The sequence below is a fragment of the Streptomyces sp. NPDC020489 genome (assembly GCF_044386545.1).
Lineage (GTDB): Bacteria > Actinomycetota > Actinomycetes > Streptomycetales > Streptomycetaceae > Streptomyces.
The window spans coordinates 1-55395 of the sequence record NZ_JBIRUZ010000023.1 but is presented as its reverse complement, the minus strand read 5'-3'; the positions used below and the strand labels follow the sequence as shown (position 1 = coordinate 55395).

The 55395-nt window shown below is 68.7% G+C and carries 55 protein-coding genes and 3 pseudogenes (1 of these 58 only partly in view); 32 read left to right on the top strand and 26 right to left on the bottom strand.

Going from position 1 to position 55395, the window contains the following annotated elements:
- On the bottom strand, positions 1 to 178 hold the 5' portion of the coding sequence (locus ACH41F_RS39740; protein WP_398839696.1) for a hypothetical protein. It extends 95 nt beyond the left edge of the window; the window shows 178 of its 273 coding nt (coding positions 1-178); it begins with the start codon at positions 176 to 178; its stop codon lies off the left edge, out of view.
- A 73-nt stretch (positions 179 to 251) separates the two neighbouring features.
- On the opposite strand from ACH41F_RS39740, the gene ACH41F_RS39735 reads away from it, so the two are divergent.
- Together ACH41F_RS39735 and ACH41F_RS39730 are read left to right on the top strand one after the other, a co-directional pair.
- A complete protein-coding gene (locus ACH41F_RS39735; protein ID WP_398839695.1) occupies positions 252 to 1361 on the top strand; it encodes an RICIN domain-containing protein in 1110 nt (369 codons plus the stop codon).
- Positions 1362 to 1682: 321 nt separating this feature from the next.
- Complete coding sequence (locus tag ACH41F_RS39730) at positions 1683 to 3263, top strand: lectin (protein ID WP_398839694.1); 1581 nt, start codon at positions 1683 to 1685, stop codon at positions 3261 to 3263.
- On the opposite strand, the gene ACH41F_RS39725 is transcribed toward ACH41F_RS39730, so the two are convergent.
- Both ACH41F_RS39725 and ACH41F_RS39720 read right to left on the bottom strand, forming a co-directional pair.
- Complete coding sequence (locus tag ACH41F_RS39725) at positions 3239 to 3919, bottom strand: hypothetical protein (RefSeq protein ID WP_391243122.1); 681 nt, start codon at positions 3917 to 3919, stop codon at positions 3239 to 3241. The two genes, ACH41F_RS39730 and ACH41F_RS39725, sit on opposite strands and share 25 nt — an antisense overlap.
- Positions 3920 to 4043: 124 nt before the next feature.
- On the bottom strand, positions 4044 to 4541 hold the full coding sequence (locus ACH41F_RS39720; RefSeq protein ID WP_391366210.1) for a hypothetical protein: 498 nt from the start codon (positions 4539 to 4541) through the stop codon (positions 4044 to 4046).
- A 475-nt stretch (positions 4542 to 5016) separates the two neighbouring features.
- On the opposite strand from ACH41F_RS39720, the gene ACH41F_RS39715 reads away from it, so the two are divergent.
- Together ACH41F_RS39715 and ACH41F_RS39710 are read left to right on the top strand one after the other, a co-directional pair.
- Entirely contained in the window at positions 5017 to 5955 is a 939-nt protein-coding gene (locus tag ACH41F_RS39715; RefSeq protein ID WP_398839693.1) for a helix-turn-helix domain-containing protein, read from the top strand.
- Between the two features lie 143 nt (positions 5956 to 6098).
- On the top strand, positions 6099 to 6431 hold the full coding sequence (locus tag ACH41F_RS39710) for a hypothetical protein (RefSeq protein WP_391243127.1): 333 nt from the start codon (positions 6099 to 6101) through the stop codon (positions 6429 to 6431).
- On the opposite strand, the gene ACH41F_RS39705 is transcribed toward ACH41F_RS39710, so the two are convergent.
- From ACH41F_RS39705 to ACH41F_RS39690, 4 genes are read right to left on the bottom strand one after another with little or no spacing between them, the layout of a single operon-like run.
- Entirely contained in the window at positions 6400 to 7608 is a 1209-nt protein-coding gene (locus ACH41F_RS39705) for an XdhC family protein (protein ID WP_391243130.1), read from the bottom strand. The two genes, ACH41F_RS39710 and ACH41F_RS39705, sit on opposite strands and share 32 nt — an antisense overlap.
- Positions 7601 to 9718 carry a xanthine dehydrogenase family protein molybdopterin-binding subunit gene (locus ACH41F_RS39700; RefSeq protein ID WP_398839692.1) on the bottom strand — a complete coding sequence of 706 codons (2118 nt, stop codon included), beginning with the start codon at positions 9716 to 9718 and terminating at the stop codon, positions 7601 to 7603. The genes ACH41F_RS39705 and ACH41F_RS39700 overlap by 8 nt, the downstream gene beginning before the upstream one ends.
- On the bottom strand, positions 9715 to 10707 hold the full coding sequence (locus tag ACH41F_RS39695; protein ID WP_391243136.1) for an FAD binding domain-containing protein: 993 nt from the start codon (positions 10705 to 10707) through the stop codon (positions 9715 to 9717). The genes ACH41F_RS39700 and ACH41F_RS39695 overlap by 4 nt, the downstream gene beginning before the upstream one ends.
- A complete protein-coding gene (locus ACH41F_RS39690; RefSeq protein ID WP_391243139.1) occupies positions 10704 to 11261 on the bottom strand; it encodes a 2Fe-2S iron-sulfur cluster-binding protein in 558 nt (185 codons plus the stop codon). Before ACH41F_RS39690 ends, ACH41F_RS39695 begins: the two co-directional genes overlap by 4 nt.
- 156 nt (positions 11262 to 11417) lie before the next feature.
- On the opposite strand from ACH41F_RS39690, the gene ACH41F_RS39685 reads away from it, so the two are divergent.
- Together ACH41F_RS39685 and ACH41F_RS39680 are read left to right on the top strand one after the other, a co-directional pair.
- The gene (locus tag ACH41F_RS39685) at positions 11418 to 12020 is read left to right on the top strand and encodes a TetR/AcrR family transcriptional regulator (protein ID WP_398839691.1); all 603 of its coding nucleotides are present in this window, start codon (positions 11418 to 11420) and stop codon (positions 12018 to 12020) included.
- 93 nt (positions 12021 to 12113) lie between these two features.
- Positions 12114 to 12692 (top strand): hypothetical protein, encoded by a 579-nt coding sequence (locus ACH41F_RS39680; RefSeq protein WP_398839690.1) that lies wholly within the window; start codon positions 12114 to 12116, stop codon positions 12690 to 12692.
- On the opposite strand, the gene ACH41F_RS39675 is transcribed toward ACH41F_RS39680, so the two are convergent.
- From ACH41F_RS39675 to ACH41F_RS39655, 5 genes and pseudogenes are all read right to left on the bottom strand, one after another.
- Positions 12643 to 13041, bottom strand: a complete 399-nt coding sequence (locus ACH41F_RS39675; RefSeq protein WP_391243148.1) for an integrase core domain-containing protein — start codon at positions 13039 to 13041, stop codon at positions 12643 to 12645. The genes ACH41F_RS39680 and ACH41F_RS39675 overlap by 50 nt on opposite strands.
- A pseudogene (locus ACH41F_RS39670) lies at positions 12954 to 13422 on the bottom strand (transposase family protein); the annotation flags it as partial. The pseudogene ACH41F_RS39670 and the gene ACH41F_RS39675, both read right to left, overlap by 88 nt.
- 149 nt (positions 13423 to 13571) lie before the next feature.
- Positions 13572 to 13751 (bottom strand): DUF6207 family protein, encoded by a 180-nt coding sequence (locus ACH41F_RS39665; RefSeq protein WP_398839689.1) that lies wholly within the window; start codon positions 13749 to 13751, stop codon positions 13572 to 13574.
- A gap of 32 nt (positions 13752 to 13783) precedes the next feature.
- Positions 13784 to 14086 carry a hypothetical protein gene (locus ACH41F_RS39660; protein ID WP_391243154.1) on the bottom strand — a complete coding sequence of 101 codons (303 nt, stop codon included), beginning with the start codon at positions 14084 to 14086 and terminating at the stop codon, positions 13784 to 13786.
- Positions 14083 to 14865 carry a winged helix-turn-helix transcriptional regulator gene (locus tag ACH41F_RS39655; RefSeq protein WP_391243157.1) on the bottom strand — a complete coding sequence of 261 codons (783 nt, stop codon included), beginning with the start codon at positions 14863 to 14865 and terminating at the stop codon, positions 14083 to 14085. Before ACH41F_RS39655 ends, ACH41F_RS39660 begins: the two co-directional genes overlap by 4 nt.
- 160 nt (positions 14866 to 15025) lie before the next feature.
- Between ACH41F_RS39655 and ACH41F_RS39650 the strand changes: the two genes are divergently transcribed.
- Together ACH41F_RS39650 and ACH41F_RS39645 are read left to right on the top strand one after the other, a co-directional pair.
- Positions 15026 to 15832 (top strand): alpha/beta fold hydrolase, encoded by an 807-nt coding sequence (locus ACH41F_RS39650; RefSeq protein WP_059193854.1) that lies wholly within the window; start codon positions 15026 to 15028, stop codon positions 15830 to 15832.
- Between the two features lie 766 nt (positions 15833 to 16598).
- A protein-coding gene (locus ACH41F_RS39645; protein ID WP_398839706.1) for an IS5 family transposase occupies positions 16599 to 17506 on the top strand; the annotation gives its coding sequence in 2 pieces (ribosomal slippage) (positions 16599 to 16944 and positions 16944 to 17506; 909 coding nt in all).
- Here ACH41F_RS39645 and ACH41F_RS39640 read toward each other — a convergent pair.
- Both ACH41F_RS39640 and ACH41F_RS39635 read right to left on the bottom strand, forming a co-directional pair.
- Entirely contained in the window at positions 17503 to 17997 is a 495-nt protein-coding gene (locus ACH41F_RS39640) for a MarR family transcriptional regulator (protein ID WP_391243160.1), read from the bottom strand. The genes ACH41F_RS39645 and ACH41F_RS39640 overlap by 4 nt on opposite strands.
- 136 nt (positions 17998 to 18133) lie before the next feature.
- Positions 18134 to 19360 carry an acyl-CoA dehydrogenase family protein gene (locus ACH41F_RS39635; RefSeq protein WP_391243163.1) on the bottom strand — a complete coding sequence of 409 codons (1227 nt, stop codon included), beginning with the start codon at positions 19358 to 19360 and terminating at the stop codon, positions 18134 to 18136.
- A 63-nt stretch (positions 19361 to 19423) separates the two neighbouring features.
- On the opposite strand from ACH41F_RS39635, the gene ACH41F_RS39630 reads away from it, so the two are divergent.
- The 3 genes from ACH41F_RS39630 (at position 19424) to ACH41F_RS39620 (ending at position 22602) form a co-directional block, all read left to right on the top strand.
- Positions 19424 to 20251: an SDR family oxidoreductase gene (locus tag ACH41F_RS39630; protein ID WP_398839688.1), complete on the top strand. Its 828-nt coding sequence runs from the start codon at positions 19424 to 19426 to the stop codon at positions 20249 to 20251.
- Between the two features lie 452 nt (positions 20252 to 20703).
- Positions 20704 to 22170, top strand: coding sequence for an amidase (locus tag ACH41F_RS39625; RefSeq protein WP_398839687.1), 1467 nt, complete (start codon positions 20704 to 20706; stop codon positions 22168 to 22170).
- A gap of 45 nt (positions 22171 to 22215) precedes the next feature.
- On the top strand, positions 22216 to 22602 hold the full coding sequence (locus tag ACH41F_RS39620; protein ID WP_398839686.1) for a TetR/AcrR family transcriptional regulator: 387 nt from the start codon (positions 22216 to 22218) through the stop codon (positions 22600 to 22602).
- Between the two features lie 119 nt (positions 22603 to 22721).
- Here ACH41F_RS39620 and ACH41F_RS39615 read toward each other — a convergent pair whose 3' ends face one another.
- The 3 genes from ACH41F_RS39615 to ACH41F_RS39605 all read right to left on the bottom strand — a co-directional run bounded on the left by ACH41F_RS39615 (position 22722) and on the right by ACH41F_RS39605 (position 24922).
- Positions 22722 to 23783, bottom strand: coding sequence for an LLM class flavin-dependent oxidoreductase (locus ACH41F_RS39615; RefSeq protein WP_398839685.1), 1062 nt, complete (start codon positions 23781 to 23783; stop codon positions 22722 to 22724).
- Positions 23783 to 24316 carry an SRPBCC family protein gene (locus ACH41F_RS39610; protein ID WP_391243178.1) on the bottom strand — a complete coding sequence of 178 codons (534 nt, stop codon included), beginning with the start codon at positions 24314 to 24316 and terminating at the stop codon, positions 23783 to 23785. The genes ACH41F_RS39615 and ACH41F_RS39610 overlap by 1 nt, the downstream gene beginning before the upstream one ends.
- 108 nt (positions 24317 to 24424) lie before the next feature.
- Positions 24425 to 24922, bottom strand: coding sequence for a winged helix-turn-helix transcriptional regulator (locus ACH41F_RS39605; RefSeq protein WP_398839684.1), 498 nt, complete (start codon positions 24920 to 24922; stop codon positions 24425 to 24427).
- 107 nt (positions 24923 to 25029) lie between these two features.
- Here ACH41F_RS39605 and ACH41F_RS39600 point away from each other — a divergent pair, with 107 nt between their 5' ends.
- Positions 25030 to 25926: a short-chain dehydrogenase/reductase gene (locus ACH41F_RS39600; protein WP_391243184.1), complete on the top strand. Its 897-nt coding sequence runs from the start codon at positions 25030 to 25032 to the stop codon at positions 25924 to 25926.
- 37 nt (positions 25927 to 25963) lie between these two features.
- On the opposite strand, the gene ACH41F_RS39595 is transcribed toward ACH41F_RS39600, so the two are convergent.
- Positions 25964 to 26647, bottom strand: a complete 684-nt coding sequence (locus ACH41F_RS39595; protein WP_391243187.1) for a WHG domain-containing protein — start codon at positions 26645 to 26647, stop codon at positions 25964 to 25966.
- Positions 26648 to 26907: 260 nt separating this feature from the next.
- Here ACH41F_RS39595 and ACH41F_RS39590 point away from each other — a divergent pair, with 260 nt between their 5' ends.
- The 3 genes from ACH41F_RS39590 to ACH41F_RS39580 are packed head-to-tail and all read left to right on the top strand — an operon-like array spanning position 26908 to position 30317.
- Positions 26908 to 27876, top strand: coding sequence for an enoyl-CoA hydratase/isomerase family protein (locus ACH41F_RS39590; RefSeq protein WP_398839683.1), 969 nt, complete (start codon positions 26908 to 26910; stop codon positions 27874 to 27876).
- Between the two features lie 6 nt (positions 27877 to 27882).
- Positions 27883 to 28806, top strand: coding sequence for an alpha/beta hydrolase (locus tag ACH41F_RS39585; RefSeq protein WP_398839682.1), 924 nt, complete (start codon positions 27883 to 27885; stop codon positions 28804 to 28806).
- A gap of 35 nt (positions 28807 to 28841) precedes the next feature.
- On the top strand, positions 28842 to 30317 hold the full coding sequence (locus ACH41F_RS39580) for a class I adenylate-forming enzyme family protein (RefSeq protein ID WP_398839681.1): 1476 nt from the start codon (positions 28842 to 28844) through the stop codon (positions 30315 to 30317).
- A gap of 587 nt (positions 30318 to 30904) precedes the next feature.
- Here ACH41F_RS39580 and ACH41F_RS39575 read toward each other — a convergent pair.
- Positions 30905 to 31777, bottom strand: coding sequence for an alpha/beta fold hydrolase (locus ACH41F_RS39575; RefSeq protein WP_391243197.1), 873 nt, complete (start codon positions 31775 to 31777; stop codon positions 30905 to 30907).
- Positions 31778 to 31840: 63 nt separating this feature from the next.
- On the opposite strand from ACH41F_RS39575, the gene ACH41F_RS39570 reads away from it, so the two are divergent.
- The gene (locus ACH41F_RS39570; RefSeq protein WP_391243200.1) at positions 31841 to 32446 is read left to right on the top strand and encodes an ABATE domain-containing protein; all 606 of its coding nucleotides are present in this window, start codon (positions 31841 to 31843) and stop codon (positions 32444 to 32446) included.
- Positions 32447 to 32476: 30 nt separating this feature from the next.
- Here the strand turns inward: ACH41F_RS39570 and ACH41F_RS39565 are convergent, their stop codons facing one another.
- Complete coding sequence (locus tag ACH41F_RS39565; RefSeq protein ID WP_391243203.1) at positions 32477 to 32986, bottom strand: winged helix-turn-helix transcriptional regulator; 510 nt, start codon at positions 32984 to 32986, stop codon at positions 32477 to 32479.
- Positions 32987 to 33101: 115 nt separating this feature from the next.
- On the opposite strand from ACH41F_RS39565, the gene ACH41F_RS39560 reads away from it, so the two are divergent.
- The 4 genes and pseudogenes from ACH41F_RS39560 to ACH41F_RS39545 form a co-directional block, all read left to right on the top strand.
- On the top strand, positions 33102 to 34115 hold the full coding sequence (locus ACH41F_RS39560; protein WP_398839680.1) for an NADP-dependent oxidoreductase: 1014 nt from the start codon (positions 33102 to 33104) through the stop codon (positions 34113 to 34115).
- 430 nt (positions 34116 to 34545) lie between these two features.
- Positions 34546 to 35127, top strand: coding sequence for a carboxymuconolactone decarboxylase family protein (locus tag ACH41F_RS39555; RefSeq protein ID WP_391243209.1), 582 nt, complete (start codon positions 34546 to 34548; stop codon positions 35125 to 35127).
- On the top strand, positions 35124 to 35990 hold the full coding sequence (locus ACH41F_RS39550; protein ID WP_391243212.1) for an RNA polymerase sigma-70 factor: 867 nt from the start codon (positions 35124 to 35126) through the stop codon (positions 35988 to 35990). Before ACH41F_RS39555 ends, ACH41F_RS39550 begins: the two co-directional genes overlap by 4 nt.
- A gap of 177 nt (positions 35991 to 36167) precedes the next feature.
- Positions 36168 to 36706: pseudogene (locus ACH41F_RS39545) on the top strand (IS982 family transposase); the annotation flags it as partial.
- Positions 36707 to 36796: 90 nt separating this feature from the next.
- Here the strand turns inward: ACH41F_RS39545 and ACH41F_RS39540 are convergent.
- The 3 genes from ACH41F_RS39540 to ACH41F_RS39530 form a co-directional block, all read right to left on the bottom strand.
- A complete protein-coding gene (locus ACH41F_RS39540; protein WP_391243215.1) occupies positions 36797 to 37801 on the bottom strand; it encodes a 3-hydroxyisobutyryl-CoA hydrolase in 1005 nt (334 codons plus the stop codon).
- Positions 37802 to 37869: 68 nt separating this feature from the next.
- Positions 37870 to 38157 carry an iron-containing alcohol dehydrogenase gene (locus tag ACH41F_RS39535; protein ID WP_391243298.1) on the bottom strand — a complete coding sequence of 96 codons (288 nt, stop codon included), beginning with the start codon at positions 38155 to 38157 and terminating at the stop codon, positions 37870 to 37872.
- 10 nt (positions 38158 to 38167) lie between these two features.
- Positions 38168 to 38473 (bottom strand): iron-containing alcohol dehydrogenase, encoded by a 306-nt coding sequence (locus ACH41F_RS39530; RefSeq protein ID WP_398839705.1) that lies wholly within the window; start codon positions 38471 to 38473, stop codon positions 38168 to 38170.
- 601 nt (positions 38474 to 39074) lie between these two features.
- Here ACH41F_RS39530 and ACH41F_RS39525 point away from each other — a divergent pair.
- The 6 genes and pseudogenes from ACH41F_RS39525 (at position 39075) to ACH41F_RS39500 (ending at position 46409) form a co-directional block, all read left to right on the top strand.
- A complete protein-coding gene (locus tag ACH41F_RS39525; protein WP_398839679.1) occupies positions 39075 to 39986 on the top strand; it encodes an alpha/beta hydrolase in 912 nt (303 codons plus the stop codon).
- A 201-nt stretch (positions 39987 to 40187) separates the two neighbouring features.
- A pseudogene (locus tag ACH41F_RS39520) lies at positions 40188 to 42077 on the top strand (AMP-binding protein).
- Between the two features lie 294 nt (positions 42078 to 42371).
- Positions 42372 to 43439 (top strand): alkene reductase, encoded by a 1068-nt coding sequence (locus ACH41F_RS39515; protein WP_391243227.1) that lies wholly within the window; start codon positions 42372 to 42374, stop codon positions 43437 to 43439.
- 542 nt (positions 43440 to 43981) lie between these two features.
- Positions 43982 to 44554 (top strand): TetR family transcriptional regulator, encoded by a 573-nt coding sequence (locus ACH41F_RS39510; RefSeq protein WP_391243230.1) that lies wholly within the window; start codon positions 43982 to 43984, stop codon positions 44552 to 44554.
- A 428-nt stretch (positions 44555 to 44982) separates the two neighbouring features.
- Entirely contained in the window at positions 44983 to 45852 is an 870-nt protein-coding gene (locus ACH41F_RS39505) for an alpha/beta fold hydrolase (RefSeq protein WP_398839678.1), read from the top strand.
- Positions 45853 to 46241: 389 nt separating this feature from the next.
- Entirely contained in the window at positions 46242 to 46409 is a 168-nt protein-coding gene (locus tag ACH41F_RS39500; RefSeq protein ID WP_398839677.1) for a hypothetical protein, read from the top strand.
- Positions 46410 to 46689: 280 nt separating this feature from the next.
- On the opposite strand, the gene ACH41F_RS39495 is transcribed toward ACH41F_RS39500, so the two are convergent.
- Positions 46690 to 47313 carry a TetR family transcriptional regulator gene (locus tag ACH41F_RS39495; protein ID WP_391243239.1) on the bottom strand — a complete coding sequence of 208 codons (624 nt, stop codon included), beginning with the start codon at positions 47311 to 47313 and terminating at the stop codon, positions 46690 to 46692.
- A 147-nt stretch (positions 47314 to 47460) separates the two neighbouring features.
- On the opposite strand from ACH41F_RS39495, the gene ACH41F_RS39490 reads away from it, so the two are divergent.
- The 4 genes from ACH41F_RS39490 to ACH41F_RS39475 all read left to right on the top strand — a co-directional run bounded on the left by ACH41F_RS39490 (position 47461) and on the right by ACH41F_RS39475 (position 51200).
- Positions 47461 to 48456 carry an NADP-dependent oxidoreductase gene (locus tag ACH41F_RS39490; protein ID WP_398839676.1) on the top strand — a complete coding sequence of 332 codons (996 nt, stop codon included), beginning with the start codon at positions 47461 to 47463 and terminating at the stop codon, positions 48454 to 48456.
- Positions 48457 to 48542: 86 nt separating this feature from the next.
- Complete coding sequence (locus ACH41F_RS39485; protein ID WP_398839675.1) at positions 48543 to 49409, top strand: alpha/beta fold hydrolase; 867 nt, start codon at positions 48543 to 48545, stop codon at positions 49407 to 49409.
- Between the two features lie 31 nt (positions 49410 to 49440).
- Positions 49441 to 50247, top strand: coding sequence for a strictosidine synthase (locus ACH41F_RS39480; RefSeq protein ID WP_398839674.1), 807 nt, complete (start codon positions 49441 to 49443; stop codon positions 50245 to 50247).
- A 119-nt stretch (positions 50248 to 50366) separates the two neighbouring features.
- Positions 50367 to 51200, top strand: a complete 834-nt coding sequence (locus ACH41F_RS39475) for an enoyl-CoA hydratase/isomerase family protein (protein ID WP_398839673.1) — start codon at positions 50367 to 50369, stop codon at positions 51198 to 51200.
- A gap of 330 nt (positions 51201 to 51530) precedes the next feature.
- On the opposite strand, the gene ACH41F_RS39470 is transcribed toward ACH41F_RS39475, so the two are convergent.
- Positions 51531 to 52244: an SDR family oxidoreductase gene (locus tag ACH41F_RS39470; protein ID WP_391243253.1), complete on the bottom strand. Its 714-nt coding sequence runs from the start codon at positions 52242 to 52244 to the stop codon at positions 51531 to 51533.
- Between the two features lie 113 nt (positions 52245 to 52357).
- On the opposite strand from ACH41F_RS39470, the gene ACH41F_RS39465 reads away from it, so the two are divergent.
- The gene (locus ACH41F_RS39465; protein ID WP_398839672.1) at positions 52358 to 53014 is read left to right on the top strand and encodes a TetR/AcrR family transcriptional regulator; all 657 of its coding nucleotides are present in this window, start codon (positions 52358 to 52360) and stop codon (positions 53012 to 53014) included.
- Positions 53015 to 53495: 481 nt separating this feature from the next.
- Here the strand turns inward: ACH41F_RS39465 and ACH41F_RS39460 are convergent, their stop codons facing one another.
- Positions 53496 to 54335 (bottom strand): alpha/beta fold hydrolase, encoded by an 840-nt coding sequence (locus tag ACH41F_RS39460; RefSeq protein WP_398839671.1) that lies wholly within the window; start codon positions 54333 to 54335, stop codon positions 53496 to 53498.
- A 68-nt stretch (positions 54336 to 54403) separates the two neighbouring features.
- On the opposite strand from ACH41F_RS39460, the gene ACH41F_RS39455 reads away from it, so the two are divergent.
- Positions 54404 to 55075, top strand: a complete 672-nt coding sequence (locus ACH41F_RS39455) for a TetR/AcrR family transcriptional regulator (RefSeq protein WP_398839670.1) — start codon at positions 54404 to 54406, stop codon at positions 55073 to 55075.
- Positions 55076 to 55395 lie beyond the last annotated feature (320 nt).

The following is a 55395-nucleotide window of genomic DNA, read 5'->3' as shown; positions in this document are numbered from 1 at the left end:
GCGTCCCGGTGTCCGGCGACGCCCCCACCCGCCCGACGAGATCCGGCACGAGGAGCAGGACGGTCACGTTGAAGGCGGCCGTGGTCGCAGCCGTGACCGGACTGATCACCGCACTGGTGGCGATCCAGCCGGCGGCAGCGCAATCGCCGTCGGCGCAATCCCCGTCGGCCGCGGCCAACCCCTACGAGCGTGGCCCGGCTCCCACGGTCAGCAGCGTCGCGGCCCAGCGGGGCACGTTCGCGACCGCGGAGGTGACCGTACCGCCCGGCAACGGCTTCAACGGCGGGAAGATCTACTACCCGACGGACACCTCTCTGGGCACGTGGGCCGCGGTCGCGGCCGTGCCCGGCTACACCGCCCGGTGGGACGCCGAAGGAGCGTGGATGGGACCTTGGCTCGCGTCCTTCGGGTTCGTCGTCATCGGCATCGACACCAACAGCCCCAACGACTACGACACCGCCCGCGGCACCCAGCTGCTCGCCGCGCTGGACTACCTCACCCAGAAGAGCCCGGTGCGCGACCGCGTCGACCCCAACCGGCTGGGCGTGCTCGGCCACTCCATGGGCGGAGGCGGCGCCATCAGCGCAGCCGAACGCCGGCCGTCCCTCAAGGCAGCCCTGCCGCTCGCGCCCTTCTCCCCCTCACAGAACCTGTCCACCCTGCGCGTACCCACGATGATCATGGGCGCACGGGACGACGGCACCGTCACCCCCTCCTATCTCAACGGACTCTACGGCGGCATGCCGGCCGCCACCCAAAGCGCCTACATCGAGCTCACCAGCGGCGGCCACGGCTTCCCCACCTGGGGCAACTCCAACGTGACGCGCCGTACGATCCCCTGGCTCAAGATCTTCCTCGACAACGACACCCGCTACACCCAGTTCCTGTGCCCGTCGCTGGCCGACCACACCGGCATCTCCCGTTCCCAGACCAAGTGTCCCTACGTGCCGCCCGGCACGACCACTCCGCCGCCGAGCGGTGGCCAGATCGTCGGCGCCGGCTCCGGCCGCTGCCTGGACGTACCGAACGCGTCACAGACCAACGGCACCCAGGTCCAGCTGTGGGACTGCTCGGTCAATGCCAACCAGAAGTGGGCCCGCACTGACGCCGGGGAACTGCGCGTGTACGGCACCAAGTGCCTGGACGCCGAAGGCGCGGGAACCTCCCCCGGCACACGGGTCATCATCTGGGACTGCCACGGCGGACAGAACCAGCGCTGGAACATCAACGCCAGCGGCACCATCACCAGCGCCCCATCCGGCCTGTGCCTGGACACGAACAACGGCGGCACCGGAAACGGCACCCAGACCGTCCTGAGTAACTGCAACGGCGCGTCCACCCAGCGCTGGACCCTCCGATAAGGAGGACACAACCCGACCCTCGGCAGAAGGAGGCCGAAGTGCCGCCCAGCACACGGCACTTCGGCCGCCACAGGCACCCCCTGCGGCCCGGACACCCGACGGGCCGCAGGGGACGACTTGCGACGGCATCGCCGCACTCCGGCCGCCAGGCGCAGCCCTGGGCAGGGTCGTTGCACCGCCGTCCGGCTGCCCGATGCGGGACGTTCGGTACCGCACTCGCTGCACCGACCAGCACCATCTGGGACGACGTCGGCCACCGGCACAACGGGCCCGGGCCCACGCTCGACGCCCTCGGATCCGCACACCGATCGAGGAGAACCCATGCTCAGGCTCATCCGCGCGGTGCTATCGGCGGCCCTGGTCGCCGCCGCGGCACCTGTCGCCCTCTTACCCGCCCCCCAGGCTCAGGCACTCGACAACGGCCTCGCCCGGACCCCGCAGTTGGGCTGGAACGACTGGAACAGCTTCGGCTGCAACGTGAGTGACCGTCTGATCCGGGAGACCGCGGACGCGATGGTCTCCAGCGGCATGGCAGCGGCCGGCTACCAGTACGTCAACATCGACGACTGCTGGTCGACACGGAACCGTGACGCCCGCGGCAACCTGGTCCCGGACCCCGTCAAATTCCCAGGCGGCATGAAGGCAGTCGCCGACTATGTGCACGGCAAGGGGCTGAAGCTCGGCATCTACTCATCGGCAGGCCTGACCACCTGCGCCGGCTACCCCGCCAGCCTCGGCAACGAGCAGCGCGACGCCAACCTGTGGGCATCCTGGGGCATCGACTACCTCAAGTACGACAACTGCGGTGACCACCAAGGCCGCAGCGGCCAGGAACGCTATACCGCCATGCGCGACGCGCTCGCCAGGACAGGCCGCCCCATCCTCTTCGCCCTCTGCAACTGGGGCCAGGACCAGGTCGGCACCTGGGGCCCCGCCACCGGCAACTCCTGGCGCAACACCGGCGACATCCAGGCCAACTGGAACTCCGTGATGGGCATCCTGGACGCCCAGCCCGCCTGGGCGGGCTTCTCCCGCCCCGGCGCCTGGAACGACCCGGACATGCTCGAGGTCGGCAACGGCCTCTCCGACACCGAGTCCCGAGCACACTTCAGCCTCTGGGCGCTGCTGAACGCGCCTCTGATCGCGGGCAACGACCTGCGCACCATGAGCGCCGCCACCAAATCGATCCTGACCAACACCGAGGTCATCGGGGTCAACCAGGACTGGGGCGGCCGGCAGGGCAACCGCCTCGTCGACAACGGCAACACCGAGGTGTGGACCAAGCCGATGGCCAATGGCTCCGTCGCAGTGGTCCTCCTCAACCGCGGCAGCGGCACGGCCACCGTTTCCACGTCCGCTACACAGATCGGCCTCGGCTCGGCGTCCAGTTACTCGGTACGCGACCTGTGGGCGCACACCACCAGCACGACCAGCGGCTCCATCAGCGCTTCCGTCCCCGCCCACGGCGCCGCGATGTACGTGATCTCCGGCGGCGGGAACCCGCCCGGCAACAGCACCTACTCGCTGAAGGGCCAGGGCTCCGGCCGCTGTCTGGACATCACCGGGGGTTCCCAAGTCAACGGAACCCTGGCCGCGATCTGGGACTGCAACGGCGCCGCCAACCAGCGGTTCACCAGCACCAGCGCGGGCGAACTGCGGGTCTACGGCGGCGCCAAGTGCCTGGACGTCGTCGGCGGCGCCACCGCCAACGGCACCGCCGTGAACATCTGGGACTGCAACGGCCAGGCCAACCAGCAGTTCCGACTCAACGCCGACGGCACCATCACGGCCGTCGGCTCAGGTAAGTGCCTCGACGTCAATGGCGGCGCCACCGCCAACGGCACCAAGGTCCAGATCTGGTCCTGCGGCGGCGCACCTCACCAGCAGTGGACCCGCGCCTGACCGATCCCTGCCGCCCGACGCCGTCCGGGCCCGGGCCGAGACCACGGTCCGGCCCGGGCGGCCGACACGCCTTGCAGGTCCTCGGCGGCATCAGTGCCCGGCTCGGCCGAGACGCCGAGGATGCGCAGGCCTATGCCGCGTCGACTTCGGCCTGGCTGACCCACAGCCGCTCGGTCGGCCAGATCGCCAAGGGGCACCACGGTGGCGATGGTGTCGAACAGCATCCGCTCCGTCCAGCCCTGCCCCAGGTCCTCGCCGCTCAGGCTCTCCGGGCCCGGCCGGGGCACCGCCGCGGGGGCGTCGGGCCAACTGCTGGTCACGGCGCCGGGGTTGAGGCCGTGGGCGGCCTGGACGGCCGCGATCGCATGCTCGTAGGTGTCGGTCTGCATGTCTATCGTCAACTGCACACCCTCCCTCGTACCGAGGGCACGGTCCAGACTGCCGGACGGGTCGGGGGCGGAGGTGGCGGCGGCCGGGGCATCGACGCCGTCGCGCCCTACGTGCTGGCGCCGGGCTTCCTGCCGGACCGTGGCGCGCAGGGCGCGGACGTCGCCGCGGACGTGCTGGGTGCGGCCCCCGAGGCGGCCGCTGTGGTACTGAAACGTCTCCGCGAAACGGCATCGGCCGCTGTCTTGCCGCGGATCGCGTGACCGCATGGTTGAAGGTCCGGCGGACGCACCGACCGCATCACCGGTTACGGGACAACCTCTGGTCCATCTCCGCACAGAGCTCGCCGGCGTGGGTCGATGCGTACCGATCGGGCGTCCTCAGAAGGAGCCCTCAGGCCACCCACTCCGTATAGTCTCCGATGATCCTGTCGCCGAGGTTGCACCATGCGACGCTCTCCGCGGTCGCCCATACCCAGGGACCGTAGTGCCAGTACTGGTAGCCGCCCAGGGTCTCGCACTTGACATCTTCACGGTACCGTCCCGAGTTGCACCAGGTCTTGTTCCCCTGATGGCCCGCACTGCCGGTCACCCGTTGGCCCCAACATGAGGCCAGAGCGGAGTCGCTGGACGCAGGGAGGGCGGCCACAGACGAGCCGCTGTCCGCCACCGCGCTAGGTGCAAGCGCCATCGCTCCCCCCAGGACGAGCACCGTTGATGCCAATGCCTTTGCGATACGACCTTTGATCATGCAGATCTCCCAGGTGTCGACGAGATGTGTATGCGTCGCCGGCTCACTCCGCCCGGCGATTGATCGCTCGTTGACGACGGTAGGCGCAACCCGCGATCCGCGAGCACCCAACTGTGCACCGTGCCCCTCCAGTTCGTGCACGGTGCACGATACGGATCGAGGGACCGCAGCAGCACGCGCGTGGCCGCCGTGGCGTCAAGGGAACCGGTGAGGCGTGACGCGTCTTGCTCCCAGAGGCCGAATCTCAGCTCCTTCACGCGCCACGCGATCAGGACCTGTTGGGCGGCGGAATCCGTAACTCCTGGGTCCACGTGAGCCCCACTGCGGCCGCGGGCGCCCCGCCCCCTCGCGGCCGACGCCGCGCAATCAGCCGCGCTGGCGTCCTCAGGGCAACCGGTCAGGACCAGTGAGGCCGACGCGGCCATCGCGCAGGTCACCTGTCGCGTGGTACGGCCCGATTCGCGAACGGCGCCCAGGAAACAGCAAAGGCAAGGAGAGGTCATCCGCTCCTTGCCACTCTCAACTTATAGCGCGTGCGGGGGCTTGCCGCAAGACCCCCGTCATCGCGCAGAATCTCCGCGCCATCGCACATGCATGCTGCTGGAGGTGTACCGGCATGGCGGAGCACATGGGTTCCCGATTATGCGGAACCGAGTCGTTCGAGGCACTTGCCTCGGCCCTGTTCGCGCCCCTTCGGGTGGTCGATCCCGACCCGCGGGAGTTCGAAGCAGTGGTCGACCACGCCGCCGTCGGACCCCTCGTCGTCGCTCGCATTCGGGCCACCGCGGCGACGGTGACGCGGGACAGACGCAGCATCACGTCGAGTGATGTGGAGTGGGTGCACTTCAACCTGCACCATCGCGGCACCGTCAGCGCGATCCAGGACGACCGCACCACCACGGTGCGGCCCGGTGAACTGTTCGCGTGCGACAACACCCGGCCGTACCGGCTTATCGGCGCCGACTCCAGTGACATGACGGTGCTGTGCGTTCCCCGGGCGAGTCTTGGCAGGCACGTGGACGCCATCAGCCGGCGTACCGCGCTCCCCCTCCCCGCCCAAGGGGCGATCGGCAAGCTCCTCAGCCATGCGTTGTCCACCGTCGACGAGGACCTTCCTCGACACGGCGCGGTACGGATGCACCTCGCCGACGCCCTCACCGCGCTGCTCCTCGGAGCGTTCGCCGACACCACCCCTGAACGCGCTGCCGTCGCCAGCGACCTCGTCGACCGCATCCGGGCCTACGTGCTGGCCCATCTCGACGACCCCCACCTCAACGCAGAACGCACCGCACGCCGGCACAACATCTCGGTGCGACACCTCCATGCGCTCTTCAGGGGAAGCGACATGACCTTCGCCGCCTGGGTCCGGCACGAACGCCTGCGTCGGATCCGGCGAGATCTCCTCGATCCCGCCTCCGCCAACGTCTCCACGGCGGCCATCGCGGCACGATGGGGCGTGCAGGACGCCAAACACCTCGGCAGGGCACTGAAGAGCGAGTTCGGCGAGACCGTGAGCGATCTGCGCCGCGGACCGCGCCGGACGAGCCCACCATGATTCACCCCCCGGATGATCTTTGAAGACGGACCCCTACTGTGTTGCGCCTGACATCGCGGGCTTGAATCTGTAGCCCGTTTTCATGTCTCGGGGTCCTCGTGCCGTTGAAGTTGTGCTGCCTGATGAGGTCGCAGTTCAGTGACGTGACCACGCCGGCCCGGAGCACAGCGGAGCGACTGCACCTCCAGTACGACGACCGGAAGGTGACCCTGGCCGTTGACGCAGGTACAGCCGCCGCCACTGTCTGCGACCCGGACCGGATCATTCAGGTCCTGGTGAACCTGCTCGGCAACGCACTGGGCTCGTGCGATCGGCACGGGCATGTGGCGCTGTCCGTGCACGGCGAACCGTCGCCCGGGCACCACGTGATCGTCCGGGGCGTCGCCCGGGCCCAGGGCGGAGACATCACCGCCGAATCCGACGGGCTGGGCAAGGGAGCAACCTTCACCTTGCGCCTACCGCAGGATGCTCACTGAGAGCCGGTCCACGAGGATGTCGGGGCGCATGGCCGTGGTGGATCGGTCCGCCCGACCCGGTCAGGGGCGTGCCCGTACCGCCCCGCCGGGTGGCGACGATCTCCGCCGCGATGGACAGGGCCGTCTCCTCGGGTGTGCGGGCACCGAGATCGAGACCGATGGGCGACCGCAGCCGCGCCAACTCCCGTTCCGTCAGGCCCGCTTCACGCAGCCGTCGGTCCCGGTCGGCGTGCGTGCGCCGCGAGCCCAGCGCGCCGACGAAGGCGGCCGGCATCCGCAGGGCCGCTTCCAGCAAGGGTACGTCGAACTTGGCGTCGTGGGTGAGCACGCACAGCACCGTGCGCGCGTCGGTCGCCGTCTCCCGCAGATAGCGGTGCGGCCAGTCGACCACGACCTCGTCGGCCTCCGGGAAGCGGGCCCTGGTGGCGAAGACGGGGCGGGCGTCGCACACGGTCACGTGGTAGCCGAGGAACTTGCCCACCCGTACGAGTGCCGCGGCGAAGTCGATCGCCCCGAAGACGATCATGCGGGGCGGCGGCACTCTCGACTCGACCAGCAAGGTCACTCCGCCGGGACAGCGCGAGCCGTCCGCCGAGAGCTCGACCGTGCCGGTGCGGCCGGCGTCCAGCAGGGCGCGGGCTTCACCGGCCGCCGTACGGTCCAGCTCCGCGTGCCCGCCGAGTCCGCCTTCGTACGAGCCGGGCCGGGAGAACCGGGAGGGCTCCCCCACCGCTTCGCCCGGCCGTACCAGCAGGGCCGTGCCGAGGAGTTCGGCGGGGCCGCGTACCACGCGGGCGAGGGCTGCCGGTTCGTCCTGCGCGGCGGCCGACAGGGCCGACCGGAGCACCGGCCGCGCGGGCGCGTCCGGGCCGACCGGGGTGACCATGATGTCGATGGTCCCGCCACAGGTCAGCCCCATCGCGAAGGCGTCGTCGTCGCTGTAGCCGAACCGTTCGACGACCGTCTCACCGTCCTGGAGGGCCTGGACGCACAGGTCGTAGACCGCTCCCTCCACGCAGCCGCCGGAGACCGAGCCGATGACCGTGCCCTCGCTGTCGACGGCCAGGGCGGCGCCGGGCCCGCGCGGGGCGCTGCCGCCGACGGCCACGACGGTGGCGACGGCGAACGCGCGGCCCTCCTCCATCCAGCGGTGCAGTTCCCCGGCGAGGTCAAGCACGGACGCCTGCCGTCAGGACGCGGTCGGGACGGATTGGCAGGTCCCGGTGGCGTACGCCGGTCGCATGCCAGACCGCGTTGGCGACGGCCGCGGCGGTGCCCACGATGCCGATCTCGCCGATGCCCTTGATGCCGACCGGGTCGTCGGGGTCCGGGTCGTCGATCCAATCCGCCTCGATGGCCGGGACGTCGGCGTGGGCGGCGACGTGGTAGCCGGCGAGGTCGGCGCCGTAGTGGCTGCCCAGGGCCCGGTCGCGGACCGCCTCCTCGTGCAGGGCCATGGAGATGCCCCAGGTCATGCCGCCGACGAGCTGGTTGCGGGCGGTGAGCGGGTTGACGATCCGGCCGGCCGCGAAGATGCCGAGCATGCGGCGCACGCGGACTTCACCGGTGGCCGGGTCCACGGCGACCTCGGCGAACTGGGCGCCGAAGGAGTGCCGTTCCTTCTGGGCGAGGGCGCCGATGGCCTCGGTGGTGTCCGACCGCACGGTGATCCCCTCCGGCGGGATGTCGGCGCCGAGGGCGAGCCGTTCCCGCAGTTCCCCGGCGGCGATCGTGACCGCCCAGGTCCAGGAGCGGGTGCCCATGGAGCCGCCGGCGATGAACGCGGGACCGAGGTCGCTGTCACCGATCAGCACCCGGATGTGTTCCGGTGTGGTCTGCAGGGCATCGGCGGCGACGAGGGTGAGTGCGGTCCGGGCGCCGGTGCCGATGTCGGCGGCGTTGATCCCCACGGTGTAGGTGCCGTCCGCCTCCGCCGTTACGGCCGCCGTGGACGGGCCGGCGCCGGCGGGGAAGGAGGCGGCGGCCGTGCCGGTGCCGAGCAGCCAGCGTCCGTCGCTGCGCAGGCCGGGGCGCGGGTCGCGGTCGGCCCAGCCGAACCGGCGGGCGCCTTCCCGGAAGCAGGCGATGAGGTTGCGGCCGCTGAACGGCAGCCCCGACACCGGGCCCGTCTCGGGGTCGTTGCGGGCGCGCAGTTCGATCGGGTCGAGGCCGCACTTCACGGCGAGTTCGTCCATCGCCGACTCCAGCGCGAACGACCCCGGTGCCTCGCCTGGCGCGCGCATGTAGGTCGGGGTCGGTACGTCGAGTCGTACGAGCCGGTTGGCGGTGTGGTGGGCGTCGGCGCCGTACATGGTCCGGGCCGGGCCGGCGGCCGACTCGACGAACTCGTGCACGGTGGAGGTGGCGCTGAGGGAACGGTGTTCCAGCGCGCGCAGTCGGCCGTCGGCGTCGGCGCCGAGCCTGAGGCGCTGCCGGGTGGGGCTGCGGTAGCCGGTGAGGCAGAACATCTGACGGCGGGTCAGGATCACGCGGACGGGGCGCTGCAGTTCGGTCGCGGCCATGACGGCGGCCACCTGGTGGGCGCGGATGCCCTTGCTGCCGAAGCCGCCGCCGACGTGTTCGGAGCGCACTCGGACCGCGGACGGGTCGAGCGAGAACATCTGCGCGAGCTCACTCGCGACCCAGAACGTGCCCTGGTTGGAGTCGACGACTTCGAGCCGGCCGCCGTCCCAGCGGGCGGTGGCCGCGTGCGGCTCCATCATGGCGTGGTGCTCTTCGGGGGTGGTGTACTCGGCGTTCACGACGACGGCGGACGCCGCGAGTTCGGCCTCCAGGTCGCCCTTCTCGATCACCGCCGGACCGTGGCTGTCGACCGTGTAGGCGTCGGGGTGCTCGCCGGTGAAGTCGACGTCGTGCGGCTCCTGTTCGTAGTGCACGACCAGCGCTTCGGCGGCCTCCCGGGCCTGTTCGGAGGTCTCGGCGACGACCAGGGCCACCGGCCAGCCCGCGTGCGGTACCCGGTCGTGCTGGAAGACGGCCGCGGTCGGGTCCGGGACGCCCAGCAGACCGACGTAGCCGGTCTCGACCCGCGGGGCGTTGCCGTGGTGCAGGACGGCGACCACGCCGGGCATGGCGAGGACGTCGGCGGTGTCGATGGAGCGGATGCGGCCACGGGCGACGGTGGAGAGCGCCAGCCAGCCGTACGCGAGGTCGGCGAACGGGAACTCGCCTGCGTAGCGGGCGGCTCCGGTGACCTTGTCGCGGCCCTCGACGCGGGTGTGCGCGGTGCCGACGGCGTTCTCGCGTGCTGTGGGGGCGGTGGTCATCGGGCAGCCTCCTCGGCCAGTTCGGTCAGCACGGCCACGACGAGGTTGCGCATGAGGGTCACCTTGTACGCGTTGTGCAACAGCGGTGTCGCGGCGGCGAGTTCGGCGTCCGCGGCGGCGGCGAAGGTCCCCGCGTCGGCCGGCGCTCCGGTCAGGACGCGCTCGGCCTCCGTCGCCCGCCAGGGCCGGGACGCGACCGCCCCGAAGGCGAGGCGTACCTCGCGTACGACGCCGTCCTGGACGTCGAGCGCGGCGGCGACCGAGCCGATGGCGAAGGCGTACGAGGCCCGCTCGCGCACCTTGCGGTAGCGGGAGCGGGCGGCCACCGCAGTGGGCGGCAGGGTGACGCCGGTGATCAGTGCGCCCGGCGGCAGCGCGGTCTCGCGGTGCGGGGTGTCACCGACCGGCAGGTAGAAGTCGGCGAGGGGCAACGCGCCGGACCCGTCGGCGGTTTCGTAATTGACGACCGCGTCGAAGGCGGTCAGCGCGACGCCCATGTCCGAGGGGTGGGTCGCCACGCAGTGCTCGGAGGCGCCCAGGATGGCGTGGTTGTGGTGCTCGCCCTCGATCGCGGGGCAACCGCTGCCGGGCACACGCTTGTTGCAGGGCTTGGTCACATCGGTGAAGTAGCCGCAGCGGGTGCGCTGGAGCAGGTTGCCGCCGACGGTGGCCATGTTGCGCAGCTGACCGGAGGCGCCGGCCAGGACGGCCTGGGCCAACGCCGGGTAGCGGCGGCGGACTTCAGGGTGGGCGGCGAGGTCGCTGTTGGTGGCGGTCGCGCCGATGCGCAGGCCGCCGTCCGCCGTCACCTCTATGTCGTCCAGCGGGAGTTCGCGGACGTCAACCAGGCGGGCGGGCCGCTCGACGCCGGTCTTCATCAGGTCGACGAGGTTGGTGCCGCCGCCGAGGAAGCGGGCGTCGGGGTCGGCGTCCAGTAGGGCCAGGGCCCCAAAGACGTCGAGGGCCCGGTCGTATGCGAACTCCCTCACGCTGCCGCCTCCCCGGTTTTCGCTTCCGCCGCCCGGGCCACGGCCTGGACGATCGAGACGTACGCGCCGCAGCGGCACAGGTTGCCGCTCATCCGTTCCCGGATCTCCTCGGCGCTCAGCGGTGGTGGTCCGGCCTCGGGGTGGATGTCGTCGGTGGCGGCGCTGGGCCAGCCGGCCGCGTGTTCCTCGATCACCGCGATCGCCGAACAGATCTGGCCGGGGGTGCAGTAGCCGCACTGGTAGCCGTCCAGGTCGAGGAACGCCTGCTGCACCGGGTGCAGTCGGTCGCCCTCGGCCATGCCCTCGATGGTGGTGATCTCGCGTCCTTCGGCGGCCACGGCGAGTTGCAGACAGGACACCGCCCGGCGCCCGTCGAGCAGTACCGTGCAGGCGCCGCACTGCCCCTGGTCGCAGCCCTTCTTGGTACCGGTCAGGTCGAGGCGCTCGCGCAGGGCGTCGAGCAGGGTGGTGCGGTGGTCGACGGGCAGGGTGTGCTTCTCGCCGTTGATGTTCAGGGTGATGTCGCTGGACGTAGACGGTGGGGCTGGGGCCATGTTCAGCCTTCTTTCACGTGTCCCGGACACGTCGGGGCGTCAGTCCGACGCTAGAGTGAGCTCAAGCGGACAACTGTCCGCCTACGGCCCGAACGTAGTGGACAACTGTCCGGTTCTCAAGGACCGCTTTCGGACACGAACCGGCGAGGAGGACGAGTGCGGCAGGACGACCCGCGCCTACGCTCGGACGCGCAACGCAACCGCGAACGCATCCTGGAAGTGGCCCTCGCCGAATTCTCCCGGGCCGCCGACACCCCGCTGAGCGCGATCGCCAAGAAGGCGGGTGTCGGCCAGGGCACGTTCTACCGGAACTTCCCCAACCGCGAGACGCTCGTTCTCGAGCTCTACCGCCACGGAGTCCAGCAGATCGCCGACACCGCGTCCGAGCTGCTGGAGACCAGGGAGCCCGACCGCGCGCTGCGGGCGTGGATGGACCACCTCGCCGGGTTCGCGATCACCAAGGCCGGCCTGGCGGAGGCGATCCGCCAGGCCACCTCGTCCGGGAAGGCCACGAAGCCGGGCCACACGCCGGTGACCGACGCGGCCGACCTGCTGCTCCGTGCCTGCGAGGAGGCCGGCACAATTCGTCCCGGCGTCACCGCCGACGACTTCATGCTGGCCATCGCCGGCCTGTGGCAGCTCGCCCCGCACGATGACTGGCAGTCGAGGGCGACACGCCTGCTGGACATCGTCATGGACGGGTTGCGCGCGGGGGCACCCGGACCGCAGGGCCTGCCCGGCGGATCAGACCGGCCGTGAGGGACGTGCCTCGTCGGCACGGGTGAGCGGGGCTCGGTGCCACCGAGCTGCCGCCATGCACCGGGCCCCGCAGCCTCGTCCCGGACGCGGCACATGGAACTCGTGGCCTGGCTGAAGGCCGAGCACGGTCTGGGCCGCAACGCCAGAGCCGTGGGGGCGGACGGGAGGCGCCGGGTTGATGGCGGGCTCGAACGGAAGATGCGGGCGAGCGGCTGTACGCCGAGGGCCGCCGACGGCCCGCTCAAAGGGTTCCTGCGGAGTTCGGACGCGCCGATCGTCTCGCGCGCCATCGTGAGACCCGGCGCCCCGCTGAGCACCGACCTGGTGAAGATCTTCGGCTGGTGCGACAACGACTGGGGGTTGCACCCGCGGGCTGCTGGACTTCACCGAGTCGCGCTCGTCTCTCGCGCGGGTGACGAGGAGGCTCTACCTGTGGTGTTCGGGGCAGGAGCGGCCATCGGCGTTCTGGGTGGGATGATCGGGCTGGGCGGCGCGGAGTTCCGCCTGCCCCTGCTGATCAGCCTGTTCGGGTTCGCCGCCCTCTCGGCCGTCATCCTGAACAAGGCAATGAGCCTGGTCGTGGTCCTGGTGAAGTTTGCCCGTGATCTCGGACACTCGATGGTTATGCCGCGAGGGTGTGCTGATGCCGCTGCCTGGTCTCGGCTGGAGTGAGGTAGCCGAAGGTCTTGTGCTTGCGCAGGCGGCGGCGGTTGTAGAAGGTCTCGACGAAGTTGAAGACCTCGGCGCGGGCGGCGGCCGGGTCGGGCGAGATTCTCGTGCCGATTTCCTCTTTGAGTAGGGCCCAGAAACTTTCCGCGGCGGCGTTGTCGAAGCATGATCCGGTGCGTCCACAGCTCTGCCGCAGCCCCAACTCGCGGATGCGGTCGCGGAATTGGGCCGATGTGTACTCGCTTCCGCGATCACTGAGCTCTTTCAGCGTTGCCGCTCCAGAGTGAGAACGGCTGCCGCGATTGACGTCATTCGATTCGGGCTGCAACGCGCCTTGCGGAAGATCCGCCATCGTTTGAGTCGTGCCGGGCCGCGCTCGACCGCTGCGCGGGCCTGGGACAGCGCTCGGTTGACGGTCCGCTGCGTGGGGGACAGTTCGCCTTTGGGCGGGCGTCGCCGTGGTGTGGTCACCCATGGTCCTGCGCCGATGTAGGCACAGTCGGCCAGGACCGGGACTCCTTGGCGTTCGCAGATTCGGATGATGCGGTGGGTGCGGGCGGCGGTCAGGTCGTGCGTGCGGCCCGGCAGTGCGGGCGAGATCCACAGCAGTGCGCCGGCCGGGTCGGTGACCAGCTGCCAGGTTCACTCCGTGCAGGCGGTGCTTGGCCGAGTAGTCGGCCCGGCTGTCGCCGACCCGGTCGCACTCCGCCAGGGTTCCGTCGAGCAGGACGTACTGCCACAGGGGTGGACGCCGGGTACGCGCTCCTCGGATATAGGGCTAACAAACCGGCTCAGCCGGCGACGGCGCTCCTCTTGGCGAGGGCCTTGACGCCGCCTCCGACACCGAGGGTGAAGGCGCTGACTACTGCGACCCCGGCGATCTCAGAACCGGACCGTGGTGAGCTCCTGGCGCAGGTCCAGGTAGCAGCGCAGCCGTACGCCCGGCTCGCCCGGGTCTCGGGTCGTGTCCTCCGCTGTGGCCGTCGCCCACCGGTCGGCGAGCATCTGCTGGAAGGCGAGCGCGATGGCGTCGTCGACGACGACCAGGCCCGGCTCACTCACGTGTGCCTCGTTGATCGGGTTCATGTACGGCCCTACACGCCCGGGCGACCGGCGAGAGTTCCGCCGCGGCGGTCCCAGCGGTCCGTGAGGAGGGAGACGCCGTCGTCGATCTCCTCCGGCCTCCAGCCGGTGATGTCGAGCAGCAGTCCGTCCAGCGGTCCGCCGACCAGTTCGGCGTAGCTGCGTCCCGGCTTCGGGCCCGGGTGGTCGAGGCACGGCGGCTGCGGGGCCGCACCCGCACCGTCGGCGACTACTTCGCAGGCGAACAGCACCTGCTCACTGTCGGCCGGCGTGATCTCGCCACCGGTGTCCGGGGTCCGCGGACTGCCGCTCACCCCCGACGACTTGCTGCGCTGACGGCGGGATCCGGGAGTTCGGCGTTCGGTGATCCGGGGTCAGGTGATCCGGGGTCAGGTGATACGGGATCCGGCGGCCCGGGGTCCTGTGGCGCCGGATACCGCACGGCTGCGGGAAAGCAGCGCAGCAGCGCGGCGAGCCGCTCGGTATCGCCCGCCACTTCGGTGTCTGCCCGCTCGACGGCGTCGTGCAGCGCCGCACCGGCGAACACCAGATCGCGCAATGTCGCCGCCTCCGGCACGGTCAGCCACGCATCGGGTTCGGCGTGCTCACCGCGGTCCAGCTCGAGGCGTCCGCCCGCAACGGTGGCGCGGAACCGGTCGCCCGCGACGTCCAGCTGGCAGCGCAGCGACAGCTCACCCGCCAGTGCCGGATCGAAGGTCGCGCGCAGGGCGAACAGCAGCGCGTCGACGCTCAGTTCCGCCGCGCCATCCTCGGGCAGCGGTGCGCGGCTGCCCCAGTGGGCGAGCGCGCGGAGCACGGGCTCCAGTTCCTGCCCGCGCTCGGTGAGTTCATACACGGCGGCGGGCGCAGGCGGTCCCAGGCGCCTTCGCCGCACCAGGCCGTCGGCTTCGAGCTCGCGCAACCGCTGCGCGAGGACGTTCTGGCTCATCTGCGGCAGCCCGCGGTGCAGGTCGGAGTAGCGCTTCGGGCCGAAGACCAGCTCCCGCACGACGAGCAACGCCCACCGCTCGCCGACCGCGTTGAGCGCTCGCGCGATGCCGCAGGGGTCGTCGAACACCCGCTTCTTGCTCATGCACCCGAGTGTACTAGACAACAGGAGTGAATGCTCCTAAATTAGGAGTATGAATCGTGACCTGAGCCGACGGCACCGTCATCGGCTACACACGGCGCGGGTCAACATGCTCCGACGGTGACGACCACGCATCGAGATATGGAGACAAGCAGTGAACGAGATGACACTTCGTGTGACGTCCGCCGACGGTACGAGGATCGCCTACGACCGGAAAGGCACTGGCCCGGCGGTGATCCTCGTCGGCGGCACCCTAGACGACGGCGCTGAGAACGCGCCGCTGGCCCGGCTCCTTGCCAACCATTTCACGGTCTACAACTACGCACGACGCGGCCGGGGCGACAGCGGTAATACACCGCCGTACGCCGTGGCGCGGGAGGTGGAAGACCTCGACGCGCTGATTGCGACAGCCGGCGGCTCAGCTCACTTGTACGGCGCCTCATCTGGCGGCGCCCTCGCGCTGGAGGCAGCAGCGGCAGGTTCGGCGATCGACAAGATCGCGGTGTGGGATGTGCCGTACGTGATCGGGGACGACCTGTGGCCGAGGTTCAACCAGTACCTCGCGGACACCCACGAGGCATACAAAGCCGGGCGGGACGAGGAGATGCTGGAACTGTTCATGAGGCTTACCGGCGGACCCGACGCGGACATCGCGGCTGGCAAACAGCACCCGTACTGGGCCTTGTCCGTCGCGCTCGCCCACACGCTCGTCAAGGACGCCATGGTCCTCAATGACTACAAGATCCCCACGAACCGACTTGCCCGCATCACTCAGTCGGTCCTGGTGACCACCGAGGGTCCGATCACCGAGCCCCAGATGGCGGGCCTCCCGACCGACTTCTTCGACCGCGCCGCGAAAGCGATAGCCGCTGCCACCCCCCAGACCGAACGACACACGCTCGACGGGCAGGGACACGTCGTCGCCCCCGAACTCATGGCCCGTGTACTGAAGACGTTCTTCGACCAGTAACCCGTCGACTGATCAGGTCGCGACCGTGGGTCGCTTCGGAACGCAGGCCCATCGGCCACGTCAGCATCGGTCGGTGAGCGGCGACTCCTGAGTTCCGGAGTCTCGCCGCGTGTTGGCGCGAACGCGATCTGCAGCCTGCGATCCCTTCCCTATGACGGGGGCTCCGATGACGCGGATCTTGCCGCGGGCTCGTCAACTGGGCAGCCAGCGCACGGACTCACCCCCGGGAAGTCGTCAACGACGCCAGCAGCGAACTAAGGACTCGCGCGGATAGGTGACCATCCGCCGGTCGGCGGGTTAGCTCGGTTTTCATACCGAGTGCGATCCATAGCCGACGACCGGGGAGGTCCCCATCATCATGCGCGCACTCGAACGCGAGGTTGTAGACGCCGTGTATGCGGCGATCGAGCCGCTCTTGCCCGAGCATCCGGCTGCCAGCGAGGTTCGGAGAACGACACTGGTAGCAGCAACATGAACGGCGTCCGCTGAGGAACCCCAATCGGACAGAAGCTGAGTCCGGGCGGCAACCCCGTCGAGCTGTACGCCAGGCTGACCTGCGTCGTCTCGGATTCCTGGTACGCATTGATTCTCAGTGACCGGGGGCTAACCGTGTCGTCGTTGCTCATGCGGCTGGGGTGACGGACGATGAGGCAGCCCTCCTCAGCCCCGGCCTGGCGGATCACCCCAGCAGACGCCTACGCGACGGCGCAGGAAGCGGTGGGCTCTATGCCTTGACCCTAGGTCTTGTCCGATAATTGATCTTGTGGTGGGTCGTGGAGAGCTGACGGATGTGGCGTGGGAGCGGATAGCGCCGTTGTTGCCGGGTGTTGATGGGCGGGGTCGTCCGTGGCGGGATCACCGGCAGGTGATCAACGGGGTGTTGTGGCGGTTGCGGACGGGTGCTCCGTGGCGTGACCTGCCGGAACGCTTCGGGCCGTGGCAGACGGTCTATGAGCGGTTCGCCCGGTGGGAGGCGGACGGGACCTGGGCCCGCCTGCTGGAGGAGGTCCAGGTCCGCGACGACTCGGTCCGGGCGGTGGAGTGGACCGTGTCGGTCGACTCCACGATCAACCGTGCCCATCAGCACGCCGCCGGCACCCGCAAAAAGGGGCGGCGCCGAGGGACGAACTGGAAGATCCGGCACGCGCGGCGGCTGGTCAGGCGCTCGGCCGGTCCCGCGGCGGGCTGACCACCAAGGTTCACCTCGCCTGTGACGGCCGGGGCCTGCCCCTGGCCGTCCTCGTCACGCCCGGCAACGTCAACGACTCCACCGCCTTCGACGCGGTCCTGGACGCGGTGCGAGTGCCCCGGACCGGCGTCGGTCGGCCGCGCCGCAAACCCGACGCGGTCATCGCCGACAAAGCGTATTCGGCACAGGCGATCCGCCAGACGCTGCGGCGCCGCGGCATCCGCGCGGTGATCCCGGAAAGAGCGGACCAGAAGGCCAACCGGATACGACGCGGCCGGACCGGCGGCAGACCACCGGCCTTCGACCGCGCTCTCTACAAGGCCCGCAACGTCGTCGAACGCTGCTTCAACCGGCTCAAGCAGTTCCGCGCCATCGCGACCCGCTTCGACAAACTCGCCGCCCGCTACCGGGCCGGACTCCATCTCGCAGCACTCATCCTCTGGCTCCGCGAACCCAGCCAAGATCATTTGTCAGACACGACCTAGGCCCGTCTCGCTCCATTCTGCTCCCGGACGGAGTCGAACAGCGAGGTCAGAGTGGGACTTTCCGCGAGGCTGCCCAGCAGGGCGTGCAGCAAGTGTCGTTCCGTGGCGCCCAAGTCTGCGAGGACTTCACCGTCGAGAGCGACGAGTGTGCGGTTGAGCTCGGCAAGAACCTTGCGGCCTTCGGCGGTGATGTCCACGGCGTAGCGGCGACGATCCTGCGGATCTCGCGTCCGCTCCGCGTATCCGGCGCGCTCCAAGTCGTCGAGACTCGTCACCATCGTCGCAGGGTCGATGCGCAGGAATGAACCAAGTGCCAGTTGCGGCATGGCGCCGTTGTCCGCCAGAGCCTGCAGGACGCTGTAATGGCGCACCCGCAGGCCGGTTCCGCCGATGCCGTCCTCGGCGATCCTGAAAGCCACCTGCCCGAGCTTGACCAGCAGGCAGATGGTGTGTTCGGCCACTGTCCCCGGTACCAGCGGAGCCTCGGACATCGTTCATCCCGCCCATGGTTAGTCATACGTATGGTCCTGGTCCATCGTACGAGAAAGCCCGACGGGGCAGGACCGCGGCAGGCCGACGGGATGCCCCACGGTCCGTCGGCTTACTGCACCGGCACCTCCTGGGCGATCAGCCGACGATGTCCCGACCGAAGATCTGCCGAGCAATGACCCACTTCTGGATCTCGTTGGTGCCCTCGTAGATCTCGCCGATCTTGCTGTCCCGGTAGATCGCCTCGACAGGGCCAGGGCTGCCATCGGCACCCAGTTCGCGCGCGAAGCCGAGGCCTCCGAAAGCCTGGACGGCGTCGCGCGCCATGTCCACCGACAGCTTGGTGGCGTAGTACTTCGCCATCGCAGCCTCGGGCTCCGGGGACGGATTACCCGCGTCCAGGCGCAGGGCCGCCTTGGTGCAGAGGGTGCGGGCGTTCTCGATCTCGGTGGCCCGTTCGGCGAGCAGGAACTGCCAGTGCTGGTTGGCGGCCACCGGCTTGCCGAAGGCGTGTCGCGTCGACAGGTGGGCCACGGTGTGGTCGAAGGCGGCCTGCGCCATGCCGACCCCGGCAGCCGCGATGCCGATCCGGCCGTAGGTCAGGGTGGACAGCGCGTGGCGCAGCCCGTGTCCCTCGACGCCACCGAGGAGGTCGTCGTCGGTCAGGTGCACATCCGTGAATCGGATGTCCGCGGTGAGTTGGCCGCGGTTGCCCATCTTGCGGTCGGGAAGGCCGACTTCCACTCCGGGAAGTGCCGTGTCGACGATGAACATGCTCAGCCGGCTGCCAGTGCGGGCGAGAACCACCACGAACCCGGCGACGGGCGAGTTGGAGATCCACCGCTTGTGACCGTTCAGCAGCCAGCCGGCCTCGGTGCGTATCGCCTCGGTCTGAACCGCCTGCGGGGACAGGTCACTTGAGGCGTTCGGCTCGGTGGTCGCGAACGCGCCGACCACCGACCCTTCCGCGACCTTGCGCAGCCATCGCTGCTGCTGCTCCTCGGTGCCCTGGCGCAGCGCGTTGCCGGCCAGGATGCAGTGGACATCGAAGACGGCCGCGACGCTGCTGGAGTAGTAGGCCAGTTCCTCGATGGCCGCCGCGGTGGCCGTCGCCGGGTGGGTCAGACCGTCGCCGCCGACCTCGCTGGGGAAGGGGATCCGGAAGGCCCCCGCCGACGCGAGCCGGTCGAACACATGCCGGGGGAAGCCGTCCGTGCGCTCGTCACCCCCCGCGATCGCCACGGCGTGCGGAGCCACTTCGTGCTCTGCGATCCGGCGCACGGAAGCGCGAACGGCCTGTGTCTCTTTGGGGGCGAGCAGCTCGTGGTAGAGCCGGTCGATCTGGCGCGTGGGAGTGGAAGTCATACGGGGAAGATATCATTAGCATCGCGTATCATTAGCTCGACAACCTATTTTGGAGGTTCGACCATGACACAGACGCTGGCCGACAAGACCATCCTGATGTCGGGAGGCAGCCGCGGCATCGGACTCGCCATCGCTCTGCGCGCGGCTCGCGACGGTGCGAATGTGGTGATGCTCGCCAAGACCGCCGTGCCGCATCCGAAGCTCGAAGGCACTGTCCACACCGCCGTTGACGAGATTGAGCGCGCGGGCGGCAAGGGACTGGCCGTCGTCGGTGACGTCCGCAACGAGGACGATGTGCGCACCGCGGTCAACGCGGCGGTCAGCGCCTTCGGCGGCATCGACATCGTGGTGAACAACGCCAGCGCGATCGACCTGTCGCCGTCGGAGCAGCTGGAGATGAAGCGGTACGACCTGATGCAGGACATCAACACGCGTGGCACGTTCCTGCTGAGCAAGGCAGCGATCCCGCACCTGCGCAAGGCGAGCAACCCGCACATCCTCACGCTCTCTCCGCCGTTGAACCTCGCGCCGTACTGGGTGGGGAAGCATCTCGGTTACACGCTGTCGAAGTACGGCATGAGTCTGTGCACCATCGGGCTCGCCGAGGAGCTCGCGGCCGACGGCATCGCCGCCAACTCGCTGTGGCCGCGGACCCTGATCGACACAGCCGCCGTGCGCAATGTGGTCGGCGGCGCCGGACAAGCCCGTAGTCCGCGGATCATGGCTGACGCCGCGTATGCCATCGTCACGCGTGACGCACGGAAGTGCACCGCCAACCTGTTCATCGACGACGAGGTTCTCTCGGACGAGGGCGTCACCGACCTGTCCGCCTACAGCCCTGCCGGCGTCGAGGGTGATCTCGCACTCGACATATTCGTCGATCCGGCCTGATCCCGCACCGCTCAGCACAGGAACGTGAGGGCCTTCTCAAGGAGCTCGTCGGTGAGCTTCGAGCCGAAGGCGACGCGGGACAGTTGCAGCGACCCGCCATCATCGCGAAGAGCCCGAGGGCCTTGGCGCATGCGGGCGGGGGATCCTCGGGGGCCAGATGACCGACGATCCTGTCCGGACCGGCCCGCGCGCCGTCGCTGCCGGCCCGGTCGACGCGCCCGGGCAGCGGCCGACTGCCTGAGCAAGGCGACGGAAGCACATCCAACGCCGCACTGGTCCCGGCGCAGCCGACACCGCCCCCTGGAGCGCCAACCGACCTACCGCGCCACAGACTCCTCCGCTCATTCCGCAAGGCCATTGCCTTGCGCCCCACCCCACGCCTATTGTCTGTCGAATGTAATATTATGACCCGCATCTTATTGGCGATGTCGGAGTCAGAGATGAGGCATGCCGTGAGTGACGTCCCCTTCCGATCCACAGTGGAGCAGTCACGCGCGCTGGCCGCGGGTGAGATCTCGAGCCGGGAACTCGTCGAGCTCTATCTCGAGCGGATCACCCTCCACAACACCGCACTGAACGCGGTGGTGACCCTCGACGCCGAGCGGGCCCGTCGTGAGGCCGGGGAAGCCGACGCCGCCCGGGCGGCGGGGCGGGACCTCGGTCAGCTGCATGGGGTGCCGATCACGGTCAAGGACAGCTTCGAGACAGCCGGGATGCGCACCGTCTGCGGGCGTACGGACCTCAAGGACCACGTGCCCGACCAGGACGCCGAGGCGGTCAAACGGCTGCGCTCGGCCGGTGCCGTGATCATGGGGAAGAGCAACATGCCTCCGGGCAACCAGGACGTCCAGGCCGACAACCCGGTGTTCGGTCCTTCATCGAACCCGTGGGACACGACCCGCACCTCGGGCGGATCCGCCGGGGGCGGTGCGGTCGCCACCGCCGCAGGCCTCACATCGTTCGACTTCAGCTCGGAAATCGGCGGATCGACCAGGATCCCGTCCCACTTCAACGGCCTGTACGGGCACAAGTCGACCTGGCGGTCGATACCCCTCATCGGGCATGTGCCCTACGGCCCGGGTCCGGGACGATGGACCGAGGCCGACATGGGCTGTGGCGGCGCGCAGGTCCGCGACGCCCGTGACCTCGTCCCTATCCTGCGGGCAACGGTCGGGCCCGCCGACTACGACGGCGGTTTCAGCTACACACTCGCACCGCCGCGCGCGACCAAGCTGGCCGACTTCCGGGTCGCCGTCTGGGGTGAGGATCCCGCGTGCCCGGTCGACAGCGACATCACGGCCGCCATGGACGACGCAGTCACTGTGCTGCGAGCGGCCGGCGCGAAGATCACCGTCCAGCCCGCCGGCCTCCCTGTCGACATCGCGACGAATCACGGGAAGGCCTTCCAACCCCTGCTCTTCGGCGCGGGCGACCGCACCGGCCTCACTCCCGCCTCCAGCGCCGCGACACTGGCCCGGATGATCCAGCACCCCCGTGGCGACGCCAGCCCCGCCCTGCGCGGAACCTTCCAGTCCCACTACCGCTGGCTGCAAGCCCACATGGTGCGCAACGAAATCCGGCAGCGATGGTTCGAATTCTTCCAGGACTTCGACATCGTGCTCATGCCGGTCACCCCGACGGCCGCCCCCGCCCACCACAACAAGCTGGTCGACTGGTTCGGACGGCCCTTCGAAGTCGACGGTGCACGACGTCCTTACTGGGACCAGGTCAAGTGGAGCGCCGTTGCCAACGTCTCAGGGGGGCCGGCGACGACCATCCCGGTGCGCCGGAGCAGGAACGGATTGCCCATCGGTCTCCAGGCCATGGGCCCCAGCGGGGGCGATCTCACCACCATCGAGTTCGCCGCGCTGCTCGGCCGGGAAGTGGACGGCTTCGTGCCGCCTCCGGCCTTCGTCTAGACCCCAACCGCTGAACCCTGACCACCCACCCATGCCCGACGCCGGATGTACGCGGAGAAGACCCGGGCGGACCTGGAGGCGACCGCGCGCGAACTGTTCGTCGACAACGGCTTCGCGGGCATGTCGGTCGAGGCCGTCACCGGGGCGACGCTGGTGAGCAGCACCTTCTCTCACCACTACCCGGACAGGAAGGCGATGTTCGCCGAGCTGTGCACGGAGTTCATTCAGCAGGTCGGGGCTCTGGCAGACGCGAGGCCCGAGGCGGTCCGGACCACGCTGGGCACGCCCGCCACGACCGCGGTGGCCCACCTGCAAACCGATGTGCCCGTCGACACCGTCGCCCGGCTGCTCTTGGCAGGCCTGTGCGAGGGCAACCAGACATTCGCGCCGCCGCGGATAGGGAAGATGCCCTGGCCAGGACGTTCCGTGTGATCACCCCGCTGATGTCGGGCCTGGCCGCCGACGACATCAGCGCCCGCTGTTTGACCTGACCGGGACCCCGTCGACGGCGCCGACGCTGAGCGGCCGTCGTCGGCCGGCATGACCCGTCGCTACTGTGCCGCCTCGTCCTCGATGTCGCGGACCAGGTCGATGGCCCGGCCCAAGGTCGCGAGTCGGGCGGCGAGGGTCTCGCCGGCGGGATAGAAACGAACGGTGTCGACACCGGTGTCGCGCCACACGCGCAGCCGTTCGCGCACCATGTCCTCGGTTCCGATCAGCGTGGTCGCCAGCACCATCTCGTCGGCGACCAGACCGGCCGCGCCGTCCCGGTCCCCCGCCTGCCAACGTGTCCGGACCTCGGCCGCCACCTCGGCCCAACCCTGACGGCTGTAGGCGTTGTTGTAGAAGTTCGTGGTCGCCGAGCCCATGCCGCCCAGGCTGAAGGCAAGCTCCTTCTTGCGCCCGGCGACCATGGCGCACAGCGCGTCCTCGTCTTCAGCGAAGGCGACCTCGGCACCCTGGCAGATGTCCAGGTCCGAGCGACTGCGACCAGCGGCGGCCAGGCCCTGGTCCAGGTGGTCGAAGTACGCCTCCTTGGCACCCTCGGGTACGAAACTGGTGCCCAGCCAGCCGTCCGCGATCTCACCGGTCAGGTGCAGCATCTTCGGGGAAAGGGTCGCCAGGTAGACCGGGATGTCGTACTCGGCGCGCATCGACAGCCGCATGGGCTTGGCTTCCCCGCCCGGCAGGGGGATCTGGAACTCCCGCCCGGAGTAGGCGACTTTCTCCCCCGACGCGGCCCGCCGCACGATCTCGACAGTCTCTCGCATCCGTGACAACGGACGGTCGAAGGGCACTCCGTGCAGTCCTTCGATCACCTGCGGCCCGGAGGGGCCCAGTCCGAGCAGGAAGCGGCCGTCGGAAATCCGGGACAGCGTGATCGCAGCGCGGGCGATGGCCATCGGCGTGCGGGTGCCGAGCTGGATGATGCCCGATCCGAGCAGCATGCGCTCGGTCCTCGCGGCGAGGTAGCCCAGCGGCGAGGGCGCCTCGGAGCCCCACGCCTCCGCCACCCAGCAGATGTCCAGACCGAGTTTCTCCGCCTCGGTCACGTAGTCGACGATCTCCTGCCAATCGGCGCCGGAGGCCTCGATCGTGGTGGAGGTGCGCATCAGAGCGTCGCCTCGCCAGCGGCCCCGGCGCCTTCAGCCAGCTTCTTGATCCCCTCGACAGTGGCGATCATGTGGGCCTCGAACTCCCGCATGCGCACGAAGACGATCTTCTGCTCCTTCTCCGGCATGCGGTCGATGGCGAAGGAGAGACCCGAGCGAGCGGGCCCCATCTGCATCCATTCCCGCAGCAGAGTGCCGCCGTCCTGCGGCTCCAACAAGAACCGCCAGATCGCTGTCGGGTTCAACGGGTCCTCCACCGCCCACGCGAACCTCCTCGGCGGCTCACACTCGACGATGTGGGACGTTGTGGCCCACTCCCCCAGGGATTCATGCCTGCTCCGGCCGATGAATCGGGCCCCCAGGGCAGGGCCGCCTCCGCCATCCAGCCATTCGACCGATTGCAGCTCGGGACTCAGGCGCGGCATCAGCTCAATGTCGGACACCAGCGCCCACACCTCTGTCGGTGGGGCGGCGATCCAGGTGTGGACCTCGACCGTCGGCTTGTCCGCATAGTGCGCGCCCGTCCACTCCATGATCCCGCACCCTCTCGCTAAAAGACACCCACGTGAGCTTTTGACCAGTAAAGTTGCTTAGATAGACTTACTTGTCAAGGGTGAGCGCGGATCCGCAGAAGCATTGAGTCAGTCCGCGAAACGCTCTTTCACATCCGGCCGCTCGGCCAGATGCGGCGGATAACCGGGGCCCATCCGAGTGCGGGTGTTGTCCGCGGTCATCGGCTCACCACAGGCGGCGCACACCACCTCGGCATGGGTTTCCTCCCCGCACACCTCGTGGTGCATGGCGACCGGCGGGCCGGCTTCACCAGCCAGCCAGCGGTCCCCCCAGCGATTCATCACCAGCAGCACGCCGTAGAAGTCACGCCCCTTCTCGGTGAGCACGTAGTCGTAGCGAACCGGCTCCGTCTGGTACGGCCGCTTCTCCAGCAGCCCCTCCTCCACCAGCCGGCGCAGCCGGTCCGTGAGCGTGTTGCGTGCGATCCCCAGCGACTCCTGGAACGCGTCGAACCGCCGGATGCCGTAGAACGCCTCGCGCAGCACCAAGGGCGTCCACCAGTCCCCGAGCAGGTCCATGGTCCGCGCGATCGAGCAGGGCCACTGAGCAAAGGATGTCCGCCTCATGACAGCCAGCATAGGTTCGTCCAGTCATGAGACCCAGCAGGCACTGCGCGTAGGGAACCTGCGCGCGATGTCTTGTGCTCCTTAAATAACGACGTTATGTTGCCGCCATGAAACGTGACTTGCTGGGCAGAAGGCTGGTTGTCACCGGAGCGGCACGCGGGATCGGCGAGCAGGTGGCCCGCCTGGCCGCCGCCCGAGGGGCTCGTGTGGCCCTGATCGGCCTGGAGTCCGATCGGCTGCGTGACCTCGCCGACGATCTGGGCCCCGCCGCCTCATGGTGTGAGGCCGATGTGCGTGACGGTGCCGCACTCCGGTCAGCGATCGACGGGGCCGCGGAGGTCATGGGTGGCATCGACCTTGTCGTCGCCAATGCCGGCGTCGTGGCGTACGGAACGGTGCGGCAGACAGACGAGGTGTCGTTCGAGCGGGTCCTGGACGTCAATGTGAACGGGGTGTTCCGCACCCTCAAGTACGCGACGCCCCATCTGGAGCTCAGCCGGGGCCATGTACTGGTCGTGGCGTCCGCGCTCTCCTTCATGCCGCTGGCCGCGATGGCCTCGTACGGCGCGAGCAAGGCCGCGGCCGAGTTGCTCGCCCTGACCTACCGCCAGGAGGTGGCACACCTCGGGGTCACGGTCGGCCTCGTGCACCCCTCCTGGATCGACACGGACCTCGTCCGGGGGGCCGAGGCAGACCTCCCGTCGTTCCAGGGGCTGCGCCGGCGGCTGCCCTATCCGGGCAATGTCACCACCAGCGCCGACCGGGCCGCCTCCGCGATCGTCGACGGGCTCGTGCGCCGACGCAGCCGCGTGTACGTCCCGCGCGCCGTCGCCGTGGCCAACTGGGCCAAGGGGGCACTGAACTCGCCGCTGACCTGGCCCTGGGCTCGGCGTTTCGCGGCCCGTGCGGTTCCGTCCCTGGAACGGGAGGTCGAGGCATTGGGGAGGCACGACCAACTCGCACCGGGCACCAACAGCCCCACCGTGGAGACCAGGTCGCCCTAGCATGGAGCGCAAGGGGCGGCACCCGGCCGCCCCCTTCTCACCGGCCTTCGACGATCGAGTCGTACAAGCGCGCGCCGGCCTCGTGCGAGGCCTCGGCACGTTCACGCCTGTCACCCAGGCCGACTGAGAAGTTCACGCCCATCGGCAGAAGCACCTCCATCACCGCGTCGTCGAACTCGACGAAGTGATCGGCCAGTTCAAGGGTGATGTAGCCGTGCACAAAGCTCCACAACTGAGCGGCTACGACCTCGGGTCGCTGCCGCCGGCCTCTGCCGGAGCGCACAACACGTTCGCACGCCGCGGCGACATGGGCGTGGGCTTCTCGAAATGCAGGTGAGTGCCCGCTCAGGCGAAGGTCCGCGTCGGACAGCGGCCGGTATGTCGCGCGAGTGGACAGGCCGAACATCAGGTCGTACAGATGAGGGTTCTCGTGAGCCATTCGACGACACGTCAAGGCCATGGCGAAGAGTTCCGCGATCGGATCCTCGGTCACCGGCACCTGGGCAAAAGCTCTACCGAGTTCCTTGAACCCATGGTCGGCAACGGCACTCATCAACTCGGGGATCCCGCCGAAGTGGCTGTAGACCACCATGGTCGACAGTCCGCTCGCGGAAGCCACCGTGCGCGCCTTGATGGCCGACGGCCCCTGCTCGGCCAGCAGACCGACGGCCGCCTGGACAAGTCGATCCCGCGCGTCTTCGACCCTCGCCCGCCCCGCCATGTCTCGCCCGCCTCCACCGTTGACACATTAAAAATAACTTGGTTATCTAACTCTTCACGGCAATGTTACACATTGTGGGCGACATGTCGTCACGACCACGGCGTGCGTCTTTGGACACGTCGTCACGCGCTGCCCAGTCTCATGCCGCCTACGCGGACACAACCCCCGGGGCGGTCCCGACCCGTCACCGCCACACGCGGCCGCAACTGTCCCCCCGCACTTTCCCACCCCTCCATGAACTCAGCACGGGAGCAGACCTCATGCCGTACAAAGACAAGGGCCATCTCCAGATCGAGGCTCGGGGAGCCGTCCTGCTCGTCCGTGTCGACGGTGGCCCCCACCAGGAATTCGGCCTCGACATCTCCGTCCAGCTGGACAAACTGGTGGACCGGGCCGACCGCGATCCGAACATTCGTGCCGTCGTCTTCACCGGGGCGCATCCCGAGCGCTTCGTCAGCCATGCTGCGGTCCGATGGTTGCAAGAAGAGGGTGCGGCCAGCCCTACCGTCGGCCGCCGTGGAGCCGCCGCCGTCGTGCGCATGGCAAAGCACGTGGACCGATCTCGTCTCCTGGGCACCTTGATGCGCAAGACTCCGATGCGAGGTGCCCTCCAACTGGAGCGCCTGCACACGACGTTCCTCCGGATGAACCGCAGCGGTGTCCTCTTCGTCGCTGCCCTCAACGGTTCGGCTCTCGGCCTCGGCGCGGAGTTCGCCTGGGCATGCGATCTGCGGGTCATGGCCGACGGAGACTTCTTCATCGGCCAGCCAGAGATCCTCCTCGGCATCATTCCCGGCGGAGGCGGCACCCAGCGGTTGACTCGCCTGATCGGTACCCACCGGTCCTTGGCAGCGATCCTCGAAGGCAAGCCCTTCACACCTGAGGAGGCTCTCGCCAATGGAGCGGTCGACCAGGTCGTTCCGCAGGACAAGGTGGTCCCACAGGCGATAGAACTCGCGGAACGCCTCGGCAAGCGATCGAAGGGATCGGTCGCGGCTGCCAAGAGGTCGGTGTACTTCGGCGGCTCCATGTCGCTGGAGGACGGTCTGCACGTCGAACGCGCCGAGTTCTTCACCAGGGTGATGTCGCAGGAAGGTCAGGAGTTGATGCTCGGCTACCTGAATGCGACAGACGTGATCGGCGAACTCCCGCTCTACAGGCCTGACATCTACGCACAGGCACTCGCCTCGGGCAGCGTGCCCGGACCCCGCTCGACGAATGGACGGTGACGCGACATGACAGCACCACAGCCCTTCATCCGGCACAACGTCACCTTCCCCTCCGGCGACAGTACCTGCGCCGGCTGGCTCTACCTGCCCACAGGTGTCACCTCCCCGCCCGTCGTCGTTCTCGGACACGGCCTGGGCGCCACCCGCGAGATGCGCCTCGACGCCTTCGCCGAGCGTTTCGCACAGGCCGGCATCGCCTCGCTCGCCTTCACGTACCGACACTTCGGGGACAGTGGCGGCCACCCTCGGCAGCTCCTGTCGATCAAGCGCCAGCTGGCCGACTGGGACTCCGCCCTCGCCTACGTCAAGACACGCCATGATGTCGATCGCGCACGCGTCGCGGTGTGGGGCAGCTCCTTCGGCGGCGGCCACGCCATCACCGTGGCCTCTCGGCATCCGGAACTGCGCGCGGCCGTGGCCCAGTGCCCGTTCACCGACGGTCTCGCCTCCGCGCTCGCGCTCGGCCCGGTCGCCTCGCTCAGAATGACCCCCGTGCTTGCCCGGGATCTGGCAGCCCGAGTGCGTGGGAAGGCGCCCGCGATGGTTCCCATCGCCGCCGCCCCTGGTACCCCGGCCCTCATGAACGCTGCGGACGCCCTCCCCGGATACCAGGCACTGCAGCCTGCCGGCACAACGTTCCGCAACGAAGTGGCGGCACGGGTCATTCCGACCATCGCCGGTTACCGGCCCGGGCGCGCGGCAAAGAAGGTCGCCATGCCCATCCTCTTCTGCGTCAGCAACACCGATTCGGTCACGCCTCCCGCCCAGACCCTCCGGTACGCACGGACCGCGCCCCGGGGAGAGATCAAGAGATACGACGCCGGTCACTTCGACTTCTATACCGGCGAGACGTTCGAGGCGCTGGTCCGCGACCAGATCGAGTTCCTCTCCCGCCAACTGGACCCGGCATCCGCCGTGTCGACGACTTGACCGGATCGCATCACACCGAGACAGGTACGTTCGCCATGAATTTCGCTTCTCTGCCCGACCGCCGCGCCGAGCTCGACCCCCAGGGGGCCGCGGTATCGGACGGGCGGCAGTCCCTCACCAACGCCCAACTGCTGAGCGGCGTCCTCCGGACGGCGCGCCGGCTCCACGATCTCGGAATAGGTCCCGGTGACGTCGTCGCCCTCAAGCTGACGAACCGCGTCGAGTTCGTCCTTCTGCTGTTCGCCGCCTGGCGGCTCGGCGCCACCATCACGCCGGTCAACCCCAGCATGACCGATGTCGAAGTGGCCCGGCAGCTCAAGGACTCCGATGCGCGCCTGCTCGTGGTCGAGGACGGTTCGGATACCAGGGCAGGCCTGAGCACACTCACCGTCGGTGAACTGCGCGAACATCAGGCGCCGGAGTGGGATCAGGCACCGCGTCCGGACTCGTCCGCGCTGGCCCTCCTCATCTACACCAGCGGCACGACCGGGGTACCCAAGGGCGTGATGCTCGACCACGCCAACGTCGACGCCATGGTGGAGATGGGACGCCAGGCTCTCGACCTGGGGCCGAGCGACCGCTGCCTGCTGATCCTGCCGCTCTTCCACGTGAACGGCATCGTGGTAAGCATCCTGACGCCGCTTCTTGCCGGCGCCAGTGTCGTCATCGCGGGCCGCCGGTTCGATCCCCACCACTTCTTCGACCTCGTCGAACAGGAACGCCCCACCTTCTTCAGCGCCGTCCCGACGATCTACAGCATGCTCACCGCACTCCCTGACGACGTTCGACCCGACACATCGTCGGTGAGGTTCGCGGTCTGCGGCGCCGCACCTGCCTCCGCCGAGCTGCTGACCCGGTTCGAGGCCCGGTACGGGTTTCCCCTCATCGAGGGGTACGGGCTCTCCGAAGGAACCTGCGGCTCCACCATCAACCCCATCGCCGGACCCCGTCGCGCAGGAACCGTGGGGCTTCCCTTCCCCGGCCAGGAGATCCGGATCCTCGACGCCGACGGTAACGAGGCGGCGCCGGGCACGGACGGCGAGGTCGTCCTGAGGGGCCCCAACGTCATGCGCGGCTATCTCGGCCGTCCGGACGACACGGCCCGGGTCGTCGTCGACGGCTGGTTGCACACGGGCGACGTGGGACACCTCGACGCCGAGGGCTATCTGACCCTGGTCGGACGCTCGAAAGACATGATCATCCGTGGTGGGGAGAACATCTACCCCAAGGAGATCGAGGACGTGCTCACGAGCGACCCCTCGGTCCTCGAGGCCGCGGTGATCGGCGTACCCGACGAGAAGTGGGGCGAGGTGGTGGTCGCCTACGTTCAGCCCCGGCCCGGTTCGAACGTCGACCTCGCGGCGCTCGAAGCGCTTTGCGCGCGCAGCCTGACCGGCTTCAAGCGCCCGGCCTCATACGTCGTGGTGGAGGCCATCCCGAAGAACGCGGTCGGCAAGATCGACAAAGGCTCCTTGCGGGCAGGCCACACCGCCGTCCCTACAGGGTCCTGATCAGCACAGTTGAGGTTATGGGCCGCGCCTGTCCGACCGCATCGGTGGTGCTCGCGTTGTCACAGTCGGCATGACCCTGAACACGATGGACCCACGAGGGGCCCGGGGCTCCGGGCGCTGGCCGTCGAGCCGCAGGCAGGGCAAAGCCTCCGGTGCCGACAGCACGATCCGCGAGGTCGGCGGTGCCAGAGACGTCGCATTGCCGGTGACGCTGTTCTCCGGCAGGGCATCTACGCATCGCCCTCACTGTTCGTGGACAGGCTGGTGTCGGCGCTCTGGGTCGGTGCGACCGGCCTGGCGGCGGCACCTGGCTCTCCTGATGCCCCGGCGGCACGGGCGGACGGCCCAGCTGCCGGCCTTGCCACGGAAGACGCTCCGGCCGGCGCACCGGTAGCGATCTGACCTCCACGCCGGGGGATGGCCCAGCCTGTTGCAGCGGGGCCGCCCCTCGGCCCCATGCTTCACGCCTCCGGCTCATGCGCCGCGCGCGAGACCATTGCACCGTGGTCGAAGCCCCCTCCGACGACTTGCCCATGCGGCCGGGGCACGCCTTGCGGACGGACGCAATGTCCGTCACCGCGACGGCGTCAACGGTTCGTCTCTCCGGCCAGGAACGGGCGCAAGTGCGCCAACAGCGCCTCCGGTTGCTCTTCCGGGATGAAGTGACCACATTCCGGGATCTCGGCACCCGTGACGTCATCCGCGTAGTCGCGCCAGATCTCCAGCGTCGGCAAGCGGGCCGGCAGCCCTGCGGCACCCCACAAGGCCAGCACCGGCATGGCGAGGCGGCGCCCCGCGGCGGCGTCGATGTCGTCCAGCGCGACGTCCTGCTCCATGGCCCGGTAATCGTCGAAGCTGGCGCGCATGGCACCCGGGCGGGAGAAGGCGCGGACGTACCCGTCGACTGCATCGGATGTCAGTCCGTGGCGGTTGTAGGTCCACCGCTCGAAGAAGTACTCGAGATACCCCCGCATGTCATGCCCCACCAGCCGCTCGGGCAGATCGGGCTGCATCTGAAACAGCCAGTGCCAGTACCCGGAGGCAAGCGAGGCGTCCAGGCGGCGGAACATCTCCCGGGTGGGCACGATGTCGAGCACGGCCAGCCGTTCCACCTGCTCCGGGCGGTCCAGCGCCCAGCGGTGGCCCACCCTGGCTCCCCGGTCGTGCCCCACGACGGCGGCCTTCTCGAAGCCCAGCGCTTCGACGAGGCCGGCGATGTCGGCGGCCATCCGTCGCTTGTCGTAGCCGGTCACGGGCTTGTCGCTCAGGCCGTAACCGCGCAGGTCAGGTGCTACGACGGTGTGGTCGGCGGCGAGATCCGCCAGCACCGGCCGCCAGCAGTCGGAGGTCTGCGGCCAGCCGTGGAGAAGCACGAGCAGCGGGCCGGATCCTGCTCGGAGATAGTGCAGACGGACCCCGTCCACCTGACTTACTCCGGTCGTCGCTGTCGGCTGCCCCATGGATCTGCCTCCTGACACGAACTAACCGTCTTAGAGGGTTACGCTAACGGGCAGAATAGGGACGTGACAACGGACGACATGTGGATCTGGGACGGCGGACGGGTCTGCCTGGACCTCGTCAACACCCTGCGCAACCGCTGGCAGACTCCGCCGACGGAGACACTCCAGCGTTCAGGCGACCTGGCTCTCTGGCTCCAACAGGCCGAGCTGCTCGCACCGGACCCCCCGCACCCCGCCACTGCCGCCGCCCTGGCGTCGGGCCGCCGACTGCGCGAGACGGTCGACCGGGCCGTACTGGCGGTCGCAGACGGCCGGCTGCCCACAGCCGACGACATCATGGCGCTCAACCGATCAGCAGCGCAGGCGCCGCGCCCCGCCTTGCAGATCGCCATCACGGACGGACACCTGGAGCCTGCCGGTACAGCGAACCTGGCCACCGACCCCGCGGCCGCCTTGGCGCTCGTAGCCCAGGACGCCGTCGATCTACTTCTGTCCGCCGAGATCCGGCGCGTACGCGTCTGCGGCGCGGACACCTGCGCCCTGCGCTTCTTGGACCGTTCCCCTGCCCACAACCGCCGCTGGTGCTCCATGGCGCGCTGCGGCAACCGCACCAAGGTCCGCCTTCACCAGGCCCGGGCCAGACGGAGCGAGCACACCCCGAGAGGCTGAGGCCCGGTCGCCGACGCGACCGCGTTCAGCTCACTGGGCGGCCTTCATGCGAAAGGCGGGCCCAGGCACGCTCTCGATGTCTTCCTCCCGCACGGAGTGGCCTTGTTCGCAGCGGATGTGGACGTTGACGTGCGCGCCGCACCCACGGTGCCGCGTCAGCACGGCCGGCCCCTCCGGATCGGCGCGGTAGCGGTCGCCCCACTGCAGGAGCCCCATCACGGCCGGGACCAGGTCCACGCCCTTGGGGGTGATCACGTACTTCGGCCGACTCCGCGCACCCGGCTCCTTGTAGGTCTCGGTGGCCAGGATCCCCTCCTCGACCAGCATCCGGAGCCGGGCAGCGAGAAGATTGCGGGGGCAGCCGAGGACACGTTCGAAGTCGCCGAAGCGGGACGAGCCGTACCAGACCTCGCGCAGGATCAGGATCGTCCACTTCTCCCCCACGACCTCGAGGGTCCGGGCGATCGAGCAGTTCGACATGTCCCGGTCGAGTCGGGTGTCCATGCCGGCGTCCTGAAGAGCTTCGGTCCACACATCCATGGGGTGATACTAACCTCACCTAAGTTTACTTTCCCATACTCAGCGAGTAGCGTCACAAGTGGCACATCAACCCGGCCGCGCACGCGAAGCGGGGCCTCGCACAAAGGCGGTCGGCATGAAGGCATTCGTCGTCGCGAAGTACGGCAAGGACGGCGCCCGCGCCGCCCAGGTACCCGAGCCCACCATCGGGAACCGCGACGTCCTGGTCAAAGTGAGCGCCGCCAGCATCAACCCGCTGGACAAGATGGTCCGCAACGGGGAGTTCAAGCAACTCCTGAAGTACAAGCTTCCGTTCACGCTCGGCCACGACGTGGCCGGCGTAGTGACGCGGGTCGGATCCGCAGTGCGCGGCTTCAAGGTCGGAGACGAGGTCTACGCCCGTCCGCGCGATCTGCGGATCGGAGGCTTCGCGGAGTACATCGCGATCGACCAGGACGACATCGCGCCCAAGCCGGCCTCGCTCACCTCCGAAGAGGCGGCCGCGGTGCCGCTGGTGGCCCTGGCCGCCTGGCAGATCCTCGTCGACCGCGCCCACGTGAAGCCGGGCCAGAAGGTCCTCATCCACGCCGGTGCCGGGGGCCTCGGATCGACGGTCATCCAGCTCGCCAAACACCTCGGTGCCACGGTGGCGACGACCGCGGGCACCGATTCCGAGAAGCTGGTCCGAAGCCTCGGTGCCGACGTCGTCGTCGACTACACCAAGGAAGACTTCTCCAAGGTGCTGTCCGGCTACGACCTGGTGCTGGACTCCCTGGGCGGGGCGAACCTCGAGAAGTCCCTGACGGTGCTGAAGCCCGGCGGGCTGGCCATCGGTGTCGTCGGCCCGCCGGACGCCGGGTTCGCCAAGCAGCTCGGCGCCCCCTCGTTCATGGGCCTGGTGATGAACATGCTCAGCCGCAAGGTCCGCAAGCAGGCCAAGGCGCTGGGCGTGCGTTACCAGTTCTTCTTCATGCAGGCCGACGGCTCCCAGCTGCGCAAGCTCAGCGCCCTCTACGACAGCGGGAAGCTCCGCCCGGTCGTCGACAGGACCTTCCCGTTCGACCAGACCCTCGAGGCGATGGCGTACGTCGAGCAAGGCCGCACCAAGGCCGGCAAGGTCGTGGTCTCGATGGTGCCCGACGGCGACTGAGATCAGGACGGGCCGCTACGCCGCCACGAGCCGTGGTCGATACCTCGCACCCGTTGCGCGTCAGGCTGGGTCACGGCTCCGAACCACCGCGCCAGACCAGATCCCGGCGGCCGTCGCGAGGATGCGTTGGGCGACGCGAACGGCGACACCTTCGAAGGTCTGGCCACCGTGCTGTTCCAGATCGAGCTGGCCCTTGAGGGTGTCGTTGACCGACTCGATCAGCTGTCACACCGACTTCGCAGCCTGGCCGGCCAGGCCCACCTGAGCTTCACCGTGGGCTCGGTGACCTCCCTCGCGCCACGGGACAACGAACTGCCGGAAACCCGAACGCCTCCTCGCGCCACAGTGGTTGTCACATTCCCGGGCCCGGCGGTGTCTTCATGTCCGACAGGCCGACAGGCCAACGGACATGGAGAAGAAGGAGCACACCGTGACACTGCGCATCCCGAAGGCAGAACTCCCCGCCGACCTCACCGAGAACATGATCAAACAGTTCGGTGCCGTGCCCGAGCCCTTCGAAGTGACGGCGCACAACCTCAAGGTCGCCCAGGACTCCACGGAGCTCGGGCGCCAGGTGAGCGAGTGGGACATGGCCGACGAGGGGCTCAAGACGTTCGCACATATGGCGGTTGCCGCGCAGGTCGGCTGCAGTTGGTGCCTCGACATCAACTACTTCCTGGCGCTGCACAAGGACCTGGACTTGGCCAAGGCGAGCCAGGTGCCGCGCTGGCGGGAGTCGGAGGTGTTCACGCCACTGGAGCGGAACGTGCTGGAGTACGCCGAGGCCATGACGAACACGCCGCCGACCGTCACCGACGAGCTGTACGCGGGCCTGCTCGACCGGCTCGGACCGGCCGCGATGGTCGAGCTCACCGCGTCGATCGCCTTCGCCAACCTGTCGACCAGGAACAACACGGCGCACGGAATCACCTCACAGGGCTTCTCCGACACGTGCGGGACTCCGCTGGCCGCGCGTTCGGGGAACTCCGGCGTGGCGTCGTCGGCGATATGACCGAGGATCCCTTCGTCACCCACCGCAGCCTGCTCTTCACGGTCGCCTACGAGATGCTCGGCTCGGCGGCCGACGCGGAGGACGTACTGCAGGAGTCCTGGCTGCGGTGGGCCGACGTCGACAGGTCGCAGGTGCGTGAACCGCGGGCGTACCTCGTCCGCACCGTCACACGGCAGGCGCTCAACCGGCTGCGCACGCTGTCCCGCAGCCGTGAGGAGTACGTAGGTGAGTGGCTGCCGGAACCCCTGCTGACCAGCCCTGATGTCGCCGAGGACGTCGAACTCGCGGAGAGCGTCTCAATCGCGATGCTGACCGTCCTCGAAACGCTGGGGCCGACAGAGCGGGCGGTGTTCGTACTGCGGGAGGTCTTCGAGATGCCGTACGGCGAGATCGGCGAGGCCATCGGGAAGTCCGCGGCGACGGTACGGCAGGTCGCGCGGCGGGCACGCGAGCACGTGGCCGCCCGGCAGCCGCGCATGCGGGTGAGCCGGGCCGAGCAACGGACCGTCGTCGACCGCTTCCTTCTCGCCCTGCGCACCGGGCAGTTGCAGGACCTGCTGGAGGTCATGGCGCCGGACGTCGTCCTGGTCGCCGATGGCGGAGGGGTCGTGGCCGCCGTGCTGGCGCCGATCCACGGGGCGGAACCGGTGGCGAGGCTGCTTACGCGCGCGAACCAGGTCGCGGTCCCGTTCGAGATGACACCCGTGTGGCTCAACGGCGCTCCCGCGGGCCGGATCGAGATGAACGGCGAGCCGACCGCGGTGAGCCTCGTGGTGGAGAACGGGCAGGTCACCCGGATCTACATCGTGCGGAATCCGCAGAAGCTGACACGGCTCGATGAGCCGGCCGAACTCGCCAGGTGAACACGCCGCCCCGCACAAGGGGCAGCCCGCTGCGGCCGGAATTCGTTTCGTTCGCCGCAGCGGGCGCCCTGGACGAGGCATTCGAATGCTGATGGTGTGTCCGGGAACGCGGACAGGGCGTCCAAGATCGTTATGTGACGAACAACCTGGACGCCCTGCTGACCGCACTGGATGTGAAGGCGGCTGCGGGCGGCGTTGCCGCTGGTCAAGAAGGCAATACGGTTACTGGCCGTCGATGCGGACTTCTGGTTCGACAACCACCGCATCGTCGACTCCGCGCCGGTGGAGTGCGGCCGCTCGCGTCCGACGATGAAGCGGTCGGACATGGCCGACTGGGCCGGATACGGGTACTGCGCCTCGCGCTCCCGGTTCTTCTGGGGCCTGCGCCTGTTCCTGCTCTGCACCCCTACCGGGATGCCCGTCCGGTGGGCGCTGGCGAACCCGAAGAGGGACGAGCGGGAGGTGCTGTCCGCGATGCTGACAAGGGCTTCGCCTCCAAGGAGGGCGAGAGCCTCCTGAAGTCGGTGCGGCAACTGATCGAGTCGGTCAACGACACCCTCACGGGTCAGCTCGACCTGGAACAGCATGGTGGCCGGACCTCCGAGGGTGTCGCCGTCCGCGTCGCCCAACGCATCCTCGTGACGGCCGCAGTGATCTGGCACAACCACAAGACCCGCCGGCCCGTCATCCGATCCCTGATCGCCTATGACCACTGATCACATCGGAATGACCCGCACAGGCGAGCCCGCCGAGGCGGAGAGACCGAGATTTCACCACGCCAGGCGAGCCCCCCTGACGGCTCGCGGTCATCGACGCCCGTCCGCGTGCGACGCACGTTGCCAGTGGGGACTGCGGTCCTTGTCGACCAGGGCCGCACGGACGCCCTCCAGGAAGTCCGGCGTGCGGATGGTCGTGCGGGTGAGAGCGAGTTCGACGGCGAGGCATTCGCGCAACGTGTACTGCCTGCCTCGCGCGAGCAAGGCGTGAGTGATCTCCAGGCTCCGCGGCGAGGCCGCCTCCAGGGCGGCCAGCGCTGCTGCGGCCCAGGGGGTGCCGAGGTGGTGCAGGCGCTTCTCGATCTCGCCGAGGGTCGGCGCACCGAACGCCCGGTCCACGTCACCGCGTACGTCCGCCAGCCTGCTCTCCGCCACCGGGGAATGGCCGGCAAGACGGTTCAGGACGACCTCCACCGGGTCACTGGGACTGTCGGCCACCGCGTCCACGACCGCGTCGAGCCGGTCGCTGGGGACGAAGTGTGTGGCCAGACCCGTGTACAGGGTGTCAGCCGCGTCGAGCCGGTGCCCGGTCAGTCCCAGGTACATGCCGATCGCGCCGGGCAGCCTCGGCAGGAAGTAGCTGGCCCCGACGTCCGGGAAGAACCCGATCCCGGTCTCGGGCATCGCCAGCACCGCGCTCTCGGTGACGACGCGGAAGCCTCCATGGACGGACAGCCCCAGACCGCCACCCATACAGAGGCCGTCGATGAGCGACACGATCGGGACGGGATACTCGGCGATCCGGGCGTTGAGCCGGTATTCGGAGGCGAAGAACCCTTCGCTGGCCGCGGCATCCCCGGCAAGGCTGTGCTCTCGGATCGTGCGGATGTCTCCGCCGGCGCAGAACGCCTTCGTGCTGGTGCTGGCGAGCACCACAGCGGACAGGCGGGTGTGCTCCCATGCGGCGAGTGCGCCGTCGATGGCACCGATCATGCTGGTCGTCAGGGCGTTGAGCGCCTTGGGCCGGTTCAACAGGATGCGGCCGACGCCTCGGTGCACGTCGGTGAGAACCTCGACCGCAGCGGTATCAGTCATGGCTCGTCATCTCGCACTCCGCGTGGACCTGGCTGTCGTGGCCATCACGGTTCCTCACTCGTCGGGTGTCAGGCGTGGATCTTGGCGTAGAGATCCTGGATCTCGTCCGCGGTCGGTACGACGGGGTTGCTGGCTGGGGATCCGGACCTGAGCGCCTGCTCTGCCATGAGGGGCGACAGGCAGGACCACTCGTCCTTGTCGATGCCGTGGGCCCGAGGGGTGGGCACGTCAAGATCCTTGCACAGGTCGCGGAGCGCCTCCACGAATCTCTCGGCCGCCATGGCCTCGCTGTCGCCGTCGGTGGCGGCTTCGAGTGCACCGGCGCAGTCGCCGTACCGGCTCTTGGTGGCGGGTATGCAGAACGCGTCACCGCGGGGAAGAGCATCGCGTTCGACAGACCGTGGGCGACGTGGAAGTGCGCGCCGACCGGGCGGTGAAGCCGTGCACGAGCGCCGCGCTGGCGTTGGAGAGGGCGATGCAGGCCTGGGTCGCGGCGAGCATCATCGCCTCGCGGTCCTCGGCGTCTCCCCCGTCGGCGTACACGCGGCCGAGGTGGCGCCCGCTGGTCCGGATCGCGTTCAGCGCAAGACCGTCGGAGAACGGATCGGCCTTGCGGTTCACGAACGCCTCGACAGCACGGGTGAGCGCGTCGATGCCGGTGTCGGCGGTCAGCCGGGGGCATCGGCAGGGTCAGTTCGAGGTCGAACGACAGCCGCGACGGGAACGCCGGCCCTGAACAGAGCATTTTCTTGTCCGTGGCGCTGGTCGGTGATGACGGGTGGACTGGGTGGCCTCCGAGCCGCTGCTCGCGGTGGTGGGAACCACGATGACCACAGGCGCGGACCACAAGCGCGGGACCGAGGTTGGTGCGCGGGGCCTTGTAGACATCCGGCTCCCGCGAGGCGGTGACGCACCCTGCCGTGCGCGCCCTGTGGACTGCACTGCGTCAGGAGGTCACCGATCCGGCGGCAGAACTGATCCCGGAGTGACGGCCGAAGAGTTTCCGGTGCGGTGCAACCTCCGCCGATCGCCTCCGCCTCGGGACGCGAGTCTCAACTGGTACCCCTTCACGACCCCGGGCCTGGTTCACGTGCCTACGGCGTTCGTACTCGGGCGAGTAGGGACTGTGCGGCGTGGGCCGCTCGTCGCGGAAGTGACCCCAGCCTCTGCTGAGTTTACTTTTCTATACTCAGCAAGTAGCGTCACGGCCAGCACATCCATCCGGCTGCACGCGGGACGAGGGCGTGGCAGCAACCTGCGAAGGAGCACCACCATGGGAGCAAGCCCAGAGGCGCAGCAGTTCGCCCAGTTCCTCGAGAGCGTGAGCGCGAAATCCTCGACGCCGGGCCTCGACCTGGCCATCGTCCGCGACATCGTCGACTCGAACCACAAGGCGTCGACCGAGCCGGAAGGCGTCACGTACGCCGAGGTGGACGCGGGCGGCGTCCCCGCCCTCTGGGCCATCCCCGAGGCAGCCGATCCCGACCGGGCTCTGCTCCACTTCCACTTCGGCGGGTCGGTCACCGCATCCATGCACTCGGACCGCAAGGCCGCGGGCCACATAGCGAAGGCGGCCGGCGCCCGCTCTCTTGTCGTGGACTTCCGCCTGGCTCCCGAACACCCCCACCCGGCACAGCTCGACGACGCCGAGACGGCCTACCGGTGGCTGCTGTCGCAGGGCTACGAGCCGCGGAACATCGGCAGCACGGGCCATTCGATCGGCGGCACCCTCGCGGTGATGCTCCCGCTGCGCCTGCTCGCGCAGGGCGAGGCGACCCCGGGCGCCATCGTCAGCGTCTCGCCCTGGACCGACCTCACCATCCAGAACGCGTCGGTGGACGAGAACGAAGACAACGACAAGATGCTCAGCAGGAACACTCTTGAGCTCTTCCGCGGAGCCTGGCTCCAGGAGCCCGGAGTGGACTTCGCCGATCCGAAGATCAGCCTCGTGAACGCCGACCTGACCGGCCTGCCTCCCACGATCGTGCTCTACGGCGAGTACGAGACCCTCGCCGACGACGGTGCCCAACTGGGCCGTCGCCTCGAGGACTTCAATGTCACCTCCGAGGTCCACCCGCTGGCCGAGGGACAGCACTCGTTCGTCCTGGGCGCGGGGCGCGTACCCGAGGTGGACCAGGCGATCCAGCGTATGGGTCAGTGGCTTCGCAAGCACCTCGGCACGTGAGCTGAACCCGCACCTGGCGGAACGGCCCGTCGGCCGGACCGCCGCCGCACCACCGCGATGCCGATGACCGGACCGCCGATGAACGGACCGCCGGTCGCCGGCATCCTGCTCGACCATGTCGGCCGGCATGCGGTACTTGTGTCCGACACGGTTCCGCGCACAGCCACACCACTGTCCCTTGATGCCACGAAGGAGTGCGCGATGGGAACATACGAGGATGCCTTCCGCGCCAGTACCGAGGACCCGGAGAGCTTCTGGCTGAAGGCGGCGGAGGGCATCGACTGGGATGTCGCCCCACGACGCGCCCTGGACTCCTCGGGTGCCCCCTTCTACCGCTGGTTCCCCGACGGTCGGCTCAACGTCTGTTTCAACGCGCTCGACCGGCACGTCGAAGCCGGCCGCGGCGAACAGGCTGCACTCATCTATGACTCACCGGTGACCGACACCCGGCGCACCTACACCTACGTGCAGTTGAGGGACGAGGTGGCGGCGTTCGCCGGGGCGCTCTCGCGGCTCGGCGTCGAGCACGGCGACCGCGTGGTGATCTACATGCCGATGGTCCCCGAGGCCGTTGTCGCGATGCTGGCCTGCGCACGTATCGGCGCGGTGCACTCGGTCGTCTTCGGCGGGTTCGCCCCGCGCGAACTCGCCCTGCGCATCGACGACGCGGCCCCGAAGGTAGTCGTCTCCGCCTCCTGCGGCATCGAGGGCAACCGTGTCATCGCGTACAAGCCCCTGCTCGACCGGGCGATCGAACTCGCGGCCCGCAAGCCGGAGAAGAGCGTGATCCTGCAACGCCCGCAGGAGACGGCCGCATTGGGTCCCGACGATCTCGACTGGGGCGAGCTGGTAGCCGCCGCACCGCCCGCCGCCTGCGTTCCCGTCGCCGCCACCGATCCCCTCTACATCCTCTACACCTCCGGAACGACCGGAAAGCCCAAGGGAGTCGTGCGTGACTGCGGCGGCTACGCGGTCGCCCTGCACTGGTCGATGGGGGCCGTCTACGACGTGGGCCCGGGCGAGACGATGTTCACCGGCTCCGACGTCGGCTGGGTCGTCGGGCACTCGTACATCGTCTACGCACCGTTGCTCGTCGGAGCCACGACGGTCCTGTACGAGGGGAAGCCGGTCGGCACACCGGACGCGGGCCAGTTCTGGCGCGTCGCCGCCGAGTACCAGGTCAAGACCATGTTCACGGCGCCCACCGCGTTCCGGGCCATCCGCAAGGAGGACCCGAAGGGAACTCTCACCGCGGACTACGACCTGGCAGGCCTGCGCCATCTCTTCCTCGCCGGTGAGCGCCTCGACCCCGAGACCTATCACTGAGCGAGCGATCTGCTGGACGTCCCGGTCATCGATCACTGGTGGCAGACCGAGACCGGCTGGCCCATCGTTGCCAACCCGGTGGGCATCGAGGCGGCTCCTCTCAAGCCCGGGTCCCCCACCCGCCCGCTGCCAGGGTGGGACGTCCGTGTCCTCGACCCCTCGGGCAAGCCGGTGCCCACAGGTGTCGACGGCGCAATTGTCGTACGGCTCCCCCTGCCGCCCGGCGCGCTGCCCACGCTCTGGCGGGACGACGACCGCTACCTCGCCTCCTATCTCTCCGCCTATGAGGGCTACTACCTCACCGGCGACAGCGGTCACATCGACGACGACGGCTACGTCTTCGTCATGGGCCGTACCGACGACGTCATCAACGTCGCCGGGCACCGCCTGTCCACCGGCAGCATGGAAGAGGCCCTGGCCGCCCATCCCGATGTCGCCGAATGCGCCGTCATCGGCGTCGCCGACGCCCTCAAGGGACAAGTACCACGCGGGTTCGTCGTCCTGAAGGCCGGCGTCGACCGCGAACCGGGTGAGGTCGAGTCCGAACTCGTCCAGCTCGTACGTGAACGCATCGGAGCCGTCGCCTCCCTCAAAAAGGTCGCGGTCGTGGCCGCCCTGCCCAAGACCCGTTCGGGAAAGATCCTGCGCAAGACGATGCGCGGCATCGCCGACGGGCACGACGAACCCATCCCCTCCACGGTGGACGACCCCGGCGTCATCGAGGCCCTGCGCCCTGTTCTCCGACGCCCCGGCCGAACCGCGTGAACGGCTGACCGGCAGCCCGGTCGAGGACGGGCGAGCTTCCGGACCGCGCCATGTGGCACACCCACTCGCAGGCCCCGCAGACTGCCGACTCCCGCTTGCAACTGCCCGCACACCCACATAGTATTACGATCGTAATTCTATAGATCGCGCCGACACAGCTCGGCCGACAGGGGGCACGACGGGTCCCCCATCGGGCCCCAAGCAGGACGGCCCGGTCCTCCCGCCCGGCTGAATCACACCTACTGCCGGCCCCTGCCCTCAGCGATCGACTACTCATCAACTGAGGAATCACCCATGCTCAACGCCCTGTGGAACCCGACCGTCGCCGGAGAGATCTCCCTGCCGCACCGGCTCGCCATGGCCCCCCTGACCCGAAGCCGGGCCACCCCCGATGGCGTGCCGACCGAACTCAACGCCCAGTACTACGCCCAGCGCGCCTCGCACGCGCTCATCATCACCGAGGGCACCCAGCCCTCCGCCGACGGCCAGGGCTACCCGGTGACCCCGGGCATCTACACCCAGGAACACATCGCCGGCTGGCGCAAGGTCACCGACGCGGTGCACGAGGCCGACGGACGCATCGTCATCCAGCTCATGCACGTCGGGCGCATCTCGCACCCGGACAACACCCCCCACCACCGGCAGCCGGTGGCTCCCTCCGCGATCCAGCCGACGGGCCAGACGTTCACCGCGTCCGGGCTCCAGGAGATGCCGGTGCCGCGCGAGCTGTCGACAGCGGAAGTCGCTGCGACGGTCGACGACTTCCGGCGTGCCGCCGCGGCCGCCATCGCGGCCGGCGCCGACGGTGTCGAGATCCACGGGGCCAACGGCTACCTGGTCAACCAGTTCCTCTTCCCCAGCACCAACCAGCGCACCGACCAGTACGGGGGTTCGCTCGACAACCGCATCCGTTTCGCGGTGGAGGTCGCCACGGCCGTGGCCGACGAGATCGGCGCCGGCCGCACCGGCATCCGAATCTCTCCCGGCAATCCCTTCCAGCTCAACGACCTCACCGAGAGCGATCCCCACGAGCTCTACCCGCACCTCCTGCGCGCCCTCGCTCCCCTCAACCTCGCCTACCTGCACATCGGCCACGGCGGCGACGAGGAACTCCTGCACACCCTCCGGAAGCTGTGGCCGACCACGCTGCTCCTCAACCGGGCCGGTGCCGATCTCTCCACCCGCGCCAAGGACATCGAAGACGGCCTGGCCGATGTGGTCACCGTCGGCACCATGGCACTCGCCAACCCCGACCTCGTCGAGCGCGTACGTTCCGGCGCGCCCCTGAACACCCCGGACCCCGCCACCTTCTACGGCGGCGGCGCGGCCGGTTACACCGACTACCCCACCTTCGCCGCCTGACGAAGGGCCATACGCCCGGGCGACATCGTCGCCCTGGCCTGCCTGGAACAGGCCTGCGCGCACGGTGGTGACGACAGAAGGAATAGCGGGCCGTCACCACCGTGCCCGTAGGCATTTCCCCCGCACCTTCGAGGGGGAGACACACCGAAAGAGCATGCGGTTGCAGGAACCACGGCAAGAAGGAGGTCCGTGCGGGCCGCCAACTGCGCCTGGGCCAGGGCGGTTTGACAACCCTTGCTGACAACGGCGCCGATGGCCCGCACCGTACCCGTGTCATAGGAATGGACGTTGCCGATCCCGCGTGACGAGACCAAGGAGTCCGACGCTTCGACGACCTCCACCGCCACATCTGCCTGCCGGAGGCGCCCCCAGTGACCGTTTCCAGAAGTTGATCTCGGCCGGCATCCTGAAGGCCCCACTGAGCCAGTGGCGCGCAGCGTACGCGGCCCGAATGGCCTGCCGATCATAATATTACGTATGTCAGGTCTTGGATTAGGCTTGTCGGCGAGGCGTCGGCCTTATGGAGCGAACGGAGGATGCTCGTGGCGCGCTATGCCAAGGAGCACAAGCAGGCGACACGGCAACGGATCATCGAGACGGCCGGCCATCGATTCAAGCAGGACGGCATCGACGGCTCGGGCATCTCCACTCTGATGTCGGATGCCGGGCTCACCAACGGAGCCTTCTACGCCCACTTCGCATCCAAGGACGACCTCGTCGCCCACGTCGTGGCCGACCAACTGCGCACACAGGTCGCGAGGTACGGCACCCTGCGGCCCGGTCGCCAGGGTCTCGAAGACCTGGTTCGCGACTACCTGTCGCCCGAGCACCGGGACCACCCCGGCGACGGATGCCCCTCCGCCGCGCTGCTCGACGAGATCAGCCGCTGCGGGGACGAGACGCAGCAGGCCTACACCGAGGGCGCACGAGACATCGTGGACGAGATCGCCGCCCGCCTGACGCCTGCGAATCCGCAGTCCGCCCGGGGCAGGGCCATCGGGCTCTACACCATGATGGTGGGCACGTTGCAGCTCTCCCGAGCCCTCTCCGACCAGAAGTTCTCGGACGAGGTCCTGGCGCAGGGGATCGAGAACGCCCTCTCCTTCATGCCCTGAGGAGGGAACTGTTCACGGCCTCGCACAACGCGGCCGAGGGCGAAGACCACCAGGCTCAAGGCCGCCCGATGCGACGGTCACGGCCAGTGGAATCACGTCGTTCGAGACTGTCACGACGACGCGCCCGGCAGCGCAACGTGACGTACTCGTTCCTCTTCATGAGGGCCAGCGGGGACCAGCTGCGCGAGCTCACACCTCTCATCGAGGCCGACCGGATCCGGCCCGAAGTCGACACCGTGCTTTCCGTTCGAATCGCCCCGAGGAGCGCGGGAGTACGTCGAAGCAGGGGGCGTGAAGGCAGGCAAGGTCGTCGTCAGGATGACGTTACGGAACACTGCCCAGCTCATCGATCACGGTCTTCCACGAGCGCGGACGACAACGTCACCCGCCGCGAGAAGCGCCCGCAAACCCAACGGAAGGCCCTGGACATGACCACACCGCAGAATCCCCCGTCTCCCTCGACGTCGTCCTACAAGAACGCGCCGACCCGTTCCGTGTCCGCTCACGGCGAGGACTTCGCCTACCGGGAGCTCGGCCCCGCGGAGGGCGTGCCGCTGATCCTCCTGATCCACCTGGCTGGGGTCCTGGACAACTGGGACCCGCGCGTCGTCGACGGACTCGCCGCGAGCCGTCGGGTCATCACCTTCGACAATCGCGGGGTAGGCGGCTCGAGCGGTTCCACGCCGGACACCATCGAGGAGATGGCACGCGACGCCGTGCTGTTCATCCGCGCCCTCGGATTCGACCAGGTCGATCTGCTCGGCCTGTCGATGGGCGGCTTCATCGCACAGGTCATCGCGGAAGCCGAGCCGCGCCTCGTCCGCAAGGTCATCCTCGCCGGCACGGGGCCCGCCGGAGGGCCCGGCATCGACAAGGTCCCGGCACTCACCGTCCAGGCGACACTCAAGGGTGCCCTGACCCGCCAGGACCCCAAGCTCTCTCTCTTCTTCACAGCGACCGCAAGCGGCAAGCAGGCCGGGCGCGACTTTCTGGAACGGCTGAAGGAGCGTACGCAGGACCGCGACAAAGACATCTCGCTACCGTCGTTCCGCGCCCAGTTGAAGGCCATCAAACGCTGGGGCCGCCAGGCACCCTCGGACCTGTCGAAGATCCACCAGCCGATCCTCGTGGCAAACGGCGAGAACGACCGGATGGTGCCCAGCCAGAACACACTCGACCTGGCCGCACGCCTCCCCCGGAGCGAACTCGTCCCCCTCTATCCGGATGCCGGTCACGGGGGAATCTTCCAGTACCACGATGAATTCGTGGCAAGTGCGCTCGACTTCCTTGCGTCTTGAGCCTGAGCGGATGCCCTTGGAGCCGGTCCACCATGGGGCCTTGCCGATGCGAGTCAACCGGGTGCCGTAGGCCAGGGCATCCTCGGCGAGGGCAAGGCCCGAAACGCGACGTCGGTGCTGCACTCCCGTGCCCAGGGCATCCGTGTCCCGACCGCGCTGGTGGTCCGGGAGCTGAAGACCGACGGTCCTGAACGGTTCGTCGTGCAGGCCGGCTGGCGCGATCATTCCCGCCGCACGACCACGGCGATGACGGCAACGGATGCCACTCGGCAGGGCCGTACGGTGCTGACTGGAGGCTGACGGGATGGCCATGGCGGGCCACAGTCGCGGCCGCCGCCCTGGGCACGCTCGCGATCGTGCTGTACCTGGAACCCACCAGGTAACAGCTGATGGCCATCGCCACCATGCTCTCCGCTCTCCGCTCTCCGCTCTCCGCTCTCGACCTTGCCATCCCTGCCCTCCTCGCCCTGACACTCCTGAAGGGGCGTCTGAATCGCCGCCACACCGCCGGTCTGGCCTGTGCGGCGCTCGCGATCGGGCTCATCGCGCTGCGATGAACTCACCGGCCATCCGTCGTCGGGGCGCTGTTGCGGCTATGACCTCAGGTAGGTCATGACGTGCCGGACGCGGGTTGCAGCCCTCCGGGCAGTAGGACGAAAGGTCCTTCGCCGTAGCCGGAGTGCTTGAACCCGCCGTGCGGCATCTCGGCGGCCAGCGGGATGCGCGGATCGTGGCGATGCACCCGCTCGGGCCGGCGCCAGGGGCGACGACGTCGTGGTGCGCCCTCATGACGTGCCCTTCCCAGGGTCTTCGACGGTTGACTCGTGGACCGATCGGTCATGCCGCTCGGTGGTGGGGTGCCAGGGTGGCGTGGATCTGGTCGCGGATGTCGGCGAGCACGGCTTCGTCGCTGCGGTGCAGATACAGGGTTGCCGTGACGCTGATGTGGATGATCGCGGTGATGACCCGCGCCAGCGTCGCCGCGGCGGCGGCATCGATGTGCTCGTCGCGGACGAGCAGGCCGGTGATCCCGGCCTCGAGGCGGCCCGCGAGGGCTAGACCCGCTTGCCGGTAGGGCTCGGCCGGGTCGCCGAAGACAAGTTCGTGCAGGTAGGTGCGGCCGTTCTCGATGTGCTCCCTCGCGCATTCCACCACGGGACGGATGAGAGCGATGACCGGCTCCAGTAAACCCTGTCCGACGGCGGCGTTCGCGGCGGCGAGGCCGGAGTCGATGGCGGCGGCGAACTTCTCGTTCTGCACCATGATCAGCAACTCGGCCTTCGTGGACGCGTACAGGTAGAGAGTGCCGATCGCGACGTCGGCCCGGTGGGCGATCTGCTGTGTCGTGACCCCGCTGACGCCGTGTTCGGCGAACAGTTCGCGGGCCGCGGTCATGATGCGCTCACGCTTGGCCTGTTTGGCCCGCTCGCGGCGCCCGATCGGCATGTGGCCGCGTCCCATGGGACCTCCCTTGACAATAATTCTGAGTGGACTCATAGTTGAGTCTACTCGGGTTGATGGAGTGAGGCGAGACCCGGATGTCGCTCCGAAGTGGCTGACCTGTCCTCACGCCCGGATAAATAGGATGAAGACAAGGAGTGGCGCCCCATGCGAGCGTTCGTCGTCACCAAGTACAAGGAGCCGCTGCAGGAGGCGGACGTCCCCGAACCCACCGTCGGGGAGCACGACGTGCTCGTCCGGGTGGAGGCCGCCGGCCTGAACCCGCTGGATGAGAAGATCCGCGCCGGTGAGTTCAAGCAGGTCCTGCCCTACAAGCTGCCGCTGATCCTGGGCAACGATGTCGCGGGCACCGTCATCAGCGTCGGGACGGCGGTGCGCGGCTTCAAGCCCGGAGACGAGGTCTACGCCCGGCCCCACCAGGACCGCATCGGCACGTTCGCCGAGCGCATCGCCGTAGCGGAGGGCGACCTGGCGCTCAAGCCCGCCTCGATCAGCATGGAAGAGGCCGGCTCGCTGCCGCTGGCGGCGCTCACGGCGTGGCAGGCCCTGGTGGAGCGCGGGAACGTGCGGCCCAGGCAGAAGGTTCTCATCCACGCCGGCGCCGGCGGGGTCGGTTCGATCGCGATCCAGCTCGCCGCGCACCTCGGGGCGCACGTCGCCACGACCGCCAGCGGTTCCAACGCGGACTTCGTGCGCGCGCTCGGCGCGGACACCGTGATCGATTACCGCACCCAGGACTTCGAGCAGCTCCTGACCGGCTACGACCTGGTGCTGGACAGCCTCGGTGGGGAGACTCTCGAGAAGTCCCTGCGGGTGCTCAAGCCCGGCGGCAAGGCCATAGGGATCGCCGGCCCCCCGGACCCCGCGTTCGCCCGCGAGGTCGGCTTGAATCCGCTGATGCGCCTGGCGGTCGCGGGCCTGAGCGGCAAGATCCGCAGGCAGGCCAAGAAGCTCGGCGTGACATACGAGTTCCTGCTCATGCGCGCCAGCGGCGACCAGCTCCGCCAGATCACCACCCTCATCGACCAGGGCGCGGTGCGTCCGGTCGTGGGAAAGGTGGTCGGCTTCGACCAGACCCCGCAGGCCCTGGAGTCCCTGTCCCAGGGCGGCATCCGCGGCAAGGCCGTCATCGCCAACAGCTGACCCGCCGCAACCGCGACGGGCGACACGAAACACGCAGCACACAGACCACAGAACACAGAACACAGAACACGCAAGGAGAATCCGTCATGAGCAGCACCGACACCCCTGACGAAGCCGTCATCACTTCCTACGCGAAGGCCCCGGCCCGCACTGTCAATGCCGGTGGCGTCACCTACGCCTACCGCGAGCTCGGACCGAAGGGCGGCATCCCCGTCGTCTTCTTCGTCCACCTCGCCGCGACCCTGGACAACTGGGACCCCCGCATCATCGATCCCATCGCGAAGGGCCGTCACGTCATCGCCTTCGACAACCGCGGTGTCGGGGCATCCACCGGTCAGGTGCCGGACAGTGTCGAGGCGATGGCCGACGACGCCTACACCTTCATCAGGGCGCTCGGGTACGACAAGATCGACGTCTTCTCCTTCTCCCTCGGCGGCATGGTCGCCCAGGCCCTGGTGGTCAAGCACCCCGAGCTCGTCCGCAAGCTGGTCCTCACCGGCACCGGGCCCAAGGGCGGCAAGGACATGGACAAGGTCGCCAGAGTCACCTACTGGGACATCCTGCGTGCCACGTTGACCCGCTCGGACCCCAAGGAGTTCCTGTTCTTCAACCGCAATGCCGCCGGCAAGGCCGCCGGGCGCGCGTTCGTCAACCGGCTCAAGGAGCGCACCGTCGACCGCGACGCGGACATCAAGACGAAGGCGTTCCAGACGCAGCTGAAGGCCATCAAGAAGTGGGGGCGCTCCACCCCCGACGACCTGTCGACCGTCACGCAGCCCACCCTGATCGCCAACGGCGACAACGACCGCATGGTGCCGTCGGTCCTGTCGGAGGACCTGCACCGGCGCATCAAGGGCAGCGAGCTGATCATCTACCCCGACTCCGGGCACGGCGGCATCTTCCAGTACCACAAGGAGTTCGCCCCCGTCGCGGTCGAGTTCCTGGCTCGATGACCCCCACCTGACCAGGAAAAAGGGCAACATCATGAGCACGTCACCGGTCGCCGCGCCCCCGGAAGTGAAGAAGCCTCTCACCTCCTCGATCATGCTGTGGGTGCGCACCGACCAGCCCCGCCAGACCGGCATGGACCACTGGAAGGGCCCGCACTCAGGGATCATCTCCGCCACCCCGGGGCTGGAGGAGTATCGGCAGATCCACCTAGCCGAGCTCAACACCGGCCTGTGGCCGACCATCGACGGGGTCCAGACCGCGATCCCCGCCGACCGGAAGATCGACGGCGTCGCGGAAGTCACCTTCCAATCGGTGCTCGCCCCCCTGAAAGGGCGCGAGCAGACGAAGCTGGCCTACGCCGACGAGATCAACGTGTTCCGCCGCACCCTGCTCTACGCCGGCCCGCCGAACTCCTCTCGGTGGTACGACGTCGCAGGCCGCGGAGAGGTGGTCGGTGCCCGCGCGCTGATCTACCTTCGCCGCAGGGACGGGGTCGGCGCCGGCGCCTTCCGGAAGTTCGTCAACGAGCAGCTCGCCCCCGCGCTCGCCGGCACCGGAGTGCTGAAGGAACTGCGCACGCAGACGTTCCTGCCCTGGACGAAGAAGCTCTGGGACACCCCGGACGTCGCCCACGACAACCCCCACGACCAGCGCTTCCACGCCTCGGTCAGCCTCGGGTTCACCGACACCGCGGCACGGGACGCCTTCTTCACCGGCAACGCGATCGAGGACCTGTCCAACCGGCTGGCACCGCAAGTCTCCGCGATCCACGCCTACGACGTCGCCGCCACCTTCACCTACGTCAAGAACGGCGAGATCCTCCCGCACTACCAGGAGTGAGCAGCGCAGACGGGAAGCGGGACCGCCGGATCTGCTCGGCACATCCATTCGCCCCGGCTTCCTTGCCCTCCTCTCACCCCGATCGCCGTCTGATACCCACCACGCATCCGGAGCCAGCCATGAGCGAGCAGCAGAGCACCATCCACTACGAGCGCACCTCACCGCAGACCGCGAAGATCACCTTCGCCAACCCGCCCGTCAACCTCATCACCGGCGAGACGGTCCTGCGCCTCATCGAGATCGTCACCGAACTGGCCACGGACCCGGACATCCAGGTCGTGGTGTTCGACAGCGCCACCCCCGACTTCTTCTACAACCACTTCGACCTGGCCGCCGCCGCCGACTTCCCCGCCCCCGAGGACCCGGACGCGGTGCCGGCATGGACGAATCTGGTCCTGGAACTCTCCAGAGCGCCCTACATCACGATCGCGGCCATCCGTGGACGCACCCGAGGCGGCGGGAACGAACTCTCCCTCGCCCTCGATCTGCGCTACGCCAGCCGGGAGAAGGCGATCTTCGGACAGCCCGAGGTCGGTAACGGGCTGCTGCCCGGCGGTGGCGGCGCCGAGCGCCTGCCCCGGGCCATCGGACGCGACCGCGCCCTGGAAGCCATCCTCACCAGCGACGACTACGACGCCGACACCGCCGAACGCTGGGGCTGGGTCACCCGCGCCCTCCCCGACAGCGAACTTGACGCCTTCGTCGGCACCGTCGCCGCCCGGCTCGCCTCCTTCGACCGCACCTCACTCGCCTCGGCCAAAGCCCAGATCAACCGGGCATCCCTGCCCCCGGACGCGGACCTGGTCGCCGCGTACGGCGAGTTCGCCCACTCCCTCACCCTCCCTGGTTTCCTCACCCGGGCCGCAGGCACGCAGGCCGTCGTCGAACAGGTCGGCATCGACTTCGAGTACCGGCTCGGGCACTACATCGGCATCGCCAACCAGCAACGCTGAAATCCACCAGGAAACGAGGACGGACGCAGCGGATGCCGCGTCCGTCCTCGTATGCCGCGGGGCTCACCCGATTTTCGACGTCTCCCGCACTGTGGTTGACCGGCGCGCCAGCATCGCGGGCGAATGCTGACAAGTCGGCGTCCGCGTCGCGGCACAGGCCGATCGGCCAGGACGCACCTCCACGTGGCTCAGCCTGCACCCGCTGACACTGCTGCGAGTGGTGGCGGGGAAAGGCCCTGACGGTCCTGGACGAACTACACCGGATGATGCGCGAACGAGTGCGTGCCGAGCATGGCCTGACCGAGCTTCGCCGACAACCGAAGAACAAGCTCAGGCGTCCGTGCTGGGCAGGTCCGGGTAAAGCGCCTCCACCGGGCCGCTCAGGGCCGCCTTGACCCCCTTGGTCAAGTCGTCGGCCAGGACCTCGTATTCTCCGGCCTCGACGGCGTCGTAGACCGCCTTCACCAGCTGCGTCGGCTGCATCTTGGGTCCGTCAGCGTGCGCGGCCATGTCGGTGTCGACGTAGCCCATGTGCACACCCGTCACGTGGACTCCCATGGGTGCGAACTCGATGCGCAGCGAGTTGGTGGCCGACCACAGCGCGGCCTTGGACGCGCTGTAGGCGCCGCCGAACGCATACCAGCTGGCAACGGAGTGCACGTCGATGAGGAGTGAGCCCGTCTTGCCGGCGAGGACCGGTGCGAAGGCGCGGGCGAGGAAGAGCGGCCCGAAGAAGTTCGTCTCCATGTTCGCCCGGATGTCCGCCTCGGTGACGTCCAGCAGGCTCGCGCTCGGCGGCGTGGCGCCCGCGTTGTTGACGAGCACGGTGACATCCGCCGCGTCGGCGACGGCCGCGGCGATCGACGCGCGGTCGGTGACGTCAAGGGTCAGGGGGACGATGCGTTCATCCTCCCAGGCGCGGGGGGAACGGGCGGTGGCGTAGACCTTGGTGGCGCCGCGTGCCAGGGCGTCGTGGACGAAGTGGGTGCCGAGACCGCCATTGGCGCCGGTGACGAGGACGACTGATCCGTCGAGCGAGGGCATTGCTTCTCCTTCTTTCCCGGGGGTGTGAAGTGCGTGGCTGCGCACGGATGGAGCAATGACGACTCGCTCTGCCGTGGAAGAATGAGCGGAGCCATATTGGATCCCACGCGGTAATGACTGCCATCATAACCGAGTGTAGTCAGAAATTATTGCTGGAGGTCACCGCCATGCCTGTCGCCCCCCGGTCGGTCGGACGGCGCGAGCGGAACAAGCAGGAAAAGCTCGACCGCATCGTCGCCGCCGCCAGCGAACTGTTCGCCGAACACGGCGTCGATGAGGTCACCACCCAGCAGATCGCGGACAAGGCCGACATCGGCACCGGGACCCTGTTCCTTTACGCCAAGACCAAGGGCGAACTCCTCCTGCTGGTGCAGAACACCAAGTACGCCGAAGCGCTCGAGCGGGGCCGGGCGGACGCCGAGACCGTCACAGGCGTGCTGGACGCAGTGCTGGCGATCGCCCGGCCGATCGTGGAGTGCAACCGCACCCAGATCGACAACGGACGCACCTACCTGCGAGAGATGGTCTTCGGCGACCCCGAGGAGCCCCGGCACGGCGAAGCACTCGCCATCGTCGCGCAGACCGAGGAGGCCGTCGCCGCCGTGCTGCGCCGAGACGATCGGGTCACGGAGGGCGACGCCGCGACGCTGGCACACATCGTGTCCGCCGTGATGTTCCTCAGCATGGCGGCGAGCATGAACATCGCCTTGAGCGTCGAGGAGATCATGCAGGAGATCCGGGGGCAGGTTGCCGTCGTGCTGCCTCACTGACGCCCGGCCTCAGCCTCAGGCCCACGCGACCACCCGGGTGGTCCTCGGCCGCCCGGGTGGTCCTCGGCCGCGTCATGGCCCGAATCCCTAAAGGGCAGGCCATCCAGCCGCCTCTACCCATTCCGACATGGCCGCAGGGGTGGGGTGGGCGGCCGGTGAACCACCGCCCCCGCGCGCCGCCGGGATTTCGGGGATTGCCTGTCTACGGGGCATAGAGCCCCGTCGCACAGCCCCTTACCCCAGGATTCCGAGTCGAGGCCCCTGTGGTGCGGTCAGGACTTTGTGGGTCGATTCCAGGATCTTCTCCGACAGTTCCGACCGGCGAGAACGGCGGCGATCCGCCGACCGTCTTCCGTTTTCGACCACGGGGCGAGCGGGCTCCATGGCCCGAGCAAGAGCGCCTGTCGCGCTCCGGGGATCCGATGAGCCGGCCCGTCACCACGGACCGGGCGTCAGCGACTGTACCGAACCCCCGCAGGTGTTACTCGTCGAGGAACTGAATGGCGTGCTTCAGGAATCGCTCGGGATACTGGAACTGCGCCCCATGCCCGGCATCGGGGTAGATCAGCAGTTGCGCGTCGGGGATGTTCTGGGCGAGGTGCCAGGAGTTGATCGAGGCGATCATCACGTCGTTCTCGCCGTTGAGGACCAGCGTCGGCTGGGTGATCGCGTTCAGGTGGGCGTAGGGGTTCTCGCCCGGCAGCGGTTCCGCGTAGGCCATAGTCGCTTCGAACTGCGCCTGTGCGACCGCGGGCGAGCTCGGCGGGTCCTGGTCGACCCGCTGGTGGCGGCGCTCCCAGAAGGCCTTGCCCGCTTGCTTCGCGGCTTCCGAGCGGCCGAAGAACAGGAAGAGGAAGTCCTCCAGGGTGGGGACCGGGTTCAGGGCGTACTGAGGCACCTCGGGGTCACTTGTCGGGTCCCCGCCTCGGAGGCCGGTGCCGAGCAAGAGGAGCTTGCGCACCAGCTGGGGATGGCGCAGCGTGACCTCCTGCGCCTGGAAACCGCCGAGCGAGAAGCCGAGCAGGTCGACCTGCTCCAGCCCCAGCGCCCGGATGACCGCGGCGATGTCGTCGGCCATGTCCTCGATCCGGTTACGCGGCGTGCCCGATGACGAGGCGACGCCGCGGCCGTTGAACAGGATGACCTCACGGCCTTCGGCCAGGCCGTCGGTGAGCAGCGGGTCCCAGTTGTCCATCCCTCCGCGGAAGTGCTGGACCAGGAAGATCGGGACGCCCGAGGGCTTGCCCCAGCGCCGGTAGGCGAATCGGTCGCCGTCGACCTCGATGTACTGGGTCGGTGCGGTCACATGTGTGTCACTCATGGCCTGAGCCTTTCTGGAGGGGATGAGCAATAAGATGACGATCGTCATCTAAAAAGTCAAGCTCTTTGATGTCGATCGACATCTATGTATGCTGGACTGTCGAGCGTCGACCGAGGAAGGGACGGCTGGACATGCGGGTCACCAAGGCACAGGCAGAGCAGAACCGGGCCCACATCGTCGCGACAGCCGCCAGGCTGTTCCGTGAGCGCGGATACGACGGTGTCGGCGTGGCAGAACTGATGGCAGCCGCCGGGTTCACCCATGGCGGGTTCTACAAGCACTTCCGCTCCAAGGCCGACCTGATGGCCGAAGCGTCCGCGAGCGGGCTCTCGCAGACCGTGGCACGTACAGAAGGTCTGGACCCCGCCGAGTTCGTCGAGCGCTACGTCTCGCGGGAGCATCGCGACGGGCGCGGCGACGGCTGCACCATCGCGGCCCTCGGCGGCGACGCCGCACGCCAGCCGGCAGACATCAAGACAGAGTTCGCAGCCGGGATCGAGAACCTGCTGACGGCTCTTCAGACCCAGAGTGATACGCCGGGGAATGCGGACCAGCGCACGACCCGCACGATGGTGATCCACATGCTCGCCCACTCGGTCGGCGCGGTCATGTTGTCCCGCGCCTGCCCGGACGGCTCTCCGCTGGCGGACGAAATCCTCGATATCTGCCGCGAGGAGATTCTCGCGTCACTGGCACACGGCAACAACGACCAGCCGGCGACACGGAGTCCACAAGCCTGACGGCCGCGGTCCGAACGTGCGGGTCGCGCAGGCCTCCCACCGGGGACGTCTTCCCGTTGCACGCGCGTGAAGACAGGCCAATCCAACAGGAAGGAAGGCGCATTCGACCTGCTGCACGGGCAGGGCGAGAACATGACCGGCCACCCCCTCAGCAAACGGCACGGCTCACTGGAGGAGCTGTTCCTCCACAACCGCCGCGGACTACGGCATTGCTCCGCTGGTTCTTAGTACTGCAACGGTGCTTGCCGTGACTGCTGGCCAGCTCGGTCGTTGGTGTGGTCATGGGTGGGGACCTTGCTGATGTCAGGTTGTGGGCGGGT

Excerpts from the sequence above, each read along its gene's own strand:
- ACH41F_RS39730 (WP_398839694.1), top strand. The coding sequence starts at position 1,683 with ATGCTCAGGCTCATCCGCGCGGTGCTATCGGCGGCCCTGGTCGCCGCC.
- ACH41F_RS39725 (WP_391243122.1), bottom strand. The coding sequence starts at position 3,919 with ATGCGGTCACGCGATCCGCGGCAAGACAGCGGCCGATGCCGTTTCGCG.
- ACH41F_RS39715 (WP_398839693.1), top strand. The coding sequence starts at position 5,017 with ATGGCGGAGCACATGGGTTCCCGATTATGCGGAACCGAGTCGTTCGAG.
- ACH41F_RS39700 (WP_398839692.1), bottom strand. The coding sequence starts at position 9,718 with ATGACCACCGCCCCCACAGCACGCGAGAACGCCGTCGGCACCGCGCAC.
- ACH41F_RS39690 (WP_391243139.1), bottom strand. The coding sequence starts at position 11,261 with ATGGCCCCAGCCCCACCGTCTACGTCCAGCGACATCACCCTGAACATC.
- ACH41F_RS39680 (WP_398839690.1), top strand. The coding sequence starts at position 12,114 with ATGGAACTCGTGGCCTGGCTGAAGGCCGAGCACGGTCTGGGCCGCAAC.
- ACH41F_RS39675 (WP_391243148.1), bottom strand. The coding sequence starts at position 13,041 with ATGGCGGATCTTCCGCAAGGCGCGTTGCAGCCCGAATCGAATGACGTC.
- ACH41F_RS39655 (WP_391243157.1), bottom strand. The coding sequence starts at position 14,865 with ATGAGCAAGAAGCGGGTGTTCGACGACCCCTGCGGCATCGCGCGAGCG.
- ACH41F_RS39650 (WP_059193854.1), top strand. The coding sequence starts at position 15,026 with ATGACACTTCGTGTGACGTCCGCCGACGGTACGAGGATCGCCTACGAC.
- ACH41F_RS39640 (WP_391243160.1), bottom strand. The coding sequence starts at position 17,997 with ATGTCCGAGGCTCCGCTGGTACCGGGGACAGTGGCCGAACACACCATC.
- ACH41F_RS39635 (WP_391243163.1), bottom strand. The coding sequence starts at position 19,360 with ATGACTTCCACTCCCACGCGCCAGATCGACCGGCTCTACCACGAGCTG.
- ACH41F_RS39630 (WP_398839688.1), top strand. The coding sequence starts at position 19,424 with ATGACACAGACGCTGGCCGACAAGACCATCCTGATGTCGGGAGGCAGC.
- ACH41F_RS39620 (WP_398839686.1), top strand. The coding sequence starts at position 22,216 with ATGTACGCGGAGAAGACCCGGGCGGACCTGGAGGCGACCGCGCGCGAA.
- ACH41F_RS39615 (WP_398839685.1), bottom strand. The coding sequence starts at position 23,783 with ATGCGCACCTCCACCACGATCGAGGCCTCCGGCGCCGATTGGCAGGAG.
- ACH41F_RS39610 (WP_391243178.1), bottom strand. The coding sequence starts at position 24,316 with ATGGAGTGGACGGGCGCGCACTATGCGGACAAGCCGACGGTCGAGGTC.
- ACH41F_RS39605 (WP_398839684.1), bottom strand. The coding sequence starts at position 24,922 with ATGAGGCGGACATCCTTTGCTCAGTGGCCCTGCTCGATCGCGCGGACC.
- ACH41F_RS39600 (WP_391243184.1), top strand. The coding sequence starts at position 25,030 with ATGAAACGTGACTTGCTGGGCAGAAGGCTGGTTGTCACCGGAGCGGCA.
- ACH41F_RS39595 (WP_391243187.1), bottom strand. The coding sequence starts at position 26,647 with ATGGCGGGGCGGGCGAGGGTCGAAGACGCGCGGGATCGACTTGTCCAG.
- ACH41F_RS39590 (WP_398839683.1), top strand. The coding sequence starts at position 26,908 with ATGCCGTACAAAGACAAGGGCCATCTCCAGATCGAGGCTCGGGGAGCC.
- ACH41F_RS39585 (WP_398839682.1), top strand. The coding sequence starts at position 27,883 with ATGACAGCACCACAGCCCTTCATCCGGCACAACGTCACCTTCCCCTCC.
- ACH41F_RS39580 (WP_398839681.1), top strand. The coding sequence starts at position 28,842 with ATGAATTTCGCTTCTCTGCCCGACCGCCGCGCCGAGCTCGACCCCCAG.
- ACH41F_RS39575 (WP_391243197.1), bottom strand. The coding sequence starts at position 31,777 with ATGGGGCAGCCGACAGCGACGACCGGAGTAAGTCAGGTGGACGGGGTC.
- ACH41F_RS39565 (WP_391243203.1), bottom strand. The coding sequence starts at position 32,986 with ATGGATGTGTGGACCGAAGCTCTTCAGGACGCCGGCATGGACACCCGA.
- ACH41F_RS39560 (WP_398839680.1), top strand. The coding sequence starts at position 33,102 with ATGAAGGCATTCGTCGTCGCGAAGTACGGCAAGGACGGCGCCCGCGCC.
- ACH41F_RS39550 (WP_391243212.1), top strand. The coding sequence starts at position 35,124 with ATGACCGAGGATCCCTTCGTCACCCACCGCAGCCTGCTCTTCACGGTC.
- ACH41F_RS39540 (WP_391243215.1), bottom strand. The coding sequence starts at position 37,801 with ATGACTGATACCGCTGCGGTCGAGGTTCTCACCGACGTGCACCGAGGC.
- ACH41F_RS39525 (WP_398839679.1), top strand. The coding sequence starts at position 39,075 with ATGGGAGCAAGCCCAGAGGCGCAGCAGTTCGCCCAGTTCCTCGAGAGC.
- ACH41F_RS39515 (WP_391243227.1), top strand. The coding sequence starts at position 42,372 with ATGCTCAACGCCCTGTGGAACCCGACCGTCGCCGGAGAGATCTCCCTG.
- ACH41F_RS39505 (WP_398839678.1), top strand. The coding sequence starts at position 44,983 with ATGACCACACCGCAGAATCCCCCGTCTCCCTCGACGTCGTCCTACAAG.
- ACH41F_RS39500 (WP_398839677.1), top strand. The coding sequence starts at position 46,242 with ATGGCCATCGCCACCATGCTCTCCGCTCTCCGCTCTCCGCTCTCCGCT.
- ACH41F_RS39495 (WP_391243239.1), bottom strand. The coding sequence starts at position 47,313 with ATGGGACGCGGCCACATGCCGATCGGGCGCCGCGAGCGGGCCAAACAG.
- ACH41F_RS39490 (WP_398839676.1), top strand. The coding sequence starts at position 47,461 with ATGCGAGCGTTCGTCGTCACCAAGTACAAGGAGCCGCTGCAGGAGGCG.
- ACH41F_RS39485 (WP_398839675.1), top strand. The coding sequence starts at position 48,543 with ATGAGCAGCACCGACACCCCTGACGAAGCCGTCATCACTTCCTACGCG.
- ACH41F_RS39480 (WP_398839674.1), top strand. The coding sequence starts at position 49,441 with ATGAGCACGTCACCGGTCGCCGCGCCCCCGGAAGTGAAGAAGCCTCTC.
- ACH41F_RS39475 (WP_398839673.1), top strand. The coding sequence starts at position 50,367 with ATGAGCGAGCAGCAGAGCACCATCCACTACGAGCGCACCTCACCGCAG.
- ACH41F_RS39470 (WP_391243253.1), bottom strand. The coding sequence starts at position 52,244 with ATGCCCTCGCTCGACGGATCAGTCGTCCTCGTCACCGGCGCCAATGGC.
- ACH41F_RS39465 (WP_398839672.1), top strand. The coding sequence starts at position 52,358 with ATGACTGCCATCATAACCGAGTGTAGTCAGAAATTATTGCTGGAGGTC.
- ACH41F_RS39460 (WP_398839671.1), bottom strand. The coding sequence starts at position 54,335 with ATGAGTGACACACATGTGACCGCACCGACCCAGTACATCGAGGTCGAC.
- ACH41F_RS39455 (WP_398839670.1), top strand. The coding sequence starts at position 54,404 with ATGTCGATCGACATCTATGTATGCTGGACTGTCGAGCGTCGACCGAGG.